We start from the raw sequence: 52,231 nt of genomic DNA, 5'->3' as shown, positions 1-52,231 counted from the left end.
TTAAACTGTAAATGGGTCATTATTAATTCCTCCTACTATGTTTATCGTCGTTGAAAACATTGTACCATAGGAATTAATTTGGCCCTTTTTTGTTTATCCCTTTTTACACAATTATATGGACTTAATCCTAACCCAGATTACGGGTCACGATTAATCACTATTCGTGCCCGGATTTTCGCTAACCCAGATTATCGGTCACGATTAATCACTATTCGTGCCCGGATTGCCGCTTACTCTGATTTTTGGTCACGATTAACCTCTATTCGTGCCCGGAATTCCGCTAATCATGATTTTCGGTCACGATTAATCACTATTCGTGCCCGGAATTCCGCTAATCATGATTATTGGTCACGATTAATCACTATTCGTGCCCGGATTGCCGCTTACTCTGATTTTTGGTCACGATTAACCTCTATTCGTGCCCGGAATTCCGCTAATCCACATTTTTAAGCACGATTAACTCCTATTCAGGATCTTCCAAGCAAAATAACATCTCCTACTGTATGCATCATTTCTTTGTCACATAAAAAACGAATCTCCTCGGATTCGTTTTTACTTTATCTCCCAATTAATTTCTTTCAAGCTTTCATTTCTTAAATGTTCATTTGTTTTAGAAAAGGGTTTACTACCAAAGAAACCACGATAAGCAGATAGTGGGCTAGGATGTGGTGCCTTAATGATATAATGTTTCGTTGTGTCAATAAGGGCTTTCTTCTTTTGTGCCGCATTGCCCCATAAAATATAGACGACCGGGTGGCTTTTCTTATTTAATGTAGTAATAACTTTGTCTGTAAAATGTTCCCATCCTTTATTTCGATGGGAATGTGCTTGGCCAGCTCGGACAGTGAGCACCGTGTTTAATAAAAGAACACCTTGTTTCGTCCAATCAATCAGACATCCGTGATTTGGTGGTGCAATCCCTAGATCATCTTGCAACTCCTTAAAAATATTAACTAAAGATGGAGGTTGTTTCACTCCAGATTGGACGGAAAAGCTTAATCCATGTGCTTGATTTGGCCCATGATACGGGTCTTGCCCTAAGATAACAACCTTCACTTCAGCAAAAGGAGTGTAATGAAGCGCATTAAAAACATCATTCATTTGTGGGAAAATCGTATTCGCTTCGTATTCATTTTTTAGAAATTGCCGAAGTTGTTGGTAATACTCTTTTGAAAATTCCCTTTCAAGTAGTGGTGCCCAATCATTTTGTAAGATTTGTTCTCGCATATAATCATTCCTTTTTGTAGCGTACATACTAGTATAATAGAAATAACGAGATTATTATAGTTGTTCCTTTTGGATACGTCAGCTAAGATAATATTATGAAGGAGAGTGTGTCTAATGGTACATAAAGTTACATTAATGGATGCTTATCTCGTTGAAACATTGAGAAAATCAGGAATTTCTGATGATGAAATAATGGAGAAAGTGGAAGAGGGGAAGGTAGAAGAATTTCAACATGTCCATGAAAAATTTGATTTCACTTTGTTATATGGGCTTAAACATGAGCTACAAGAAATTCTTAAAGATGGCTACGAAATTAAGTTTCTAACGATTCATGGATTGATTAATCTATTAGAAATGAAATTTAAGAAAGAAAAGGGTACGGATTATGAAGAAAATGAATTTGTTCTGTCAAAATTAGTGTTGGATGAAGAAGAGGAGAACAGATTACGACAGATGGTATCGGCTAATTGGATGATTGAGAAGAAAGCCGATGGGTTAGTGATTAAACCGATTGAGTGATAGTAATTCTGGATTAATTTTTTTCTAGTGATATCCTATCATAGTTTGGGAAAGTCTAAGAATTCTATCATATAGGATAAAAAAAGATCGCATGATATTTGGACTACACATGCGATCTTTTAACATATATCTATCATGATGACGTACAAAAAAGTGGTAGTTTTTCTAAAAAGATAATATCATCTCGCTCACTAGCATCTCCTTCAGCGATAATAGATGCCTTTACTACTATATCACCACCAGCTTTTTCAACAAGATCAGCTAATGCTCGGATAGATTCTCCACTACTAATGACATCATCTACTAAAGCAACTCGTTTTCCTTTTATTAAGGCAACATCACTTACATCCAGGCAAAGCAGTTGTTTTGTTTGACTTGCTATGGATGTTGCTTGGCTTATGAAAGGTTGCTGCATATATGCTTTGACACTTTTTCTGGCAACAACATAATGTGACATATTCATTTGTTTTGCAAGTTCATGCACCAAAGGAATTCCTTTCGCTTCCGCGGTGACAAGGATATCTACTTCTGGCAATCGCTGTTTCAATTCATTTGCAGCAACTGTCGTCAACTCCGTATCTCCCAATATGACAAAACTTGCTAATTGTAATTCATCTTTTATTTTTACTATCGGTAAATGACGCGTAATTCCAGCTATTGTTATTTCATATGTTTGCATAAAAAACCTGCCCCAATCTTATGAATCAATTTATAACATTGGCTGACTTTGTATATATGCTACTCATGCGATGTGATTCATTTTTGGAAAGTAAATGTTTTCAAAGAGCAACCAATTTTTACAAAGCATCCAAATATAAATATGTAATACACGAACAATAATATCATTTTATGATAAATCGTTCAATATTATAGCGTATAATTATCAAAAAATGGAAATGAAAGCGCATCAATTGGTGATGTTGAACTATAAACACGAACAATACTTACATAGGTATAATCAATTATTACCAAAAGGTCTGATAGTAAGTTCTATTTTTAATGAGAAAAAGAAACAATGAAGGCCCAATATGATTAGAATGTCTCCTAATTGTCCTTCATCAAGCAAATGAAGACCATCCCAGGACTGGAAAGGTCTTTCATTGTTCTTCATCCTATTGTTGTGCTATTTTGCAAATTAGATGTTCCATATGAATTTATCGCAAGTTAACTGGCTGTAAGACCAACTAATTGAAGTTTAACTTTATTTTCATGCCAGTGGTATAGGGTGCTTTTGCGTAATTTCTTTAGCAACTCTTTCTGTTAATCTTTTTACTATTTTTGGCATAAGTGGTTTTAACACAGGGCGAATTAGCGATCCTTTCAATCCGTTTAATTGAATAGAAATGTGTGTACAAACTTCTGTGGTTTGATTGTTATCAAAGGCTTTAAAATAACCATTTCCATTAATTTTTCCCTGTAATCCTGAGAAACGAAACACTATTTTATTTGGTTTTTTCCATTCCATAATATGCACTTTTATTTGTACAGTTCTTTGTACAACCCCTAAATCTCCTTTTATTTTCCAATTGGATTGTTTTGGATTAATCATTTGGTGATGTATGTATCCATCTATACAGTAAGCCCAATTATTAACATCACTAATAAATGACCATACATGTTCAATTGGTAAAGCAAGTTTCATCTGATGTGTCCCAGCTGTCATGAAAATCTCCTCCTAATTTTAGAACCCGTGTGAATAAAAACGGTTATTTATGCGACCTCTTATTTATATGTACTGCCCAGTTTTATTAGAACAAATTCACTTTTATTTTTATCAGTCAGCCGAGAATACTTGCGGTTTCAGTCATGATAGGTTAAAGATTTAATAATGGAAACCAAGATTTTTAAGTTGAGAGGTGAGGACTTCCTATTAATTGAATACTCTCCTTATCTAGTTCACTTTTGACTTATTTATGTCGAATATTGCCAGGGAAATATTTTCAAAGGAATTTGAAAGCAAATATAGTAGAATATCCATATTATTCGTGGTAAAATTAAATCTATATGTCAATTTGTCTTTCTATAATAAAAATACTATTTGAATGGGAGGGATGTATGGCAATGGAGACAAGACAAAAGTTTATTTTACATGAACATGAAAATAATACCCAAACAAAAACTCCATCGAAAATCGCCTCTATTTTTGCGGATTTAAAGGCATTATTAAAATTAGTTGTTTTAATTATAAATGTTATGCCTGTAGTTACAGGATATTTATTAGCACTACACTTCTCAGGTGAATCTTTAACAAATCATATAGCTTCTTTTATTATAACGATTGTTGGTAGTTTTTTTGTTATTGCGGGTGCACTTATTTTAAATAATTGGTATGAAGCAGATTTAGATAAACACATGAAGCGAACGAAGAGACGACCAACTGTAACAGGGAATTTTTCACTCCATACGGTTTTAAAAGTGGGAATTATTTCCTCTATCATCGGTTTTGTGTTTTTAATGTTTACAACATGGGAAGCAACATTATACGCGTTTATCGGTTGGTTCACGTATGTTGTTTTATATACCTTTTGGACGAAACGAAAGTACACATTAAATACAGTTGTTGGAAGTGTTTCTGGAGCGGTTACACCGTTAATCGGTTGGGCAGTTATTGCTCCAAGCTATCATATTGTTCCAGTTATGTTATTTATCATATTATTTATTTGGCAAATACCGCATACATTCGCTATTGCAATGCGCCGGTATGACGATTATAAACGGGCTGGCGTGCCAATGCTTCCAGTTGTTGCTGGGTTTGAAGTAACGAAAAGGCAAATGCTTGTATGGATTATTACGTTATTTCCAATTCCGTTTTTCTTATTTTCTCTTGGAAAAACGTTTGTAATTATCGCGACGATATTAAATATTTTATGGATCATTCTAGCTATTAGAGGATTTTTTATGAAAGATGACATCAAATGGGCGAATATGATGTTTCGATCATCTTTACAATATTTAACGATATTATTTGGTATGATGATTATTATTTCGCTGTTTTAATATGGGGAAGAGGTAGATTAAATCTATCTCTCTTTTTTTACGTGAACAATTCTGAATATTAAACACTTTTATTGCGATTATCGTTTGAAATTGATATGCTGGGAAAAACAGTAAATTCATGTAGTAAAAATTGATGTTAAAAGGAGTAGAGCGATGGCAATTGTTACGGTAGACTTTGATGGAACCTTATTTCAAGGGAATTCCTTTAATGTGATGTTCAAAGCAGGACAAAGGGAATTTACTTATAAACAATGGAGAACAGTTTATGGCAATTTAACAAAAGCTGCTTTCCTTGGTACTGTGAAAGGAAAACAAGCTTTTCGGCATCAATTTTTTAAAGGATTTGCGAAAACATTTAAAGGGAAAACAGAAGAAGAATTGGATTACTTTTTTGAAACATTAGTCGAGTTAGGTGAAAAAGATGTCCATTATGATTTATTGGAAAAAGTAAAGGATCACCAAGCAAAAGGTGACGAAATTATTTTATTGTCTGGTGCTCTGAAGCCCTTTTTAAAAGCATTTATTAAAAAATTAGGTTTGGATGTGCATATTATTGGGACGGAATTAATGTATTATCCAAATAAAATATGTACTGGAGAAATTGGACCTATCGTTAATGGGGATGAAAAGGTAAAAAAAGTAAAAGAATGGATATTTCACAATAAGAAAAAAGGTTATTTACCCCAAGCTGATCAACAAATGATTTGGGCATATGCAGATAGTGAAAGTGATATTCCTTTACTTGAATTTGTTCATTATCCTGTTGTTGTAAATCCGAAAGCTGATTTAAAAACGGTTGCTTTCCAAAGAAAATGGCCTATTCTTGCTTCTTGAAAAAACTCCCGTACCTCACTGGGTTACGGGAGTTAAAAATTACGTAATTTTTTTGTTTTCATTCCTTTATAGCCTTTTCTACCAATTTCTTGAACATTATGTGTTGTAATATATGCATTTGGATCAACCAGTTCAATGATTTTCTTCAATTGAACGATTTCTTGTTTGTTAATCACAATATAAAGCACTTCTTTATTTGCTTTTGTATAACCACCGCGTCCATCTAAAACAGTCAGTCCACGGGCCATTCTATCGGTAACTTCTTGTAAAATTTGCTCTGGACAGGAGGAGATGATTAACACAGCAACACGTACATTTGCCCCTTCAACAACAACATCTATAATTTTTGCCCCGACATAGACAGAGACAAGTGTGTACATAGCCTTTTCTTGACCAATTATAAAGGCAGATCCGAAGATGACAAGGATATCAATAATCAGCATCCCTTTTCCGATACTCCAACCGAGAAATTTATTTGCTAATTGAGCTAAGATAGCTGATCCACCAGAGGTTCCACCAGCACGGAAGATGAGTCCGAGTCCAATTCCAACTGTTATTCCAGCAAATAATGCGGCCAATAATGTATCATTATTTATTTCATGTCCGATATTTACAGTGATATGCAGGAATAGAGAAGAAAATATAACAGAAATAACGGTATAGATCATGGTTCGTTTTGTGAAATATTTATAACCAATTCCCAAGAGTGAAGCATTTAATACAAAGTTGACAATACCTGGTGACCACTCAAATAAATAGTAGGTGACCATGGTAATCCCGATTACGCCACCCTCCGATAATCGGTTTGGAATAGCGAAATAATTCACACCGAAAGCGAATATAAATGAACCGATAATGACAAGCAAACTATCTCTTACAGTTTTTGCCAACATCATCCCTCCTATGGTCTTCGATTTAGCAAAATGTCACTACAAAAGGTTATTTTATAGTTAATATACCTTCTTTGCAACCATTTTCTTAAAATATTTACTACCCTAACTTTTTTAAAATAAACAATTTAAATATGGGGCATTCCATCACCAATATGGATGAAATTATAAATCTTGTCAAAAGGATGAGATAAAATTACACGTTTCCCTCTTTTCAAAATTTTTGAATAGAAATTATTTATTCGGGGAACGAAATAGTATATACTGGGTATATAATATATGATGCTATATAAAAAAAGGGAGAGAAAATAAATAAATGAAAGCGACAATTATTTTAGAACAAGATCAGCAAATTCAAAACCATTCACAACTAAGTGAATATGTAAACCAACAAAAAGGAGACTATGTATCTGTTGTTCTCCCAGATGCGTTAGCTATCGTTTTAAAATCAGTGGAAGAAAATAAACAGTCAACAGATTCAATTCGAATGACTGCAGGCTCCATTGCACGTGAATTAGGAAAAAGTAAAGTGAAAGAAGTTGATGTATCTAAAGAAGTGTTAGGAAAAGCATACAATCAACTAGAAGAAGCAAAAGTAATTACTGCTTTTGTAGAAGGTTGGAATCTAGGAAACTATTCATTCGATACATACAAAACAAAAATAGAACCTGTAAAAGCCGCATTATCCATTACAGGAGATGATGTAGAAGCACCGATTACCATGGGGGAAATCCGTGCAGCAGCAATGGCTTTCTCACGTGATTTAACAAATGAATTATCCAATGTGTTAAACCCACAAACATTCCCAAAACGTTTGCAAGAAGAATTGAAAGACACGGATGTTGAGGTTACGGTATTTGATAAAGCAGAAATTGAAAAGAGGGAAATGAATGGGGTTCTAACGGTTGGTCAAGGAAGTAAATATGACCCTTCCTTCGTAGAACTGAAATATTGTAGTGATCCTTCTAAACCCCTTGTTGCACTTGTAGGTAAAGGAGTCACATTTGATACAGGTGGAATTAGCTTAAAAGGTGGCCGTAATATTAGTGATATGCGCATGGATATGGGAGGAGCTGCAGCTGTTTCAGGTGCTATCAAACTACTCGCTGCATCTAGAGCGAAAGTAAATGTTGTGGCACTTATTCCAATGGTAGAAAACAATATTGATCAAGAATCTGTTTTACCAGGAGAAGTTATTCATTATAAAAATGGTAAAACCGTTCAAATTGGTAACACAGATGCAGAAGGTCGCCTCATTTTAGCGGATGGGTTAATCCGGGCAGGTGAATTAGAAGCCGATTATGTTGTAGATATTGCAACATTAACAGGTGCGATTGCGAGAGCATTAGGTTCTAAACTTGCTGGTGTATTTGGTGATGAAAAAGTGTTAACCCAAATGAAACAACTAGGTGATGAGAACGGTGATTTTAACTGGCCAATGCCACTTGTTGATGCATACGAAAGTTACTTGAAGAGTGATTATGCAGACATAAGTAATATTAGTAATAAAGGGGAAGCAGGCGCCATTACTGCTGCATTATTCTTACGTCATTTCGTACCAGAAAATGTAAAATGGGCACATGTTGATATGGCTGGTGTGATGGACAGTACAGAAAAAGGATATTACGGTAATTCAGCAACCGGATTTGGTGCAAGACTACTCGCCGACTTTGCAGTTGAAGTTTCAAAATAAAATAGGAAAAAGAAGAGATGTTTCCGTGAATGGAGACATCTCTTTTGTTTCGTATTATTTGTATAGTTGTATGTGGTTTACTCCTTTTAATATCGCAGACGAATCAATTCGTAGTCCCATCTGTAAATTTATGAATTTGCGGGAAACGGTAATCGGCGACGCTTAATCGAGCCTGTAAATTCCCGAATCCTGAAGAACGGTAATGAATAGAGCTTAATCATGCCCGAAACTCCTCGAATCCGAGAAAGTGGTAACGAATAGAGCTTAATCGAGCCCGTAAATCCCCGAGTCCGAGAAAGTGGTAACGAATAGAACTTAATCGTGCCCGTAAACTACCCGAATCCTGAAAAACGGTAACGAATAGAGCTTAATCGTGCCCGAAACTCCTCGAATCCGAGAAAACGGTAACGAATAGAACTTAATCGTGCCTGTAAACTCCCCGAATCCTGAAGAACGGTAACGAATAGAACTTAATCGTGCCCAAAACTCCCCGAATCCGAGAAAGTGGTAACGAATAGAGTTTAATCGTGCCCGAAACTCCTCGAATCCGAGAAAGTGGTAACGAATAGAGCTTAATCGTGCCCAAAACTCCTCGAATCCGAGAAAGTGGTAACGAATAGGGCTTAATCGTACCCAAAACTCCCCAAATTCGAGAAAGTGGTAACGAATAGAGTTTAATCGTACCCGTAAACTCCCTGAATCCGAGAAAGTGGTAACGAATAGAACTTGATCGAGCCCGTAAATCCCTGAATCTGAGAGAGAGGTAACGAATAGGCCATATTCGATCCTAAAAATCTCAGAAATGGAGAAGAGGGTAATGAATATTGATTAATCATGCCTGAAATTTCCATAATCATGAAAACCGGTAACGAATCCAATCCAATCCAATACAATCGAGCTTGGAATTCCTGGAAACCCGAAAAAGTGGTAACGAATCTTTCGTAATCTTGATTCGAAATAGCCGAGCCTATGATCCTCTTCTTATTTGTTTGAGCTTTCCTTAGCAAGACTAGGATTTGTAAGAAATACGTTCGCGTACACGTTCAAGGAGCCTTTGTGTCTTACATATTTGGATTATAATTTTTGAAGAGAGCATTGAAAAAAACTTAAATTTGGCCTTTCAAAGCTTTCTGAATAGCATATGCGAAGCCATGTTCATCATTTTTCTTAGTGATAAAATCAGCATACTGTTTGATTTCATCCGCGGCATTTTCCATGACAACGGCTTTTCCTGCCTTTTTTAACATGGAAATATCGTTATCATTATCTCCAATTGCCAATACGTCTTGCATGTCAATTCCTTTTGAATGTGCATAATTTTCGATGGCTTTACCTTTTTGAGCATCGATGTGATTGATTTCCAAATTGATTTTTGCCGAAGATGTAACAGCAAGTGTTTCGTCCTGTTGGTACAGAGCTCTTATTTCGGATAATTTCTTTTCATCCGGAGAAAAAACAAGAATTTTATATACTTGAATCATTTGTTTATTAAAAACGGTATCATAGTCAGTTGTAAATTGGACATTTTCATCAATAAACCTTGCTTCAATCTGCTGTTTAATTGCCTCTTCGGAAACTTCTGGGTTGGATGATTGAACAATATCAATGATAACTTGGGTGAAATATTCCTTACTTGTTGAAAAAACACCCTTATCTGTAAAAACTTCAAAATAAACATCGAGATTTTGACAGGTATTGGCAATTTCCCTTGCCGTCTTTTTATCTAGCGGAATCGATTGGGTTGTTTGTTCATCTGTTGTGTAAAGTACCGCACCATTTAGTCCAATAATTGGAAGATTTAATCCTACTTTTTTCAATTCCTTAGCGGCTGTTCCATAGGCTCTCCCAGTAGCAACGACGACCTCAATCTCCTGGTTAAGTGCATGTTGAATTGCTGCACTATTTTCCTTACTAACTTTTCCCATTTCATTTAATAATGTTCCATCTAAATCCGTCGCAATCAGTTTCAAATTGGTCACTCCTATCAAAATCATATCATGATTCGTACATCTAAACTGTATCACGTATAGAAGGATGTGTCACATTATTTTAATGTAAATATTTGGTATAGAAAAATGAGGATGGGTATTAATCGTGCCCGAAACCCGGGAATATCAGAACTCCCGTCACGAATAGGTCCTAATCGTACCCGAAACCCGAGAATATCGGAAATCTCGTCACGAATAGTCCCTAATCGTGCCCGGAACTCGATTTTATCAGAACTCCCGTCACGAATAGTCTCTAATCGTACCCGAAACCCGAGAATATCAGAACTCCCGTCACGAATAGTCTCTAATCGTGCCCTAAACCCAAGTATATCCCGAATGCCACTCACGATTCTGTCTTTTCACCATATTCCTTGATCCATTTGGTATAGTTTTTGATAATGTGTATTTGTTTTTAGTAAGTCATCATGATTTCCTCTTATCGCAATGTTTCCATCTTGTAAGAAGATGATTTCATCCATTTTTTCTACACCGGCTAGGTGATGGGTTACCCAAACAACGGTTTTGTCTGTTGTTGCTTGTAATAGGGTATCCATTAAGTCTTTTTCTGTGTTCGGGTCAAGTCCGATTGTCGCTTCATCAACAAGCATGATGGGAGTATTTTGTAAAAGGACTCTAGCAAATGCAATTCGTTGGCGTTCTCCACCTGAAAAACGATTTCCCATTTCTTCCATCGATGTCGCCATTCCTTTTGGCAACGAAGCGATCAACTCAGATAATTGTGCTTGTTCGATTACGGATATAATTTCTTCATCTGTTGCATCTGGTTTTCCAATCCGAATATTATTTTCGATGGTTGTATCAAATAGATGTGGTTTTTGATTTAAAACAGAGACTGCTTTACCTAGTAAATCACTGTGCATTTCTTCATTACCAATTAAAATTTTTCCGTCTGTCGGTTGTAAGGCCCCGGCGATTAGCTTCAATAATGTGGATTTACCTGTTCCACTTTTTCCGAGTACGGCAATTTTTTTCCCTGCCTCAATAGAAAAAGTTAAATCATGAATGACCTTTTTCTCTGATTGAGGGTACTGATAATCGACACCTTGAAGTGCGATATCTGGATGTTGATTTGATTCCCATGTATTTCTATTTGGAACATCAAGTGATACTTCCGTTTGTTCCACTTGTTGGATTCGTTTGATGGAATCTTTATATATTGGCAGATGTTCTACCGCATCCGATACCGGTGTTAAAGCATCGGTAACAGACAATGCCATTAATGTAAAAGCCGCAATCAGTGTCGGGGTAATGGTTCCTAAATCAGCCTGTTTATTTGCCCATAGAAGCATCAAAATTACAACAATGCCGATAACGAATTGTAAGATGGCATTCCGAAGATGTGTCCAATTTTGGATTTTACGCTCAGTTTTAATTAATTTTTCATCATTATGTTGTTGTCTTTGTAAAAATTCTTCGGTACGGCCGCTAGCTTGCCAGTCTGTTAAACCGAAAATAGCATCTGTTACTTGTTCATAGAGAGTTTGGCGTTCCTTTTTCAATTGGACATGGTTTTTTTTCGTCCGATAAAAAGATATCATTGGGACTAGAAAAACAAGTATACCAAGAATAAAGACCATCATAAATGCAAATACGATATCAAACACACCAAGGACGATTATTAAAACAGTATAGACAAATACCCCTAAAACACCTGGAATAATCGACCGTAAATATAAATCTTGTAAATGTTCAATGTCATCAGACAGAACACTTAATAAATCACCAGTTTGGTATCTGGAACGAAGGAATAATGCCTGTGGCTCGACAATATGATACAGACGTTTTCGCATATGTGCTAAAATCCGTAGTACGAGATCATGACTCACTAATTTCTCGACATATGGAAAAGCTGCTTGACCAATACTAAAGGCCCTTACGGCAACAATAGGAATATAGATAAGCATCACATTTTCTGGTCGTAAGGCAGATTTTGAAATTAAATAACCGGATGTAAATAGCAACATGGCACCTGATGCAATACCTAAGAAACCAAATAAACAAGCAAGAAGGAGTCGTCCTTTATATTGTTTGACATATGGATGTACCCAGTCTTTCATTGTTTATCCTCCCTCTCTATACCTTTCATCATATTGACATAATGGCTGTTACCTTGAAGTAATTCTTCATGTGTTCCATGTTCCACTAATTCACCTTGATGAAGCACAAGCAGTTGGTCCATATCTTTCATCCAGTGATATCGATGTGTCGCGAAAAAGACGAGCTTATTTTTGAAAAGCTTTAGCATGACTTGTTTGATATCATATTCTGTCTCAATATCTAAATGTGCGGTTGGTTCATCTAATAATAAAATCGGCTTTTTACTTAATAGGGCACGAGCCATGGCAATTCGCTGTTCTTGGCCACCACTTAAAGTCCGAGCACCTTCTCCGATTTGTTCATGAATGCCATTTGGTAATTCCTCAACAAAAGAGCTTAAACCAATTTCAGCAACAACTTTTCGAACTTCCTCATCTGTTGCATCTCGTTCATAAAAGCGAATATTATCTGCTAGTGATAATGGAAAAATATATGGATGTTGTGGGATATAGGCAATTTTCTCAAGCCAATCATCCCGGTGAAGAGAATCTAATTTCTCCCCATTAATTGAAATCGTTCCTTTCGTTGGGTGTAAAAATCCTGCTAATATATGAATGAAAGTAGATTTACCAGCACCACTTGCACCAACAATTCCAATCATTCCATTTCCTGTGTGGGAAAAGGAAATATCATGTAATCGAGTTTTCCCATCTGTTTCTAGCGTGATATCTTTTAATTGAATCGTGTTGTTCGTTTGATTCCAAGTTATTTTATTTTCCAATGAATTTTCATGATTCTCTGCATCAAGAATAGAATCGATTTCCTCCATAGCAACTTGCCCATCTAATGTCGCATGATAATCTTTTCCTACTTGACGAATCGGTAAAAAATATTCCGGCGCTAAAATGAGTATCGTTAGGGCTGGTAATAACTCCGTTGTCCCATCTATTAACCGAAATCCAAGTCCAACTGCAACAAAGGCAATCGATAAACTCGTAAAGAAGTCTAGTGCAAAGGAAGAAAGAAAGGCAATTCGCAATGTACGCATGGTTGCTTTCCGATATTGTTCACTTACATGGCTGATTTTTGTTTCATGTTGTTTGCTTTGGCCAAGATATTTTAATGTGTCTAATCCTTTTAATGAATCAATGAAGTGATTAGATAAAATTCGATATGTTTCGTATTGGCTATCTGCTTGTTTTTGCGCAGCTAGTCCAAGTAGAATCATAAAGATAATAACAATTGGTACGGTCACGATTAATATTACGGCTGACTTTACATCCAATGTAAAAACATAAATAACAATGAGGGTAGGAATGAATAATGTGCGAATAATACGCGGAATCGCAATCGTGATATAATTTTTCAAATCATTAATACCTTCGACAAGAAGGGTGACTAATCTTCCAGTACCAAGGCGTTGCACAAAGGCACGACCATTTTTAAAATAGGTTTGAATTAAATGTTTGCGAAGGTTCTTTCCAATTTGTTCGGCAAATTTTTCGGAAACAAATTGTTGTAAGGTGGTTATGAAATGTTTGAACATAAAGGCAATGAAAAAGAAAAAGATATCTGATAGGACATAACTAACTTGTTGGCCTTGGAATAAAAAGGTAATTGCCCGAGCCAAAAAGATGGCTTGGGCAACCGTACCTATTGCTTCCAAAATAGACAGAATACCTAGTAATAAATATACTTTTTTACTTCCTGGATATGTTGGAAGACCCTTTTTACGTTTCATTAGTATGTGACATCCTTTTTCGTAACACGTTTACGAAAGATATAGTAACTCCAAATTTGATAACCTAATACAAATGGTAGCAATACAAGAGAAGCAATACTCATTACTTTCAGTGTATACGCACCAGATGCGGCATTATATACGGTTAAACTATACGCTTCATTGATGGAACTAATCATCACTCTTGGGAACATCCCGATGAAAATGCTAGCACTTAAGAGCAAGATGGTGAGGCTTGTCATTGTAAATGCCCAACCATCTCGTTTTTTATTATTTAGTATTGCTCCTAGAAGCAGAGTTACCCATGTTAAAATTGGTAAAATAATCCAGAGGTTTCCATGGTATGTGAAAATATCTGTTTTGATAAACCCAACTATAGCAAATAATAGAACGAGAATTAATGTAACTGGTGCAAGCTTTTTAGCTACTTTACGAGCACGCTCTTGTAATTCTCCTTCTGTTTTCAAGGTGATAAATTGTAATCCGTGAACAATACAAACAAATAGGAACATAACACCACCAAGGAGTGCGAATGGATGAAGGAATTGGATAAATCCACCAACCATTTCTTTATCTTGATCAATTGGCATTCCAGTCATGAAATTAGCGAGTACGACACCCCATAAAATAGGTGGCAAGGAACTCCCGATAAAAATTCCCCAATCCCACATGTTCCTCCATTTTTTATTTTCTACTTTACTACGGAATTCAAATGCAACACCACGAATAATCAATGCAAGTAGCATGAAGACTAGTGGAATATAGAAACCACTAAACATTGTTGCATACCAGTGTGGGAAAGCGGCAAACATGGCTCCACCTGCAGTTATTAACCAAACCTCATTTGCATCCCAAAATGGCCCAATGGTATTGATATAAACCCGTTTTTCGATATCATCTTTTCCTAAAAATCTAGCAACTGTTCCAACCCCAAAGTCGAAACCTTCTAAGACGAAAAATCCGGCAAATAAAACAGCGATGAGTAAAAACCATAATTCATTGAGAGACAATTTCGGTTCCCTCCTTACTAAATGGATCGGTTGTCATTGGTGTTTCTTTCTTTTTCGTACTATCTTTCTTAATATGTTTTACAAATAGGTAAACCATTACTGCTCCTAAAATAGCGTATAGGAGGTTAAACGTGACAAGCGAGAATAGGACTTCATTTGCTGTAACACTTGGTGATACGGCATCTTCTGTTTTCATGACGCCAAATACGACCCATGGCTGACGACCTAATTCTGTTACAATCCATCCAACTGTATTACCAATAAATGGTAAGGCAATTGCCCAAACCATTAGTTTTAAGAAACGTGGGTGCTTTTCGAGATTATCTTTTCGTGCAGCATACCAACCATAAATGGCAACCATTAACATAAGTGTTCCGCTAACAACCATGGCACGAAAACTCCAAAATATTGTTGGGACATGCGGAATATAATCCCCTGGACCATATTTTTCGACATATTGGTCTTGTAATTCATTTAACCCTTGCAATGAACCACTAAACTTATTATATGAAAGTAAGCTGAGTACATATGGAATATCTAATGACCAATCATTTGTCTTTTCATCTGAATTGATCCCTGCAATAACAGTAAATGGTGCCGGATCTTCACTATGTTCCCAAAGTGCTTCCGCTGCAGCTAGCTTCATTGGTTGTGTTTCTACTAAATTCTGTGCTTGATTATGTCCTGTTACAAGAATGAATAAAGATGAAATAGCTGCGACAATAATAGAAATTTTAAATGATCGTTTAAACATATCTACATCTTGCTTTTTGGAAATTTTCCAAGCACTTACTCCAGCAATTAAGAACGCACCAGTTGCAAAAGCAGAAGTTAGCACATGCGGAAATTGTACCCATAATTGTGGGTTTGCTATAATTTCCCAGAAGTTCGCCATTTGTGCACGACCATCTACTACTTCATAACCAACAGGAGATTGCATAAATGAGTTAGCAGATAGAATCCAAAATGCAGATAAAATCGTACCTATTGAGACGAGCCACACAGATAAAAGGTGAACACGTTTGGATAGGCGATCCCACCCAAATACCCATAATCCGATAAACGTTGATTCCATGAAGAAAGCGAGCAGTCCTTCAATAGCTAGTGATGGACCAAACACATCCCCGACAAAACGAGAATAAGTTGACCAGTTCATTCCAAATTGAAATTCTTGTAAAATCCCGGTAACAACTCCAACAGCGAAGTTTATTAAAAATAAGGTTCCCCAAAACTTTGTCATCCGCTTGTATTTTTCATCATCTTTTACAACGTACATGGTTTGCATAATCGCAATAATTAATGCAAGTCCAATGGACATCGGAACAAAAAAGTAATGGAAAATAGTAGTGGAAGCAAATTGGAGTCTAGCTAACCAGAGTGGATCCATGATGTTTTCTCTCCTTTTTTTGATGTTTTTCCTGTCACAGCTTATATATTCCAGTTTCCAACATGAGCATAGTAATAACTATACTACTTATAGTATAAAGGAAATAAATGCTCATGAATGCACAAACTGTTACAGTCATTTGACTATTTATTGACAACTTATTGAACAAATTCGCTTTTTTGTTGTCAATGATTTCAATCACATAATATCACAGGAATATAACATTTTATAACATGTAATTCGGGGAAAAATAAGAAAATATGCTTATATATATTGATATAACAACGTTTAAGGTAATTAATGAACATTGTGTGAATAGCTTCACAGAATGTTCAAATTTGATGTTGTTATCTTTTAGTATACTTGGTGTGTAAGGAAGTAATAACCAAAAATGGAAGGGGCAATTCAAATGGCAAAATCATTGTTTCATGCTAAAGCACAGTTACAGGAAGGTCTTCAAGTAAAGGCAACTTCAAGGAATTTTGAAATTACCATTGATGAACCAAAAGAACTCGGTGGAACAGACACAGGAATGAATCCAGTTGAATTAATGTTAGGTGCACTTGGAGCATGTCAATCAATCGTTGCACGAATCTTTGCGAAACAATTTGATATTGAATTTGATGATTTCTGGGTGGAGCTTACCGGTGAATTAGACACAGATGGTTTCTTACATAAAAGCGATGCCCGTCCAGGCTTTCAATCTATTAAATATGATATTCATATCCAAACTGACGCCCCGAAGGAAAAAGTAGAAGAATTTGTCGCATTTATTGAAAAAACATGTCCAGTTGGAGACACAATCGCCCATTCAACGAAAATGGAAGTAAATGATATTATTATAGAAGATAAATAAAAAGAGGAAAGCAGAAGTCCAAAGCCCTTGTGAAAAGGGTTTTGGACTTTTTTATTAATTGAGGCCGCTGCTCAGAGCCCGAGCGAATAGCCAATTTTGCATAACGGTCGCTGACGCCGCCACTCAGAGTCCGAACGAATAGCCAATCTCGCCCCCCCCGGTCGCTGACGCCGCCACTCAGAGCCCAAGCGAATAGTCAATTTCGCACAACGGTCGTTGACGCCGCTGCTCAGAGCCCGAATGAAGCATCAATCACGGCAAATGGTTAATCAGCGAATCTTTACGCTGCACCATGCAATACTTTTGGTTAAAAATTGCGTTAGAAAATTTTCTACATTATAATAAAATCACTTTAATAGAAAGTGAGGTCGTTAACATGACCGATGGGAGAAAGTGGCTTTCCTATATTACATATGAAAAAGATATAACCATTCAGCCTAGTGAGGAAATAATAGAGTTTTTCTATGGGGCTGAAGTGATAGGTACATTACATCTGGATGAGGAAGGTTTTCCGAGTGGTTACTATTCTTACTATGAAGCAAATCAGTATCCCGCGATGACGGAGGGGGATTTTCTAGCTCGTCTTCGTGAATTTGAGAAAGAAATCATTGATATGTTTGATGATTCTTATTGTTATAGAGTGGTATCCCGTCATTTAGACGGAGGTTTTTATGTTGAATATCGGAAAATGATTGACGGGCATCCACTAATTATCGAAACGATTGATGCGTATTTTCGAGAGGACGGTATATTATATCAACTTGATTTTCCGACAAGAGATGTATCGTTTAATATGACATTAGCAGAGATTAATGAAATGAAATTGAAAGAAGAGTATGTGGATTGTCTTCCCTTAAAAATAAAACTTCAATATATCAATCATCAATTGTATGAAAATGGGGATGATAGATTCCATTATGTGTATGAAATTGGAAACAATGCTCCATTTATTGGAAACGATGGGGTCGAGCAAATGGATGAGGAAGAAGAGATTTCTATGTTTGAATCATCACTTACAACGGATGATACCGTATTTATTGAAATTGCACGGAAGAAATTAAAGGAAATCATGCCGGATATATGTGTAAGTGAAGTAGGGAAAGATGAGACAGATGAAGATATGACGATTTATTTTGAACGATTATTAGAAAATGTTTCCCTTGATCTACATGTTCAGGTGACAATTGATAAAAAGGAACGTGTCATGACAGGTTTGTATGTTAATGAAGATTGTTATGCTCTTGGGACATTACCTGAAGGAGAATTTTTATCAAAAGAAGAGGCAAAGAAACATTTACTAAATAACATTCGTGTCATTCCAAACTGGACGTACGATGAAGAGGAAGATTCACGTCTTACCCGTTTTTGGGATATTGAAGCACCATATGCGATGGATGCGGTAAGTGGGGAACCGTTTATTCTTCGCTCAGATCGTGTTATAAAGGAAGGTGTGCGAAAATGAGTTTGGAAACATTAAAGAAATGGTTAGAGACTGCAAATACGACATGTACTTTTACAGAAGATGATGATGACGGGATGTTTTCTGTATATCTAGATGATGAAGAAATTGGAATGATTCAATTGAACGGGGATGGGTCCTTTCAATCTTATGAAACATATGATGACAGAGAAGTTCACGAACGGTTATCGAATGAGGAGTTATTTAAGCGAGGAAAAATGATTTTACATGATGTATTCGAAGAACGAGCAAAACAATTTCCACTGGCAACGGGTGTGGAACTTGGAATGTATACGGTATCCTTGCATCCTGTTGATGAAACTGGGAAGGAATTACCGATATATGCATTATCCGTTACCATGTATTTGGATGGCATGGTAGAAAGTATTACATCGCCAGAAGGGACATTCCGCGTAGAAGATATAGAACTTCTTTTCACCAAAGAGGAATTGAAAGAAAACTATATTGCATCCCTTCCACTTTCACTTAGATTTATGAAATATGATGCAGAAGAATATATTGGAGGAGATGATACGTATCATCTTGTTTATGATGTCATAAGTGAAAGCCCGCTTGTTCATCCAAATGGGGAACTAGAATTTTTTGAAGAAGAAGAGGAAGAAAATGATGTTGATCCGGAATGGGCAGATCTTACAAAAGACTTTATAGAGAAACATATCGCACCAGTTGATATCAGGGTAGTAAGTACTGTGGATTCAGATGATGTTGGCCCGAATTCAGTGGAAGTCACTTTCATTCGTATGTATAAAGGCATCCGAGTAGGGGATCGGTCAACCCTTCATTTTTCAAAAGAATTCAAACGCGTCATTCATGCGGAACTTGATGTTTCGCTTTATGCGGAGATTGAAGAAAGTGCATCACCAGTTATGACAAAAGAAGAAGTACGAAAAGCATTATACAAAGAACTTGATTTTCACATTGCACCAAGCTATAAAGATGAAGAATACGAAGACGACTTCATTCATGTGTTCGAAAGAGGGTATGTCGAGCGGTTCCCAGATGGAAAAGGAGCAGTACATGCATATGATGCAGTGACAAAACAACCATGGTATGTAAACACATCTAGTATAATAGAAGAATAGGAGAGAAAAACTTCTTCATTCCTGCTTCGTATTTAAAACTCCTCCACTTCAAACAAAACGTAAAGTTTTAGGTGGGGGAGTTTATTGCAGGTATTTTTTCATTGCAAATAAAATGTTCCGTAATCATCGCTTAATGCTTGGGAAATAAAGCATAAAAAAATCCAAAAACGCACTCACAGCGGTTTTGGATTTTTTATGTTTTAACTAGATTTAAGATGTAATGGATGGAAAGTGTGGGAGCACTTCTGCGGCTAATTCTTCCATCACATCTTCTGCATCACGTTGTCCATATTTTAAGTTCAGCATGACATGATTGACTCCGATTGCTTCTAATGATTTCAAAAACTGGATAAGGTAGTTTCTGCCCAATTGAAAACCGAGATGAATTGGTCTTGGTTCTCTATCGGGATCTTCTGTTAAATCAATATATAATGATTGTAGAAACGGCTTGAACGTTGATGTTGTATTACGCCATGCTTGAACAGTTTGCGCTTGCTGCTCTAAACCTCTTGGATAATACATCCAGCCATCCCCATGTTCACTAACCCAGTCAAATGATTGGCGACTGGACCCAGTAATAATGATTGGAATGTCATTTTGATAAGGTTTTGGTATAACTCCTGCATTCCCTTGGATTTTACCAACTTTACTATCAATAATTGGGAAGTTTTCATGTAATACTTGTTTGAAATAACCGAATGTTTCTCGAAAAGCTTCCCCACGAGATGGAATGTTAATATTAAAAGCTGGAAATTCTACACGTCGGTCACCAGAAGCAATCCCTAAGACGAGTCTTCCTTTTGATAATTGGTCAACAGATGCTGCTGCTTTTGCTAAATGAATTGGGTGTCTTAGTGGAAAAACGATACTTCCAGTTCCTAATGCAATCTTTTCAGTATAGGCACTTAATAATCCTAAATAAACCCATGGGTCATAAATTTGTCCGACATCACCAAAGTATGGGTCATGAAGTGGGATATCTCGTACCCATAAAGCACCAAATCCCAATTCATCTGCTTTTTGAGCCATTTGGATATGATTTTCCATGGTGGGAGTATCTCCACTGTATGACTCAATTGGAATAAATAGCCCAAGTGTTAGTTTGTTTTCTTTGAAGATTCGTTTATATCCATTTTTATGTTGGAATGTTTCCATTTGTAATTCACTCCGTTTATGCTTACTTTATAGATGATAAAGCTTCATTAATGGTAGTATCCCCATCGATTAATTCAATTGTTTGATTAAATGTTGCGTCTATATCAAGTGCTTGAACAGCGATATCAGCTACATTTTCTCTAGATATGCTGCCGTCTTTTCCTAAATCAAGTTTTGCTTCTATTTTTCCTGATGGCTTTTCATTCGTTAACCAACCCGGACGTAAAATCGTGTAGTTTAATGAACTGTTGCGAAGTCGTTCATCTGCTCGTTTTTTAGCTGTATAGTAGGCTTCCATTCCTTCTTTCCAATTTTTTGGTGTATCGGAATGAAGGGCACTTACCATGATAAAACGTTTGATGTGATGTTTTTCGGCAGCTTCAATCGATTTAAAAGCTCCATCTAAATCAACAAGCATTGTTTTATCTGCACCTGTATGTCCGCCAGAACCAGCTGTGAAAATGATTGCATCAACATCCTCTGCTGCTTTTAAAACACCGTCTTCTGTTTCTAAATCAGCGATTACTGTTTCGACTCCTAAATGATTGAAAAAATCGGCCTGTTCTTGTTTACGAATCATCGCTGTGACCTGATGTTTTTCTTGCTTTGCCAAACGTTGAACAATGTGACGACCGATTTGACCATTTGCGCCAACAATAAGTACTTTCATGAAATCTCTCCTTTTCATGTCGTTTTGAAATAGAAAGAGGAAAGGGATAGCTAAGATTTCATTCATTTCCCTTCCTCTAACTTTTCTATATATCGGGAAATATCGATATATAATATACAGGATATAAAAAAAGATAAATAAATATGTGTAGACTCTATCTGATAACAAATACATGAAACCAATCGCTTTAAATATGATCCATGATACATCGTTTTATTTCTTTTATTTGAACTTCATTTCGTTTGTAATATGTCCACTGTCCTTTACGTGTAGACTCAATTAAACCGACATCTTGCAGTGTAGATAAATACTGAGATACGGTTGATTGGGATAGTTGTACTTTTTTTTGAATATCACTAACACATACACCATCTGGATACACTTCTGGGAAGTATTTACTCGGTTCTTTTAACCATTGTAGGATTTGTACCCGAGTTGGATTGGACAAAGCCTTATAAACGCGAATTAGCTCCATGTTATTCACCACATATCATTTATTTCCTTTATTATATATTTAGAAATCTCGATATGCAATGCTTTTGCTTACTTCCAATCACTATACTCTTTCCCTAATTGATAGGCTTTTGTTAATAATTCTTGCTGATAGGCTTCAAATTGTGCAGGATCTAAAGCTTGTTCGGATAATGTTTCATAAAGAATTTCAACTTTAGAATGGGAAATACCTGTAAAACCTGCTAGCCCGACATTTAAATAATGGTCTATCATGGTGTCGTACTTACGCTTAGCAAATTGTGATTTTTCTCCCCCAGCTAGTCCAATCCATAAAGCTCTTTCATGTGGAAGCTTACTGTTTCCATAGGCATAATTATAATTCCATACTCGATCAATATATCCTTTTAGCATGGCTGGGATATTATACCACCAGACAGGAAAGACAAATGCAAGTGCATCATTTCTATTCATCCGTTCTATTTCCTGGTGAACAATTGGCGAATACTTGTATGTTGAATTTGTCCAATCTGGTTCATCCTTTTCATAAACAATTGGATTGAATTCTTCTTGGTATAAATCTAGAAATTCCACTTCATGTCCCGCATCTGTTAAGCCTTTTGTAAATTGCTCTGCAACCTTCGATGTTAGGGAGTCCTTTCGTGGATGAGAAAGAATGGTTAAAACTTTCATTTTGATGTCCTCCTTTTGATGTGTGAAAGTAGTTCAAAAGCCCTTCCAATATTCATGTTAAAATAGAACTCCCACCTAAACAAGAGGGCACATTTATGTTACTTAGTATAAAAGGAAGAATAAAGTAAATAAAAAAAGTAGCAAACCCACTTGGGAATGCTACTTTTTTATATTAATATGCCGCTTTAAAGATGTCAATGATGTCTTGTTCTTTTCCTTGAATTGGGTTACTTACGGCGTTACCATCTTCTAAAGCAAGCTTGGCCATTTTTTCAAAGTCTTCCTCTTTCACACCTAATGCACGCATGTTAGACGGAATATTGACATCTTCGGATAATTTACGAATGGCAGCAATTGCTTTATCTGCTGCTTCGCGAACAGATAGGCCTTCAATATTTTCACCCATGAATTCTGCAATATCAGCAAATTTCTTCGGATTAGAAATAATGTTAAATTCTTCAACATGTGGTAGTAACACAGCGTTTGCCACACCATGTGGAATATCATACAATCCACCTAATTGGTGTGCCATCGCATGGACATAGCCTAATCCAGCATTATTAAATGCCATACCAGCTAAAAGGGATGCATGTGCCATGTTTTCACGTGCTTCAATATTTTGACCATAAGCTACTGCTTGACGTAAGTTCGTTGAAATTAATTTAATCGCTTGAATGGCCATGGAATCTGTTACTGGATTAGCACCTAATGATACATAGGATTCAATCGCATGTGTTAATGCATCCATTCCTGTAGCTGCAGTTAAGCCAGCAGGTTTTCCAACCATAAGTTCTGGGTCATTAATGGATACTAGTGGTGTATTTCTCCAGCTAACGATAACAAATTTGATTTTTTTCTCTGTGTTAGTGATTACACAGTGACGAGTAACTTCACTACCAGTACCAGCAGTTGTGTTAACACAAACAATTGGTGGTAATGGATTTGTTAATGTTTCGATACCTGCATAATTTTCATAAAGATCTCCTTCATGTGTAGCAGCAATTCCGATACCTTTCCCACAGTCATGTGCACTTCCACCACCAACTGTAACAATTAAATCACAGTTTTCGTCTTGAAATACTTTTAATCCATCACGAACATTCGTGTCTTTCGGATTCGGTTCCACTTCATCGTAAAATGCGTAGGTTATTCCAACTTCGTCTAGAGAATTTATTACTTTTTCTACAGGACCTCCTGGTAAAGAACGTAAAAATCCGTCTGTAACGATAAGTGCTTTTTTACCTCCAAGAATTTTACAACGCTCTCCAGTAACTTTCACAGCACCGCGTCCAAAAAAGTTCACATTAGGCATAAAAAAATCATACATATTACATCCTTCTTTCTAGTAGATTTTTCGCAGACTAACTGGCTGTAAGACCTCCATATCAAGAATTCGAGATACTCACAGAATTATAAGTGTAGGATCAACAGCCAGTAAAGGCCCGATTCGTTCAACTAACAATCAGTGGGAGAAGGAGAAGCCTCCCCCTGATTGAAGTTTCACTTTATCTCACATCTATGGGAGGTGAGATATGAATGAAATGACTTAAATCATTTCCTTTTATATGTTTTCCACTTCATGATAAAATATAAACATCAATCAAACAAGAAGGCACATTTTTGTGCCTAAGTATAAAATGGTAGTAAATAGAGGAGAGCGAATCATTATGATTGATATTAAAACAGGTGAAAATCATTGTGAAGAGTGGCCGGATACATCTCCCTGCTTAGTAGAAACAACGATAAAATTAATTAGTGGAAAGTGGAAGGGTATTATTTTGTATCATTTGCTTGATGGGACAAAAAGATTTAATGAACTTCGGCTGCTAATTCCAACCATTACACAGCGAATGCTGACATTACAGTTACGTGAATTAGAAGAACAAAAAATTATTCATCGTGAAGTTTACCCTGTTGTACCACCAAAAGTAGAATATTCTCTCACAGAATTTGGTGAAACATTGCGACCAATTATTGTAGATATGAAACAATGGGGAGAAAAATATACGAAAGAAGTTTTACATATAAAAAATATATAAACTTTTATTTAAAAGTAGTCTCCACTGTATGGGACTACTTTTACTTTTTTCATGCATTATTTTTCATTTTAATCCCGACATTGCGTGCAAAATCTGCTCCTGGATATTAGAAAAAAGTATGCTCAGGAATTAGTAATAGGGAATGAATCCATTTTTAAGAAGTTGCATACATATTAAGAAGAACTTATTTTAAATAGACGTGATGAAAAAATCGGAGTGATTAAAACGAAATTTTCAATTGCAAGCAGTAAAAAATGGTGAACGTTTAATCAAAAGCGAACGGGGGAGAAGTCATATGAAACCATTTATTGGTGTAACACCATCAATGGAAATAGATGAATCGTATTATATGATAGCAAATGCAAATATCAAAGCAATTCTAAAAGCAGGTGGAATCCCAATTGTTCTACCTTATTATAATGGTGAGGCAGATATAAAGCAGATTGCCGAAAAAATAGATGGCCTTTTAGCAACTGGTGGTTATGATATTGATCCAACGCTATTTGGCGAAGAACCACATCCTAAACTTGGTACGATTATTCCGAAGCGTGATACGTTTGAAATAGCTTTGATAAAGGAAATGTTGGCTAATAACAAGCCAATTCTTGGTGTCTGCAGGGGAAGCCAAGTATTAAACATTGCCACAGGTGGTGACATGTATCAAGATATTTATACACAATATCAGGATCATGAATTATTGCAACACCAACAAAAAGCACCATTAAGCCATGGCTCTCATTATGTAAACGTTACTCCAGGAAGCTTACTTGCAAAAATTACCAATACACACAAGCTGCGAGTAAATAGCCGTCATCATCAAGCAAACCGAAATGTAGTTGCCCCATTTCAAGTAAGTGGAACAGCGAGTGATGGTATAATTGAAGCAATCGAAAATAAAGAACATCATTTCGCACTCGGACTTCAATGGCATCCCGAAAATATGCTAGAAGCCGATGATGAAGCATCTTGGAAAATTTTTAGAGCATTTATAAGGGCTTGTGGGAAATGAAAATGTGAGTTTGTTGATGGGATTGAAGGGATGACTAGTGATGTGTGTTTCTTGGCATAAATATTTGCGAGTATGACCGTGGAATGTGCGTTCTTGAATATTACTAAGAAGGGAATGAGAGAATGAAAATTATTGATACACATTGTGATGCATTATATAAACTTCAAATAGCGAAAAGGGGAAAGCAATCTCTCCCACTAACTTTTCGAAATAGCGATGAATTAGATACAAATTTTAATCGATTGAAAAGGGGAAATCATTTTGCACAGTTTTTCGCATTATTTTTAGAACCGGATATTCCTTCCTATGAAAAATGGGGTTATCTTATGGAACAGATTGATTTATTTCATTCCGAGGTTTTAGCGAAAAATCCGGAAATGGTTCATATCAAAAAATGGGATGATTTTAATCATTTAGAAGATGGACAAATTGGTGCTGTTTTGGCATTAGAGGGTGCAGATGCGTTTGGAAATGACCTAATTAAATTAAGACAGCTCTACCGTGAAGGTGTCCTTTATATCGGATTGACATGGAATAATGCGAACCTTTGTGCAGATGGGGCAGGGGAGCCAAGAGGTGGAGGTTTAACCTTGCTTGGTAAAGAAGTCGTACAATTAAATAATGAAAATAAAGTGTTTACAGATGTGTCTCATTCTACGGTGAAGGGTTTTTGGGATATACTTGAATTATCGGAATACCCAATCGCAAGCCATTCCAATGTTCGCGCATTGTGTGATCATCCACGAAATTTATATGATAATCAAATTGAAGCAATGTTTAAGAAAAACGGGCTCATCCATGTGGTGTTTAATCCACCATTTTTAAAAAAGGATAGTGAAACAGCCACGATTACCGATGTCATCCAACATATAGATTATTTATGTTCATTAGGTGGAGTGAAACAAATCGGATTTGGCTCTGATTTTGATGGAATTTTTTATTATGTAGACCAATTAGAAAATGCAGCCCACTATGAGAATTTAATAAATGAACTTTTAAAACATTATAAAGAAGAGGAAGTACGAGGCTTTGCTTATCAAAACTTTTTAAATAATCGACCAGGATGCTCATAATTTACCACGTATAAAAAAACATAGATTTCACATTTTAATAAGGAATAGATTTTTCTATTCATATCCCACAAGGAGTGATCACACATGGCAGAAGACAGGAACAATAACAATAAGTTACTTGTCCCTGGAGCGGAAGATGCGATCAACAACATGAAGGATGAAATTGCAAATGAACTTGATGTTGAATTAGGCGCTGATACGACTGCACGTGATAACGGTAAAGTGGGTGGCGAGATGGTCAAAAGAATGATTCGAATCGCCGAAGAAACAATGAGAGAGAGAAGGAACTAAGTTTATCTTTGAAGTAGGTTGGTTGTAATTATGTTTGAAAAAACGACGGCCAACCAGGAATCACGGGCCAAAAGAAAGGTGCTCCTCTTATAGGGGAGTGCCTTTTTTAACGTGGCTTTTCATATAGAGGAAAGTGCTGGAGATTTAACTGGATACATGTAAAATGATCAAATCGACAAAATTCGAGGTATTTCGGGGAGTGACAGGCACCGACCAAAAAACATGACATTTGTCATTGAAACATCTGACATTTATGACTTATAACTTACTCTTTTTTTTCCTAAGCTAAATATAGAGTTATCAATGTTTCCGTTTAGGAGGAAATGAGATGGATCAAAAGAAGAAACAAGCACAGCTTCGAAAGAGCATTATTCCTTTTACAAAGTCAAATAACGCTTCAAGTATTTTTCAAATGATAAACACTGTTTTACCTTTTTTACTATGTTGGTTTTTAGCCTATAAAAGTTTAGCTGTTTCTATTTGGTTAACTGTACCGTTTATTGTTTTAGCATCAGGATTTTTAATCCGGACATTTATTATTTTTCATGATTGTACACATGGATCCTTCTTCAAAAGCAGTAAAGCAAATCGCTATGTCGGAACATTTACTGGTATTCTTACCTTTTTTGCTTTTGAAAAATGGAAACGAAACCATGCCATCCATCATGCGACAAGTGGTAATATAGATAAACTTGGAACTGGTGATGTGTGGATTATGACGGTTGAAGAATATCTAGCCGCATCAACATGGAAAAGATTTGCTTATCGTTTATACCGAAACCCAATCATCATGTTTGGATTTGGTCCACTTTATTTATATCTTGTTTCGAATCGATTTAATCGAAAAGGTGCGAATAAAAGGGAACGCCTGAACACATATTTTACTAACATTGCGATTGTCATCGTGCACGGACTTCTAATTTGGGCGATTGGCTGGCAGGCATATTTAATTATTCAGTTGCCAATGATGTTTATTGCGGGTTCGTTAGGAATATGGTTGTTTTACGTACAACATCAATTCGAAGACTCCTATTTTGAAAATGAGGCGGAATGGAGCTTTGTTAAGGCAGCAATCGATGGAAGTTCCTATTACAAATTACCGAAAGTGTTACAATGGATGACAGGTAATATCGGCTTTCACCATGTGCATCACTTAAGTCCGAAAGTCCCGAACTATCATCTTGAAAAGGCACATGAGTCTGTTCCTCCATTAAAAGAGGCAACAACAATCACATTGAAATCGAGTTTACGAGCCATCCGCTTCCGTTTATATGATGAAGTGAATCGCTCATTTGTCGGCTTTAAAGAAATAAAAGCATTACAAAAGAAAAGAAAATTGGATGTGGCATTACAATCAAATCCCACAATACAAGAAAAATAACAACAACCACCTTCTTCTTAATCTTAAGAAGGAGGTTTTTTCAATTCAAATAGATTCTGTCCGGAATTGTGTGTAAAATGATAACTTTATAATGGTTATCGCTACAGAAATATACTCCGCTTTCCGCGGGCGGCTGCTGAGCCTCCTCGAGCTACACTCTCGGGGGTCTTAAGCGAGGCCTTTTTTCCCGCAGGAGTCTACGTATATTTCTTTCGCTCATGTTACTTGGTCCATTTAATATTTACACAATTATTCGGACATGACCAATATATCGGTATTCAGAGGAATATATCGGGGTTCGGACGAATATATCGGGATTCGGAGCAGGATATCGGGATTCGGAGCAGGATATCGGGATTCGGAGCAGGATATCGGTATTCGGAGCAGGATATCGGGATTCGGAGCAGGATATCGGGATTCGGAGCAGGATATCGGGATTCGGAGCAGGATATCGGGATTCGGAGCAGGATATCGGTATTCGGAGCAGGATATCGGTATTCGGACGAATATATCGGTATTCGGACGAATATATCGGTATTCAGAGGAGTATATCGGGATTCGGACGAATATATCGGTATTCAGAGGAATATATCGGTATTCAAGCAAATATATCGGTATTCAAGCAAATATATCGGTATTCAGACGAATATATCGGGATTCGCGCGAATATATCGGTATTCAAGCGAATATATCGGGATTCAAACGAATATATCGGGATTCAAACGAATATATCGGGATTCAAGCGGATATATCGGGATTCAGAGGAGTATATCGGTATTCAGAGGAGTATATCGGTATTCAGAGGAATAAATCGGTATTCAGAGGAATAAATCGGTATTCAGAGGAATATATCAATATTTGCACGTACATCTCAGATTTTCAACAGATATATTCAGAATCCATCATAGATAGAAATACGGAGTTAAATTCCCCAGATAGAAACAATTTGCTATACTTAATACAATGATTTTCAAGGGAGGGCAATCATGGAAAAACAGAGTTGGTATCATATTATCCCTAAAAGTACAGGGCTAAGTGCTTATGTATGGGTTATTTTCTGTATTTTGCCTTTCTATTTTGTGTTTAAGACTGCTTCGACTGTCGGTATTATTTTCGGAATCATCATGATTTTATTATTTTTTACTGCCTACCGCCTATCTTTTTTATCGACAGGATGGATAGCATACACAGCTGTAAGTATTGAAATGGCGATTAGTGTTGTTATGACGGTATTTTTAGGGTATGTATATTTTTCGTTATTTCTTGCCTTTTATATTGGGAATATTCAAAGTAAACGAGGATTTATTAGTTTATATGTTGTACATCTTGTAACGACAGTGCTCGCTGTTGGGGTTGGTTTTTTTAATCAAACAGATATCATTTTATCCCAATGGCCGTTCATTATTTTTAGTATCCTTGGTGTCATTCTTTTACCGGTGAATATGTATAATAGGAATAAACACGAACGCTTAGAAGCGGAGCTAAAAGCAGCAAGAGAAAAAATTTCCCAATTAATGGTTTTGGAAGAAAGACAACGAATCGCCAGAGACTTACATGATACATTAGGGCAAAAGCTTTCGTTAATTGGTTTGAAAAGCGATCTTGCCACACGATTAGTAAGTGTGCGGCCAAAACAAGCTAAAGAAGAGATTATTGATATTCATCAAACAGCGCGAATTGCATTAAAAGAAGTACGTGAAATGGTTTACAACATGAAAGGTGAAAAATTACAAGATGAAATTGTTCGTGTTCAACAGATTTTAAAAGCAGCACAAATCACATGTGAGATTAAGGGAAATGCAGCTTTACAAAATACACCACTACTAGTAGAAAACACATTGGCCATGTGTTTAAAAGAATCTGTGACAAATGTTGTTAAACATAGTCAAGCAACGAAATGTACCATAACCATCAAACAATCTAAAGACGAATGGACACTAGAAATCATAGATGATGGTATCGGTATACCACATAAAAAAGATACCTTAAAAGAACATGGATTACGAGGTATGCGGGAAAGATTAGAATTTGTAAATGGGACATTAGATATTATGTCAGATAAAGGGACAAAAATTATGATTCGAGTACCAAATGTGATCAAACAAGATGATTAAACCTTGCCATTTTAATGAACGTGTAATAAGAAGAAACTGTCAAAAACGGTTACGATGAGTGCTTCAAGGAAAGTAAAATAGGACACTGTGCAAAATCGGTTACGATGATGAACTCAAACCCACTAGAAAGGAGGATATCCATGATTCGGATTGTAATAGCAGAAGATCAGACCATGTTACTTGGTGCATTGGGTGCATTACTTGATTTAGAAGAAGATATGGAAGTGGTTGGTAAGGCAAAAAATGGTGAAGAGGCGTTACAACTAGTAAAGCAGCTAAAGCCTGATATTTGTATTATGGATATTGAAATGCCGATAAAAAGTGGACTAGATGCGGCTGAAGAATTAAAAGATGATCGTTGTAAAGTGATTATTTTAACGACTTTTGCTAGAACAGGATATTTCGAAAGAGCGCGAAATGCCAAGGTAAGTGGCTATTTGTTAAAAGATAGCCCTAGCGAGGAATTGGCTAATTCCATTCGAAGTATTATGAAAGGGCGCCGTATTTACGCACCTGAACTGGTTGATATGGCTTTTGAAGCGGGGAATCCATTAACAGAAAGGGAGCAGCAGGTAATACGTTTAATTGCAGAAGGAAAGAACACGAAAGATATCGCCAAACAATTACATTTAAGTTATGGCACGGTTCGTAATTATATTTCCGTGATTCTTGATAAATTGGATGTAAGTAATCGGATTGAAGCAGTATCCTATTACAAAGAAAAGGGTTGGATGAAGCAGTCTGAATACTAATTCATGGATTTGTCCAAATCAAGTTACTTGGGAACGGAAGATGGCGACTCCTCTGGGAAAAGCCTGAGCCTTGAGACCCCTAGAGTAAGCGTTTTTTTTGAGTGGGAAGGCTCAAGCCATGCCCTAAGGAAAGCGTCCGCCTGCAGTGGAAAGTAACGGGTGTACTTGCAAATACAACTTTTATGAAATAGTCAAGTTAAAAAGGCGAAAAAAATAATGCCTAAACATACTATACGAGGGGGAGATTCTATGATTTCATTACAAGATATACAACAAGCAAGGGAGAATATTGCAGATATTGTCCATCAAACTCCAATACTAACTTCTACACAATTATCTGGATTATGTGGAAATCACATCTTTTTAAAAGGAGAACATTTACAAAAAATTGGTGCATTTAAAATTCGTGGTGCAACAAATAAAGTGAAACAAGTCGTGCAAGATGGAGGCAAACTTGTTACGGCAGCATCATCTGGTAATCATGGACAAGCAGTTGCCTATATTGCAAATAAATTAGGAATTCCAGCGACAATAGTTGTACCTGAGGACGCGAATCCAAGTAAAGTAGCAGCAATTAAAGCATATGGGGGAAAGGTAGAAAAATGTGGATTTACCTCAAGAGAACGGATACCACGTGCCAAGGCATTGGCAGACCAAAACAATGGTATCTTTATTCCACCATATGATGATTCACTTATTATAGCTGGTCAAGGTACAATCGGTTTAGAAATTTTAGAACAAGTAAAAGACGCGGATATTGTCGTTGTTCCAATTGGTGGTGGTGGGCTTATTTCGGGGATTTTAACAGCAATTAAAGAAACGAATCCATCTGTGAAAGTCGTTGGTGTAGAACCAGAGAGTGCCAATGATACGTATTTATCATTACAAAAGGGTGAAATAACGGCCATCCAGGAAACGACTACAATTGCTGATGGATTACGAACTATTCAACCCGGAGATGTGACTTTTCCAATTGTCCAGAAATATATTGATGATATTGTCCTTGTGAGTGAGGCAGAGATTAAACAAGCGATGCGTATCGTTCTTGAACGAATGAAGCAATTGATTGAACCGTCTAGTGCAGTTACAGTTGCAGCAACTATGTTTGGAAAAATAAAAGCAAAAGATAAAAAGATTGTCTGTGTCATTTCGGGTGGAAATGTTGATTTAAATCAGCTAGATGTTTTCATTCGTTAAACAATCAATCATTCTATTGATGAAAAATCTACTTTAATAGAATTTCGATCTACTTGATTCCATAAAAATTCACCCGGAACAAAATTTGATATGAATATGAAAACGGCAAATCATCAGATTATAAAGTGAAACTTCAATCAGTAAGGTCTTACAGTTAGTTAACCTGTCTGCGATAAAATTTCAATGCATAAGCCTCTGTTATATAACACTTGAATTATTCGATAATTTGCGATAAAATACTTGTAAGCGATTTAACAGGCATTCCAAGGGGATGGAATACATTTTCGCAAAAACACTACTTTAGTTATATAACAGAAGGGAGAGAGAAGGATGTACACATTTTTATTCGGGATCGTCTTACTTATTGTTGGTTATTTCACATATGGTAAATTTGTTGAAAAAACTTTCGGGGTAAAATCAGAACGTAAAACACCAGCATATACAAATAGTGATGGTGTCGATTATTTACCAATGAATTCGCGGAAAAATGCATTAATTCAATTGTTAAATATTGCAGGGGTAGGGCCTATATTTGGACCAATCATGGGGGCATTGTATGGTCCAGTGGCTTTCTTATGGATTGTGCTTGGGGCAATTTTTGCAGGGGCCGTTCATGATTATTTGACTGGAATGATTTCCATTCGTAATCGTGGAGCGCACTTACCAGAGTTAGCTGGAAAGTTTTTAGGGAAATTTATGAAACATGTTGTAAACGCATTTTCTATTTTATTATTATTATTGGTTGGAACCGTTTTTGTATCAGCACCAGCAGAATTATTGCATAATCTGATGAATGGTTGGGGATCGTTTGGAATCATTTTGGCTGTTATTTTTGCTTATTATTTATTAGCAACATTACTTCCAATTGATAAAATTATTGGCCGCTTTTATCCAGTTTTTGGATTATTATTATTAATTAGTGCTGTTGGAGTTGGGGTCAGTTTAATTATTAACAAAGCGCCAATTCCAGAATTAACACTAGAAAATTTCCATCCAGATGGTGCACCCATTTTTCCATTACTATTTTTAACGATTTCTTGTGGTGCGTTATCTGGTTTCCATGCGACACAAACACCAATTATTTCACGAACAACTGAGAGCGAATCCCAAGGAAGAAAAATCTTCTACGGTATGATGATTGCAGAAGGGGTTATTGCAATGATCTGGGCTGCAGCTGCAATGAGTTTATTTAATGGCTCTACTGGATTAAATGAATTACTTGCTGCTGGAGGACCTGCTGCTGTTGTTAGTGAAGTATCTACGCTAATGCTTGGTGCAATTGGGGGAACATTGGCGATATTAGGTGTTATTATATTACCAATTACATCCGGAGACACTGCATTTCGTAGTGCACGAATGATCATTGCTGACTATATTCGTTTGCCACAATTAAAAGTGAGAAACCGCCTATGGATTGCTTTACCGTTATTTGCAGCGTCCATTGCTTTAACACAAATTGATTTTACGTTATTGTGGCGTTATTTCTCATGGGCAAACCAATCAACAGCTGTTATTGCTTTATTTGTTGGAGCCATGTATTTATATCTAGCTCGTAAAAATTACTGGATATCTTTAATTCCTGGGGTCTTTATGTTAATGGCGACAACGACGTATATTTTAAATGCACCAATCGGTTTTCGTTTGCCACTAAATATTTCATATGTATTAGCAGCGATTATCTCGATTATTCTTGTTTCCCTATTTTTCTACCATGCTCGAAAAACACGTGGGATTGGAATTCCATTGGACGAACAAGCAGAAACGTGGCAAGATGCTGCATAATTTCTATTGTTAAAAATAGAAGGACGCTCATTGTATTGGATATGAGCGTCCTTTGATTTTGTTTTAAATGATATTTCTTTATCGCGTATTAACTGGCTGTAAGACCTCCACTTCAATAATTTAAGCTACACACAGAATGACAAGTGTAGGATCAACAGCCAGTAAAGGCCCGATTTGTTCAACTAACAATCAGTGGGAGATGAAAAAAAACTCCCACTGATTGAAGTTTCACTTTATCGCGTATTAACTGGCTGTAAGACCTCCACTTTCACTTATAAGTTTTCATCATCCACTTTATTTAACCATTCCTCAATTACTGCTAGAACCGATTTAAGTGTCCCATCTTCAAATGGGGATTGTAAATTTCCTGCCTCAACAAGGCCTAAAAAGGATTTAGACCCGCCCAATTTACAAAGGTTGAGATAATCTTTCCATGCCTGCTCTTGATTCTCTTGGGACTTTTTCCAAAATTGAAAGGCACAGACTTGAGCTAATGTGTAATCAATATAATAAAATGGTACTTCATAAATATGACCTTGTCGTTGCCAATAACCACCAGATTCTAAAAATGCCTGGCCATCATAATCAAGATGTGGTAAGTATTTTTCTTCCATTTTCTTCCAAACTGCTTTTCGTTTGGCCGGTGTCCAGTCTGGATTTTCATAGACAAGATGTTGAAATTCATCAACAGCAACCCCATATGGTAGGAAAATCAATCCACTAGCTAAATGAGAGAACTTATATTTTTCCGTATCTTCCTCAAAGAAAAGCTCCATCCATGGCCATGTAAAGAACTCCATACTCATGGAATGAATTTCAGCAGCTTCGTATGTTGGCATGAGGTATTCTGGAATCTTATGTTCACGACTGGAATAGAATTGAAAGGCATGGCCTGCTTCATGTGTTAATACATCAATATCTCCAGATGTCCCATTAAAATTTGCAAAGATAAATGGCGACTTATAATCAGGGAGAAAAGTACAATACCCACCAGCTTCTTTCCCTTTCTTCGCTTCTAAATCCATGAGTTCTCTATCAAGCATAAAATTAAAGAATGTGTTTGTTTCTGGGGAAAGTTCTTCATACATCTTTTTCCCATTTTCAATGATCCATTCAGGTGAACCTTTTGGTGTTGCATTTCCTGTTTTAAAATGATAGTTTTCATCATAATGTTTCAGAGTAGGTACATCAATTCGCCTTCTTTGGCGTTCATATAATTTACTAACAAGTGGAACGACAACTTCTTCTACTTGTTTCCTGTAATTCTCAACCATTTCCTGATTATAATCCACACGTGACATGCGGATATAACCTAATTCAACGAAGTTTTTATATCCCAATGTTGTAGCGATTTTGTGTCGTAATTGAACAAGTTTATCATATATGGAATCGAATGCTTCGCTATGCTCCTCGAAAAAGCTTGTTCTTGCCTCCATCGCTTCTTTTCGAATGGATCGATCCTGATGTTGTGAGAAAGGCCCCAATTGGGCAAGTGTATATGTCTTTCCTTGAAATTCAACCTGTGCAGATGCAACTAATTTGGAATACTCCGATGTTAATTTATTTTCTTCTTGTAATAATGGAATAATCTCTGGTGAAAAAGCCTTTAACTCATATTCTGCTAGTTTAAATAATTGTGTTCCCCACTTTTCTTCCAATTGCTTTCGAAATGGAGAGTTTAATAATGCTTTATAAAATCTAGTATCCCAGTCTTGAGTTTCTGGTAAAAAATGATCCCAAAAATCTCTTTCCCCTTGATAAAAAGCATCATTTGTATTAATAGAAGCTCGAATATAGACAAGATCATTTAAAGTAGATAATCGATTTCGATTTGTATTGATGGCTTCTATTGCTTGGATTTCTTCGTCTAGTGACCCAGCATTTGCCAATTGGTTTATTAATTGTGTTGCTTTTTCCTTTTCAGCCTTAGGATCTGGCCGTTCATATTTGTATTCTGAAAATGTTAGCATTGTTTTCCTCCTTTATTTCGAAAAAATATCGTCCTTTCTATTTTATCAAAAAATTAGGAAAAGGGAATATTTTAATAAAATAATGAAGGCCCAATCCGTGGTGAATTGGGCTTATAAGCACTTTTAATAAGGCTTTTGGTCCTAATCTTTAAATCCATTTTCTTTCCGATTCTTCAACAACAACACTTGCAGAAGCGTCACCAACGACATTGATTGCTGTTCGAATCATATCAAGAATCCGATCAATCCCAGCAATGAGTGCAATTCCTTCTAACGGTAAATTAACCGCTGCTAATACCATCGTCAGCATCACCATACCTGCTCCTGGAACTCCTGCTGTACCAATTGATGCAAGTGTTGCTATTAATGCAACTGTTAACAATTGTGTAAAGGAAAGTGATATGCCGAAGTATTGAGCGATAAATAAAACAGCAACACCTTGATAGATGGCAGTACCATCCATATTAATAGTGGCTCCAAGGGGTAACACAAAGCTCGATGTTTCTTTGGAAACGTTCAGATTTTCTTGCGTATTTTTCATCGTAACAGGGAGAGTTCCGGAACTACTACATGTACTAAATGCAACTGTAGCTGCTGGAAAGATTCCTTTTAGAAAAAGGAGAGGATTCATTTTACCAAATGTTTTTACCGCAAACGTGTAAACAAGTAAGACATGAATAATACCAGCGATAACCATTGCGGTAATCAATTTAATGAGAGGTAATAAAACAGATAAGCCATAGGTTCCAATGACAGGCGCAAGAAGTCCGAACACCCCAAGTGGAACAAGTTTCATAATAATTTCGGTAATCTTGTACATGATTTCTGCTAAGCCATCAAAAAAACGTCTTACAGGCTCTGCCTTTTCACCAACAATGGTGATTCCGATACCAATAAATATAGCAAAGAATATAATTTGAAGTATATCCCCATTTGTTAACGATTCGATTGGATTTGTAGGAATGATATTTAGTATTGTTTGAACGACACCTTCTGTTTCATTTACCTCGACGGTTGGGTTATCTACTTGAATATCAGTACCACTTCCCGGTGAAAATATAATCCCAGATAAGATTCCAATGGATATCGCAATAAAACTGGTGATAAGATAAAATGTAATGGTTTTCCCACCAAGTCTGCCAAGTTTTTTCATATTGCCACTACTTGTAACACCTACGATAATGGTTGCTAAAATAAGCGGGATAATAATAAATTTAATAAGCCTTAAAAATAGATTGCCAAGCGGCTCTACATAGGTGGCCTTTTCTCCGAAGAGTAGTCCGACAAGGATTGCGAGAATGAATGCGACCATAATTTGCCAAATAAAACTTTTTTTCATGAAAAATCCTCCTTCCAAAAAAATGATGGAGCCGTTTTTGATTTTTTCCCAGTGCAAAGCCTCTCCCTTCTTTAGAATAATACTGCATTTTAAATGGCTGTCTTTACTTACAGGAATTAAGAAATGGATTGTATTTGTTTAATGTGTATTCCGAATAATTAAAAAACATGACAGATTTAAGCTCCCTGTTTTCACTGTGTTAATATTGTTTTGATTGACTTTTTAAATATTTAGGGATAAAATATCATAAGTGAGATTATCTATAATATACGTAAATTAGAGGTGATTCGATGGTACAATCAGTGGTCATTATTGGAGCTGTTATGACAATAATCATGGTTCTACTTGGAGTTGGCCTATTAAAAGCATCTTCAAAAGCAACATTCCTACCTTATTATCCAGGTGTAGTTATTTTTGCAACTGGGGTAGTCATGGCTACACTTCCAGCTATCATTGGAAACGGAAAAATCGTCATTATGGGAGCAGGTATTGGCGGTTGGGGCATTGCATTTATGTTCGCAGCAGCAATTGGTCTTATTTTGACATCCATTGTTGATGCTTACAAAAGTGAAGCAGTGGCATAAGTTTGAAAAGGGGCGAGTAAATCGCTCTTTTTTAATGGTTGAAATTGGGAAAGGGATACTCAAGTCTGAGTATCCCTTTAATGTTACAAGTAACGCATATTTTATATAGACAACGAAAATATCTAATTTAAATTCTTTGTTTGTTGGGTGTTACAAATTTTTTACTGATAGTCTCTTATCTTTTTTCCGCGGTAAAATTTTTACCCTATTTTCTAGCTTAAGCAACACAAGCCCTTCCTACTCTTGTGTCCTTGCGACCCTTTAGTCGCGCCAGTCCGAATAAGCATTCTCAAAAACAGCTTAGAATGCCAGCTCTTATGCATGTTATTTATAACGAATAGTATCTTAACATAAAAATATATGCCTGTCAAGATGTTTTAATTTACATATTTAACAGACTACCTTAATTAAAAATATGGTAGACTAATGTCAGATTAAGAAAAATATTGGAGTTGTCATCATGCAAGTATTTTTCCATGTTGTCTTACCAACGACAACAGTGTTCGTCATCGGATATATTTTACAACGGTTGCGGTTTCTTGATGTAAAGTCTATATCGACGATGGCCATTTATATTTTCTTACCAGCGCTTGTTTTTACAAACTTATATGAAGCAACATTTAATCGGGCATTTGCAATTTTGTTTGTGTTTGCGATATTCCTTTTATTTGCATTGATTGTATTGAACATGTTGTTGGCTAAACTATTTGGATGGTCGAAAGCAACAGAGAGTGCCTCCATGTTATCATCTGTATTTATGAATTCAGGAAATTATGGAATACCAATTATTTACTTTGGTGTGGGGGAAGCAGCATTTCCATATGCCGTCTTTTTTATGGTTATTCAATCTTTACTAATGAATTCTTTCGGTGTATATTATGCATCGCGGGGGACTAGTTCCTTTCTTCATGCACTGAAAAAGATTTTAAAGATGCCAGCTACGTATGCCATGCTTGCTGCATTTTTATTTCAAGTATCATCCATTTCGATACCTGAGTCTGTTTATTCGATGATTGATCTATTAGCTGATGGTTCCATTCCGGTGATGATGGTTGTTCTTGGTATGCAACTTGCTTCTATTACAGGATTGGAGATGAATTGGCAAGTTGTTACCTCATCAGTCGTCATGCGAATGTTTATTTCACCATTATTAGCCGTATTATTTATTACTGTATTTCCAGTTGATCCAATGCTTGGTTCTGTGATGATCATTGTTTCTGCTATGCCAACGGCAGTAACGACAACACTTTTTGCTGTTGAATTTGATGCAAAACCAAATTTGGTATCAACGATTACGTTAATAACGACCTTGATGAGTGTAGTGACATTAACGATTTTACTAAATTTGTTATAGGCTAGTTCATTTTTACGAGTAAATAAAGGGCTACTTTCTAAAAGTTGTTGTTTTTGAAGAATAACTTAAAGATTATATTTTCTTACAAGGAAAATAGAAATAATCTATATGAAAAAAGTCTTCGTCTATGATACATATAAATAGAAGATAGTGACAGAAGCTTAGGGAAGGGGTATTTTATGAAGCGATTCGTTGTTTTAATAAGTATTTTCATTGCTCTTATTTTATCGGCTTGTACAGGAACAGACCCAGATGAAGAATTGGTTGCAAAAGAGGTAGAAAAGATAAAAGAAACTAGTCTACAAACCTATTTAGGGGATGTCAGTTTTGAAATGAAAGACACACGAAGAGATGGAGACTATTACTATTTGAATTATACAATTTATGCCAATGTGAAAGAAGAATTTTCTGATTTAAGTATTGAGGAAATTAATGATGTTATGAAGACCTCCTTAAATGAGGTTGGCTATGATTCCTTTGATTGTGGTGCAAGAAAGGCGAAATGCAATATATATAATATCGTCGTTAATGTCGGAGGAAATAAATATGATATTGGCCAATTTGATAAAACAGTAAAGTTAAATGGGACCCCCTATGAGGAAGAAACAACTGATTCTAATTCATGATGTTTTATAGTTAATAAAAACAGCAAAGAGGAGACTTACAAGAAATGAAGTCTCCTTTTTTAGTATTCTTTTATCGCAGATTAACTGGCTGTAAGACCTCCACATCAAGAATTCAATCTACTCACAGAATTATAAGTGTAGGATCAACAGCCAGTAAAGGCCCGATTCGTTCAACTAACAATCAGTGGGAGATGAAAAAAACTCCCACTTATTGAAGTTTCACTTTATCGCGTATTAACTGGCTGTAAGACCCCCACTGATTGAAGTTTCATTTCATAAAAGTATATTAGAAAGTCCAATTAAAATTAAAAAAATTGCAGGTAAGAAGGAGAGGTTTTTGAGATATCGATTTCTCGTTAAGAAAAATCCGATATGGATACCAAATTGTAAAAACAAGCCACTCATGATGGCGACTGAAAACGCTGTTAAAAAGGGTGGATAACCAATCATTGCTGCTCCGATACCTGCACCGAATGCATCCAGCGCAAGAGCTAGCCCTAATAAAAATGCCTCTCCAGAAGAAATAACCCCAGATTGATCTAAATCGGCTTTTTCTGGTGTTGTAAAGACCGTTTTAACATGAACGAATTTCCCATTCATCTGTGAACTGTTTTTCACTGTTTCCGTTTTTTCAGATACTGCCTTTTTTTTCGATTGGATCGTGTTAACTAAAGAAAAGAAGCCTAGGCCAATTAGGATCATTCCACCTAATATATCTGCAAAAACTGGGCTCATAATCTGTTTTAAGAAATCACCAATAAACATCGATAAGAAAACAATGATTCCCGAACAGCACATAATAATACTAATTGCTAGAATTGGCACCTTTGTTTGTCGCATGCCATAAGTCATCCCAACCCCGAAACCATCCATACTTACAGCAATAATTAATAATAAAAGTCCTGTATAGTAAAGCATTTTAGCCATCCTTCTTCTTAAATCTGTTTTATTCATACATGTGATTTCGACTTATCACAATTTATGAACACTAACACATACATGGATAATTTATTTCACATTATTATATGGATGAAAGACTATAGGTGTATAGGCGAAAGGCCGTTTGTGTAACAATAAAATGTTTGTTTAATAAATCGCTCACCGCATATTAACTGTCTGCAAAATCTCCACTTCAAGAATTAGGAATAATCAAGACTTATAAGTGGAGGATTAACAGCCAGTAAAGGCCCGATTCGTTCAACTAACAATCAGAGGGAGATAAAGAGAACTCCCTCTGATTGAAGTTTCACTTTATCGCATATTAACTGGCTGTAAGACCTCCACATCAAGAATTAGGAATAATCAAGACTTATAAGTGGAGGATCAACAGCCAGTAAAGGCCCGATTCGTTCAACTAACAATCAGAGGGAGATAAAGAGAACTCCCTCTGATTGAAGTTTCACTTTATCGCAGATTAACTGGCTGTAAGACCTCCACATCAGGAATTAGGAATAATCAAGACTTATAAGTGGAGGATCAACAGCCAGTAAAGGCCCGATTCGTTCAACTAACAATCAGTGGGAAATAAAGAGAACTCCCACTGATTGAAGTTTCACTTTATCTAGAAGAAGGCGTGGCTACTTCGATATGTAGGTAAAATTTTAATAATAATCGAAAAAATGGGTCTATTTACCTGTTCTTAATTCCCTGTATGAGTTATATACTATAGTAACAAGAATAATTAAATGAAATACTTACTCCACAATCTCCTTTCATCATCAATTCTCTTGTGATTCATATCGCCATCCATAAATAACACTTTACTCTTCATCTAAAATGAAAGCGTATACACCACTTCAGAAAAATCCTAAAGCCAAAACAAGATAATAAATTGTTCATTTTATCATGGGGATAAACAGAATGAACAAATTTATTATAAATATCTTATTTGGGGAGGGAAGATGAAATGAAAAAGCTCACAAACAACAAGGCTAAGTCTGTGAAGGCTGGTTGGGTTTGTATTGGATGGGGCTTTATTTGCTGGGGATAATATGATCGGGATTGGTTGTGTTTAGCCCAAACACAACCAATTCTTTCTATCATAGGGGGGGATTTCATGTTTTACCATAATATGCAGGATAGGGAAAATGATTGTGGATTGGCAGTGATTATCACTGTTTTACAACAACTAGGATTGAAAAAAGTAAATTTAAATACAATAAAAGATTATTTAACAAAGGATATCGAACAAGGACTTTCTTTAAAAAATATTATAGATGTTTTTAGTGAATTCTCATTAACCACTGGGGCATATGAAATTGAAAATCAAGCAGTATTTAAAGAACTTGAAACACCTTTTATTGCGATGGTCCGGAATAAAGGATTACCCCACTATGTGGTGGTTCATCAAATAAAAGGAAACCATATAACCATATCCAATCCTGCAAAATCAGAAGTAATAAGTTTGGAAAAGGGGGAATTCTTCAAGGACTTCTTAGATTACATTGTTTTGATAGAAGATAAAGAAAAAGTGAAAGAACCACCAACACCTAAAAAACAAGATTTTCTAACATCATTTTATGACCAAGTGATGGAACATGTGCCACTAAAGACAAAATTAATAGTGATTCTTTTTTCCCTGTTGAAATTTATGATTCCAATCTTAATTATTATTGGTTTTCAATATATTATCTTATTCCAAGTAGAAGAAATTACGCTGTACCGGCTTCTACTGTATATGAGTCTTTCGTTATCATTCCTTACGATATATTATTTTGTCAACCAATATAATTTACAAATAAAACGGAATATAGAAGAGAAAATGCAAGAAACCATGGTGCTCATGTATTATCAAAATATCCTCTTAAATAAAGAAAAATATGAAGATGAAAATCAAGTCATCGGTTCGTTTTGGAATATTTTATTAGCTGTACCTGGGATTGTACAGAAATTCTACTTTAAAGTAGATTTTATAAATACGATCATTTTCTTTCTGCTTATTGGATTTATAAATATCTATTTAGCTCTTTTTTCGCTTTTGATGTTATTTATCTTTGTTTTTATGTTAAAAATGAATATGAAGGAGATTCATCAGTTTCAAAAGGGCTTTGTGATGGAAGTGAATCGATTTGGTGCCTCCATAATGGAAACCATTCACTCCTTGCTTGATATACAAGTGTTTAAAAAGAAAGATGAATCTGCCCAATTTATTAAAAATAGTGTCAATGATTATGCCACAGCCAAAAAGAAAATTGAAAAAGCTGAATCAAATATTTCCATCATACATGATTTATTTGTTTATTTCATGATCATCGGTGGATTTATGTTTTATCTTATTGCGTTTATGCTTCATTTAAATGTGTCAATTATGTTGTTATTTCTAGGATTGTTTTTACTGTTTATGTTAGCTGCCAATTCCAAAAGCACTTTTAACATATGGTTGGAACATGAAAAAAGTAAAGTTTCGATTGAATACTTACAACATGATAGAAAGGAAATGAGCCATATTACGAAAAAGTCGGAAACTAGAATAGATATGGAGAACATAAGGGATATTAAACTGGAAAATATCACGAAAAAATTCGCTGACAATCCAGTATTAGAAAATATCCATTTACATCTATCTAGTGGTGAAATCATTGGCATAAAGGGAAATAACGGCAGTGGGAAAACAACATTATTAAAAATTTTTGCAGGATTAATAACTCCAGATTCCGGGAATATCATTATTAATAACGAACAAAAGCTCTCCACCCTTGAAGATACAACAATCCTTCATCATGTTATGTTATATCATCCAGAATTTCACGTGTACAACAACACTGTTGAAAATAATTACCTCTACAATGTTTTTGATTCCAAGGAAGATACTAGAGTAAATCAGCGGGAATTCCATTTTCCATTGGAGTTACCGAATCATTATGTCGTTTCATCCGATGCAAGGAATATTTCGCTTGGACAGAAGAATAAAATATTATTAAGCAGGTCGTTACATGTGGACCGAGATATTTATTTATTTGATGAACCAACTGCTAGCCTAGATATGAAAACAAGAGAGATATTTATTCAAAATGTGAACCGTTTAGCCAAGAAGGAGAATAAAATAGTTGTTGTCGTATCACATGATTCATTCCTATTGGATCATTGTGACAAGGTCATACAGATGGAAGATTCAAAAGAAGTAGAACACTAGTTATCTAGGAGTAAGGAGAAACGTCGTATGAATAAAAGGAAAACAAGGCTTTTATTTATTTCCATTATATGTGGAACCATGCTTATCGTCTTATTTATTTCAGTAAATCAAGGAAAAGTGAGAATAGGTTTTGGGGAAAAAGAACAAATAGAATTAGGTGTCGGGAATTATAATGCGATAGCAAATGGTATTAAGGGAGAATATGCGATTATTGCCATTTCTGGCAATGGAAATGTTTTTATAAAAGGGGAGAGGAAACAGGAATTATCATTGGACGATGCATTATATATAGATGTGCAAAATAGGGCTCCTCAAGTTTTAAATCAAGTTCTTTATGAAGAAGGGGAAAAAGTAGAGATTCATAAAGAAGATATCGTCATTGTTGAGGGGGATGAATCCTTTAAAATACGACTTATTAAAAGATAGGGGAATTGCTCGTGTTACAGTTGGAAAATGTAGGTAAAACCTATGCTGGAAAAGATGCATTATCAGCGATTGATTTATCCATTGAATCTGGTGAATTTATTGGGTTAATTGGCGTAAATGGTGCAGGAAAAAGTACATTATTAAAAATAATTTCAGGACTGATTTCGAACTTTACTGGTAATTTAGTTTGGAAAGGGAAAAAAATTACCAACGATGAACAACGCTTATCATTGTTAAAAGATACAAAGGCATTAATAGAAACACCACAATTTTATCCGAATTTATCTGGTATCGATAATTTAATCTATTTCACCCAATTAGATGGGGCATATTCTAATGAAAAAGTGGTCAATGCTTTACAATTTGTTGGTCTTTTTGAAGTAAAAGATAAACCATTTAAGCAATACTCTTTAGGCATGAAGCAAAAACTAGGCTTAGCGAGAATCTTTTCAACAGACTGTTCTTTCATCATTTTAGATGAACCATTTCATGGATTGGATCCTAAATCAAAAGAGGAAATCAAACAAATCTTAATTAAGTTATACCAAAAAGGCAAGACATTGCTTGTATCTAGCCATCTATTAGAGGATCTTTCTGAACTATCTAATCGGGTGATATATTTAGAAAACGGCAAACTAAAAAAGAATATTACGTGGAAGAATGATAGAGAATTTATATATGAAATAAATGTTCAAGTGGGTGATAAAGGAATACAAACTATTCAAACCTTGAAGAAGCAATATCAACTTACATATCGTAACGATCAATTAATTATAAAAATAGAGCGTGAAAAATTACCCATTTTTTTAAAGCAATTAATGGCTGAAAATATAACTTTTTATGAGGTTGTTGATATCACAAAAACATTGCAAAGATATTTTGAAGATAGGAAAGATGTCGTTTGAAAATAAAAATACTCAAAAGTGAATGGATGAGGTACAGGAAAAGCAGATTTTATTATGTGTATTTCATAACGTTAATCATATTACCATTTTTGTTAAAACAATTGAATCCAGAGAACATGGATGAAACATTTATTTTAACCATTATTACATTAACTATTACCGTTCTTGCTGCAGTTGAAATCCCAAGGCTAATGGAATCTGGAATTATCCGGACGATTTTTTTAAGCAATATTGCAAGAAGTCACTTTTATCGGAGCCAATCATTAAAATATGTCGTCATCTTTATTTTATCTTACCTCATTGGGATGACTTCCTTGAAAATAGCATTTCTGGATAACGTAAGTTGGAAGTGGATTTTGGAAAGGTTTTGGGTTTATTTCATTATTACGGTTGTATATATGTTATTTGCTCAATGGATTAGCATTATTTTTCAACGGACAGTAGAATCACTGATGAGTTGTTTACTCCTTTTATATGTGGCTACACCTGTCTTAAACTCTTATTTTAAAGCGGCTGAATTCTATCAGAAGTTACCATTTTTATATTTGGAACCAAAAAATATGCTTACGCTAGATATAGTTTCAATATGGTACAGTAGTTTACTCCTTATTTTTTGTGGGGCTGTTTTTCTTTACCTAGGTATTCGAAAAGTAAAAAGATTGGAGGTGTGACAATAATGAAAAAGCATGCTTTGTTCCTTTTTGCATTAATCATTGCTATCGGACTGAGCATTGTCTTTATTTTAACAACCGTAGATTCGGATAAAAAGGAGACAGCATTTGCGAAAGCTACAAAAGATCGGATTGAACAACGAATCGCAAACGAAGAGGAAATGATCCTATATTTCGGTAGAGATACGTGCATGGCTTGCCGGGAATTCCAACCAATTTTGAATGAAGCTATCCAAAAGACAAACAACGAAAGTGTTTATTATTTGGATATGGATAATCTTCAAAATAAGGAAATAGCAGATAAATACGGGGTGGACAGAACACCTACTTTGCTTGTATTTAGTAAAGATGATATCGAAAAATACGAAGGGGTAAAAAATCTAGACACAACCATAGACATTTTAAGTGAATAAGAGTGAGTTGAAAGCTTGTCAAAGTATTTATAGGAACCCATTTGATAAGCTTTTTTTATTTATCCGCTGTTCTTTTTTCTCTGATTGAAACGAAGAAATAAAAAAATAGTTATGATCACTACCACAGCAATTAATATATACCCATAAATACTAAATGATTGGAGATGTTGTTGTAATACCTCATAATTACCGTGGAAATAATCACCTAAAATAATAACAAGATATGACCACGGGAAAATTCCTAAAAACGTTAATGCGAAATACTTAAATAGGTGCACATTACTAATACCAGCCACATAAGAAATATAATTTCCAACACCAAATGGCCGCGAGATAGCAATACTCCATATCCCATAACGATGAAAAATAGAGATTCCCTTTTTAATACCTTTTCTCAATCTGGTTGGTAAATATTCTTCCAATTTTAAGCCAATAAAATAAGGAATCAGGCTAGCAATACTATAAAAAATACTCATTCCTAAAGCTATAAAAATGGTCTCTATATAACCAGGAGCAATAATATATCCATATGAAAATACAATAATAATTCCCGGAAATGGTAAGGATGCCCCCTCTAAAAACATAACAACAAATAAACCAGGGATGCCAATTGAACTAAGCCATTCCAGAAATTGCTGAATCATTAAGGACCCCCCTACACCAAAATGCATCTTCATGCTTAAACACATTCCTAATTTCCCCTTAAATTTAAAAAATATCCTCATATTAGCAGAAAGTGCGTGGTTGTAGAGATGCGATTCATATGTACAGGTCCAAATGAAAGACGAATGCTATAACGCGTGGTACTGCCGCGTGCCCGAAAAAGCGCAAATCCCGAAAACCAGTAACGCTGGCCGCCGCCGCGTGCCCGAAAAAGCTAAAATCCGGAAAACCGGTAACGCTGGCCGCCGCCGCGTGCCCGAAAAAGCGTAAATCCGGAAAACCGGTAACGGTAGACGCTGCCGCGTACCCGAAAAAGCGTAAATCCGGAAAACCGGTAACGGTGGCCGCCGCCGCGTGCCCGAGAAAGCGGAAATCCCGAAAACCGGTAACGGTGTGGCCGAGTCAAGTCTCTTATTCTGTGTAAATTCCATTTCAATGTTTTAACCAAATAATAAGAAATATGATAATAAAAAGGAATATAATCAGCCACAGCGGAGCTGCTTGCCATTGCTGGTAGTGTCCGAATCTTAGTGTTCGATGGAAGGGGGCGGGGCCCCACCATCGAATGCTTAGATTCGATTTGTCCGTGTTACCATAAAAAGCAGGTGAGCCTTATAGGCTTTATTTCTGCCGAACCTGCGAGTAATTCAAAACACGGACAAAAACTACCTGCAATGGTGGCGTGTATGATATACCATTCATATTAAAATTGAATGTATTTTTTGTTGCCTGTATCTAGTGTTTCTTCGTAATCCATTAAGACTGCACCAATTAAACGAAATTCGGATTGTTGATTAGGAAAAATACGAACAACTCTTTCCCGTCGTCTAATTTCCGAATTAATTCGCTCTAGTACATTTGTAGTCCGAATATGCTTATGGGTACTTTGGGGTTCTACGTAATATTGAATGGCATCTTCGAATCCCTCATCCAATTTTTCAATAGCTTTATGATATTTGGAATTACCTTCGTATGTTGTAATAAACTCTTCTTTTAATTCCCAAGATATTTTACTATTAGGAGCCCTAAATATACTTTTTACTAGTTCTCGTGCGTCTTGTGAGTTCTTTTTTGGCATAACATCTAAGATATTTTTAATGAAGTGAACTGTGCAACGTTGCCAAGTAGAACCAACAAATTTTTCCATTATCGCAACTTTAAGACCTTGATGGGCATCAGAAATTACTAGGCGTGGGGATTTTAATCCACGGAAAATAAGGTACTCAAAGAACTTAATCCAATTCTCTTTTGACTCGGCATGATCAATTCTTAAACCAATGATTTCACGCTTTCCCTTATCATTAACACCTAATGCGATATAGACAGCTTTAGAAACAACTCTCTCATATTCCCTGATTTTAATATACATGGCGTCCACATAGATATAACGATAGTTATTAGTGTTTAATGGTTGACTGGACCACTCATTTACGATGGGATCAAGTTTTTTAGTTAGATTCGATACTAGAGATTTGGAAACTTTTTTACCACATAATTGTTCTACAATATTTGTTACCTTACGTGTGGAAACACCATTTATTACCATTTCAGTCATCGAGAGTAGTAACGCTTGGTCACACCGTTGATATTTTTCAAAGATACTGGTAGAGAACTCTCCACTTCGAGTTCGTGGTACTTTTAAATTGATTGTTCCTATATTAAGAATCATTTCCCTCTCATAGTATCCATTCCTGTAATCATGCCTGTTTTCTGTTCTATCGTATGATTGATTTTTCATGTAGTCATCACGTTCTTTTTCCATGAATTCATTTAAAATAACGACTATTGAAGATTTAATTACTTCATTCAGATCAGACCTTACAACTTCCCCTTTGATTTTATCGAAATCTAATGTAAAATTAATTTGAGTCATTTCCAATTCCTCCTGACAATATTTTTGGGTTAAAAACATTGTACCAGGAATTGGGGTGGCTCATTCTCTTTTTACACAATTATATAGACTTAATCGGTGGCCGCCGCCGCGTGCCCGAGAAAGCGGAAATCCCGAAAACCAGTAACGGTGGCCGCCGCCGCGTGCCCGAAAAAGCGTAAATCCGGAAAACCGGTAACGCTGGACACTGCCGCGTGCCCGAAAAAGCGTAAATCCGGAAAACCGGTAACGGTGGACACTGCCGCATGCCCGAAAAAGCAAAAATCCGGAAAACCGGTAACGCTGGATGCTGCCGCGTGCCCGAAAAAGCGTAAATCCGGAAAACCGGTAACGGTGGCCGCTGCCGCGTGCCCGAAAAAGCGTAAATCCGAAAAAACGGTAACGGTGGCCGTCGCCGCATGCCCGAAAAAGCGCAAATCCGGAAAACCGGTAACGCTGGACACTGCCGCATGCCCGAAAAAGCGCAAACACTTCTGTTTCCCAAAAAAAATCAGCCACAATGCGATCTATTGTGGCTGTAATATAAGCATGGTAATTATTAATCATCAGATTTGAAAATGTAGTAGGTGTATCTTGATTTATTAATCATTTTTAAATTTTTCAAAAGGATATTTCTAATTATTTTTTTAGAGACAGTCTCTTTACACCATTCATAAATAGTGCTTGTTGTGATATCCTGATCTGGAAATAGGGTATGAAACTCTTTTACACTCCGCATAATTGCTGATTCAACGGCTTCTTCATTATCACAATTAGCGCATATTAGTTTTTTATAATTAATAAGGCTTAAAAAAGAGTTGCATGTATTACAAATGATTCCTTTCTCCAATTGTTCATAATCATAATGCGGTAATTGTTCATAGGAGGATTTTTCATTGTGCAACTTTAAAAATTGCCGAAGTAGTTTTATATCTTTTTCTGTTTGTTTGAATGTGGGAATATTTATTTTCCTAAAAAAGCGCCGAAGCTGTGTTGGTAAGATAATGGGGAGATTCATGTGAGCCTGGTATAATGTGAATTCCTGGTTGATGAAGACGACATAAGATTCGATTTTATAATTATAACTTAGTTTTTGAAGTAATTGTCGAAGTAAGTATTCACTTCGTTTAAGTTGTAGCAATGGATCTCTAATTTCCTGTTTTGTTTCGACGGTATACCAATTATCTTTTTGAATGTAAAAATCACCTTCATAATTCTTTACTTCAAATAGGAGGACTTTTTCTTGGTAAATCAGCAGACTATCAATTTGAAATTCAGTATTATTCACTTTTAGTAGTAGATCATTAAGAATAATAGTCTTCGGTGGAAGTTCCTTTTTTAATAAATTACAAAATTTACGTTCACCCATATATCCTTTATACAGATTATTATAGCTACGTTTTTCTAGATCAGTTAAAATTACTCGAGGGTTTAAAAATTGTAGAATTTGAAGTTTTGTTGGTGGGGTGGGAGCGGTAAAATATTCAATAGTCATCTAATCTTCCTTTCTATTAAATTATATTTGCAGGTAAGCTATCACAATAATAGTATGAAAATTTTAAATATAATTCAAGAAAACATACATAACATTCGTCTTGTTTCGTTTTATCGTACTTTCCTCCATATATTAAAAAGTAAAAAACTCCCTTAAGGTAATATCTTTATACCTAGAGGGAGTACACTTTATTTATCGTTCATCCATTGTGTAATTGTTGCGATGCATATCTGTCTTTTCTGAATCACAAGGAGTATTGCAAACACTTTTTAATTCACATGTAGCACATTTTCCCTTCTTACTCTTCTGGACAAAGCGAAAGAGGGTCCAACCAGCATATCCGAAAATCAATACTCCTAGTAAAATATTAATTAGCATGTATATACTACCCCTTTTCTATGAAAATCCAAGAATTTTTCCGCCCTGATAAATAATAAAAACGAGTATATAAGCAATGACAAGTCCATATACAATTGATAAGGTCATCCATTTCTTGGAATTTGTTTCTTTACGAATTACCGCAACAGTGGCTAGACATGGTACATATAGAAGAATAAAAACCATAAAGGCGTAAGCAGATAATGGTGTGAATTGTCCAGCCATAAAACCTTGTAATTGTGCTTCTGGTACAAAATAAATAATACTCATGGATGCTACAACAACTTCTTTAGCAAGAAAACCTGTTAAAAGTGATGCAGCGGCTTGCCATGTTCCAAAACCAAGTGGTACGAGAAGTGGTGCGATGACTCCACCAATCATAGCGAGAAAACTATCATCCATTGCTACATTAATCCCTGATGGTCCAGTGTAGGCAAGAAGCCAAATAAGAACAGAACCTCCAAAAATATATGTTCCTGCTTTTCGTACAAAACCTTTTCCTTTTTCCCATGTTGATCGCCATAAAGTACGCATTTGTGGCATTCGATATGGTGGTAATTCAACGAAAAACATCGATTTCTCCTGTTTGAGAATAGTTGATGAAAGGAATTTAGCCAATGCCAATGCAACCACAATTCCTAAAACATACATTGAAAGTACAATGAGTGCTTGGTGTTCAGCAAAAAATGCACCAGCAAATAAAGCATAGACAGGTAAACGTGCAGAACAGGACATAAATGGTGTCAGCATCACGGTCAATAGCCGTTCTTTCGGCTGTTCTACAGTCCTTGCTGCCATCACCCCTGGAACATTACAACCAAATCCAATAATTAATGGGATAAAAGCTTTCCCATTTAAACCGATACTTTCCATGATTTTGTCCATAATGACAGCAACACGTGCCATATATCCAGAGTCTTCTAATAAAGATATAAAAAAGAACAGGATGAATATTTGCGGAACAAAGACTAAAACACCACCGACACCTGCTACAATACCCTTTAAAATTAAATCCTTGATAAAAGTACTTGCTCCAA

The 52,231-nt window shown here is 35.9% G+C and carries 50 protein-coding genes (1 of these 50 only partly in view); 26 read left to right on the top strand and 24 right to left on the bottom strand.

Annotation, left to right across the window (positions count from 1 at the left end; translation table 11 throughout):
* Positions 1-78 precede the first annotated feature (78 nt).
* Positions 79-450 (top strand): hypothetical protein, encoded by a 372-nt coding sequence (locus FHP05_RS08495; protein WP_147667050.1) that lies wholly within the window; start codon positions 79-81, stop codon positions 448-450.
* Positions 451-552: 102 nt separating this feature from the next.
* Here FHP05_RS08495 and FHP05_RS08490 read toward each other — a convergent pair whose 3' ends face one another.
* Positions 553-1,227 carry a uracil-DNA glycosylase gene (locus FHP05_RS08490; protein WP_147667048.1) on the bottom strand — a complete coding sequence of 225 codons (675 nt, stop codon included), beginning with the start codon at positions 1,225-1,227 and terminating at the stop codon, positions 553-555.
* Positions 1,228-1,341: 114 nt separating this feature from the next.
* On the opposite strand from FHP05_RS08490, the gene FHP05_RS08485 reads away from it, so the two are divergent.
* The gene (locus tag FHP05_RS08485) at positions 1,342-1,746 is read left to right on the top strand and encodes a hypothetical protein (protein WP_147667046.1); all 405 of its coding nucleotides are present in this window, start codon (positions 1,342-1,344) and stop codon (positions 1,744-1,746) included.
* Between the two features lie 133 nt (positions 1,747-1,879).
* On the opposite strand, the gene FHP05_RS08480 is transcribed toward FHP05_RS08485, so the two are convergent.
* Together FHP05_RS08480 and FHP05_RS08475 are read right to left on the bottom strand one after the other, a co-directional pair.
* Complete coding sequence (locus FHP05_RS08480) at positions 1,880-2,425, bottom strand: phosphoribosyltransferase family protein (RefSeq protein ID WP_147667044.1); 546 nt, start codon at positions 2,423-2,425, stop codon at positions 1,880-1,882.
* 528 nt (positions 2,426-2,953) lie between these two features.
* Positions 2,954-3,409 carry a CoxG family protein gene (locus tag FHP05_RS08475; protein ID WP_147667042.1) on the bottom strand — a complete coding sequence of 152 codons (456 nt, stop codon included), beginning with the start codon at positions 3,407-3,409 and terminating at the stop codon, positions 2,954-2,956.
* Between the two features lie 398 nt (positions 3,410-3,807).
* Here FHP05_RS08475 and cyoE point away from each other — a divergent pair, with 398 nt between their 5' ends.
* On the top strand, positions 3,808-4,743 hold the full coding sequence (gene cyoE / locus FHP05_RS08470) for a heme o synthase (protein ID WP_147667040.1): 936 nt from the start codon (positions 3,808-3,810) through the stop codon (positions 4,741-4,743).
* A 153-nt stretch (positions 4,744-4,896) separates the two neighbouring features.
* On the top strand, positions 4,897-5,577 hold the full coding sequence (locus FHP05_RS08465; protein ID WP_147667038.1) for an HAD family hydrolase: 681 nt from the start codon (positions 4,897-4,899) through the stop codon (positions 5,575-5,577).
* Positions 5,578-5,609: 32 nt separating this feature from the next.
* Here FHP05_RS08465 and FHP05_RS08460 read toward each other — a convergent pair whose 3' ends face one another.
* Positions 5,610-6,470: a YitT family protein gene (locus FHP05_RS08460; protein WP_147667036.1), complete on the bottom strand. Its 861-nt coding sequence runs from the start codon at positions 6,468-6,470 to the stop codon at positions 5,610-5,612.
* A 313-nt stretch (positions 6,471-6,783) separates the two neighbouring features.
* On the opposite strand from FHP05_RS08460, the gene FHP05_RS08455 reads away from it, so the two are divergent.
* Positions 6,784-8,160 (top strand): leucyl aminopeptidase family protein, encoded by a 1,377-nt coding sequence (locus FHP05_RS08455; protein WP_147667035.1) that lies wholly within the window; start codon positions 6,784-6,786, stop codon positions 8,158-8,160.
* Between the two features lie 1,106 nt (positions 8,161-9,266).
* Here the strand turns inward: FHP05_RS08455 and FHP05_RS08450 are convergent.
* The 6 genes from FHP05_RS08450 to FHP05_RS08425 all read right to left on the bottom strand — a co-directional run bounded on the left by FHP05_RS08450 (position 9,267) and on the right by FHP05_RS08425 (position 16,344).
* A complete protein-coding gene (locus FHP05_RS08450; RefSeq protein WP_147667033.1) occupies positions 9,267-10,130 on the bottom strand; it encodes a Cof-type HAD-IIB family hydrolase in 864 nt (287 codons plus the stop codon).
* A 74-nt stretch (positions 10,131-10,204) separates the two neighbouring features.
* Entirely contained in the window at positions 10,205-10,495 is a 291-nt protein-coding gene (locus FHP05_RS08445; RefSeq protein WP_147667031.1) for a hypothetical protein, read from the bottom strand.
* A gap of 12 nt (positions 10,496-10,507) precedes the next feature.
* Positions 10,508-12,226 (bottom strand): thiol reductant ABC exporter subunit CydC, encoded by a 1,719-nt coding sequence (cydC, locus tag FHP05_RS08440; protein WP_147667029.1) that lies wholly within the window; start codon positions 12,224-12,226, stop codon positions 10,508-10,510.
* The gene (gene cydD, locus FHP05_RS08435) at positions 12,223-13,947 is read right to left on the bottom strand and encodes a thiol reductant ABC exporter subunit CydD (RefSeq protein WP_147667028.1); all 1,725 of its coding nucleotides are present in this window, start codon (positions 13,945-13,947) and stop codon (positions 12,223-12,225) included. The genes cydC and cydD overlap by 4 nt, the downstream gene beginning before the upstream one ends.
* Entirely contained in the window at positions 13,947-14,957 is a 1,011-nt protein-coding gene (cydB, locus tag FHP05_RS08430; protein ID WP_147667026.1) for a cytochrome d ubiquinol oxidase subunit II, read from the bottom strand. Before cydB ends, cydD begins: the two co-directional genes overlap by 1 nt.
* The gene (locus tag FHP05_RS08425; RefSeq protein WP_147667024.1) at positions 14,944-16,344 is read right to left on the bottom strand and encodes a cytochrome ubiquinol oxidase subunit I; all 1,401 of its coding nucleotides are present in this window, start codon (positions 16,342-16,344) and stop codon (positions 14,944-14,946) included. The genes cydB and FHP05_RS08425 overlap by 14 nt, the downstream gene beginning before the upstream one ends.
* Positions 16,345-16,753: 409 nt before the next feature.
* On the opposite strand from FHP05_RS08425, the gene FHP05_RS08420 reads away from it, so the two are divergent.
* The 3 genes from FHP05_RS08420 (at position 16,754) to FHP05_RS08410 (ending at position 19,762) form a co-directional block, all read left to right on the top strand.
* Positions 16,754-17,200: an OsmC family protein gene (locus FHP05_RS08420; RefSeq protein ID WP_147667022.1), complete on the top strand. Its 447-nt coding sequence runs from the start codon at positions 16,754-16,756 to the stop codon at positions 17,198-17,200.
* A gap of 376 nt (positions 17,201-17,576) precedes the next feature.
* Entirely contained in the window at positions 17,577-18,662 is a 1,086-nt protein-coding gene (locus FHP05_RS08415) for a hypothetical protein (protein WP_147667020.1), read from the top strand.
* Complete coding sequence (locus FHP05_RS08410; protein WP_147667018.1) at positions 18,659-19,762, top strand: hypothetical protein; 1,104 nt, start codon at positions 18,659-18,661, stop codon at positions 19,760-19,762. Before FHP05_RS08415 ends, FHP05_RS08410 begins: the two co-directional genes overlap by 4 nt.
* A gap of 210 nt (positions 19,763-19,972) precedes the next feature.
* Here FHP05_RS08410 and FHP05_RS08405 read toward each other — a convergent pair whose 3' ends face one another.
* From FHP05_RS08405 to FHP05_RS08385, 5 genes are all read right to left on the bottom strand, one after another.
* Complete coding sequence (locus FHP05_RS08405; protein ID WP_147667017.1) at positions 19,973-20,917, bottom strand: LLM class oxidoreductase; 945 nt, start codon at positions 20,915-20,917, stop codon at positions 19,973-19,975.
* Between the two features lie 22 nt (positions 20,918-20,939).
* Positions 20,940-21,587 carry an SDR family oxidoreductase gene (locus tag FHP05_RS08400; RefSeq protein WP_147667015.1) on the bottom strand — a complete coding sequence of 216 codons (648 nt, stop codon included), beginning with the start codon at positions 21,585-21,587 and terminating at the stop codon, positions 20,940-20,942.
* A gap of 187 nt (positions 21,588-21,774) precedes the next feature.
* Positions 21,775-22,062, bottom strand: coding sequence for an ArsR/SmtB family transcription factor (locus tag FHP05_RS08395; protein WP_147667013.1), 288 nt, complete (start codon positions 22,060-22,062; stop codon positions 21,775-21,777).
* A 68-nt stretch (positions 22,063-22,130) separates the two neighbouring features.
* A complete protein-coding gene (locus FHP05_RS08390; protein WP_147667012.1) occupies positions 22,131-22,730 on the bottom strand; it encodes an NAD(P)H oxidoreductase in 600 nt (199 codons plus the stop codon).
* A 172-nt stretch (positions 22,731-22,902) separates the two neighbouring features.
* Complete coding sequence (locus tag FHP05_RS08385; protein ID WP_147667010.1) at positions 22,903-24,057, bottom strand: iron-containing alcohol dehydrogenase; 1,155 nt, start codon at positions 24,055-24,057, stop codon at positions 22,903-22,905.
* A gap of 340 nt (positions 24,058-24,397) precedes the next feature.
* On the opposite strand from FHP05_RS08385, the gene FHP05_RS08380 reads away from it, so the two are divergent.
* The 10 genes from FHP05_RS08380 to FHP05_RS08335 all read left to right on the top strand — a co-directional run bounded on the left by FHP05_RS08380 (position 24,398) and on the right by FHP05_RS08335 (position 34,368).
* Positions 24,398-24,769, top strand: coding sequence for a winged helix-turn-helix transcriptional regulator (locus FHP05_RS08380; RefSeq protein ID WP_147667080.1), 372 nt, complete (start codon positions 24,398-24,400; stop codon positions 24,767-24,769).
* 295 nt (positions 24,770-25,064) lie between these two features.
* A complete protein-coding gene (locus FHP05_RS08375) occupies positions 25,065-25,778 on the top strand; it encodes a gamma-glutamyl-gamma-aminobutyrate hydrolase family protein (protein WP_147667008.1) in 714 nt (237 codons plus the stop codon).
* Between the two features lie 122 nt (positions 25,779-25,900).
* Positions 25,901-26,851 carry a dipeptidase gene (locus tag FHP05_RS08370; RefSeq protein WP_147667006.1) on the top strand — a complete coding sequence of 317 codons (951 nt, stop codon included), beginning with the start codon at positions 25,901-25,903 and terminating at the stop codon, positions 26,849-26,851.
* A gap of 84 nt (positions 26,852-26,935) precedes the next feature.
* Positions 26,936-27,142: an alpha/beta-type small acid-soluble spore protein gene (locus FHP05_RS08365; RefSeq protein WP_147667004.1), complete on the top strand. Its 207-nt coding sequence runs from the start codon at positions 26,936-26,938 to the stop codon at positions 27,140-27,142.
* Between the two features lie 328 nt (positions 27,143-27,470).
* Positions 27,471-28,523: a fatty acid desaturase gene (locus FHP05_RS08360; protein ID WP_147667002.1), complete on the top strand. Its 1,053-nt coding sequence runs from the start codon at positions 27,471-27,473 to the stop codon at positions 28,521-28,523.
* Between the two features lie 259 nt (positions 28,524-28,782).
* Complete coding sequence (locus tag FHP05_RS08355; protein WP_147667000.1) at positions 28,783-29,490, top strand: hypothetical protein; 708 nt, start codon at positions 28,783-28,785, stop codon at positions 29,488-29,490.
* 19 nt (positions 29,491-29,509) lie between these two features.
* A complete protein-coding gene (locus FHP05_RS08350) occupies positions 29,510-30,637 on the top strand; it encodes a sensor histidine kinase (RefSeq protein ID WP_147666999.1) in 1,128 nt (375 codons plus the stop codon).
* Positions 30,638-30,777: 140 nt separating this feature from the next.
* Positions 30,778-31,389, top strand: a complete 612-nt coding sequence (locus tag FHP05_RS08345) for a response regulator transcription factor (protein ID WP_147666997.1) — start codon at positions 30,778-30,780, stop codon at positions 31,387-31,389.
* 249 nt (positions 31,390-31,638) lie between these two features.
* Complete coding sequence (locus FHP05_RS08340; protein WP_147666995.1) at positions 31,639-32,586, top strand: threonine ammonia-lyase; 948 nt, start codon at positions 31,639-31,641, stop codon at positions 32,584-32,586.
* Between the two features lie 330 nt (positions 32,587-32,916).
* Positions 32,917-34,368, top strand: a complete 1,452-nt coding sequence (locus FHP05_RS08335; RefSeq protein ID WP_147666993.1) for a carbon starvation CstA family protein — start codon at positions 32,917-32,919, stop codon at positions 34,366-34,368.
* 272 nt (positions 34,369-34,640) lie between these two features.
* Here FHP05_RS08335 and FHP05_RS08330 read toward each other — a convergent pair whose 3' ends face one another.
* Positions 34,641-36,338: a M3 family oligoendopeptidase gene (locus FHP05_RS08330; protein WP_147666991.1), complete on the bottom strand. Its 1,698-nt coding sequence runs from the start codon at positions 36,336-36,338 to the stop codon at positions 34,641-34,643.
* A gap of 148 nt (positions 36,339-36,486) precedes the next feature.
* The gene (locus tag FHP05_RS08325) at positions 36,487-37,677 is read right to left on the bottom strand and encodes a dicarboxylate/amino acid:cation symporter (RefSeq protein ID WP_147666989.1); all 1,191 of its coding nucleotides are present in this window, start codon (positions 37,675-37,677) and stop codon (positions 36,487-36,489) included.
* Positions 37,678-37,967: 290 nt separating this feature from the next.
* Between FHP05_RS08325 and FHP05_RS08320 the strand changes: the two genes are divergently transcribed.
* The 3 genes from FHP05_RS08320 to FHP05_RS08310 all read left to right on the top strand — a co-directional run bounded on the left by FHP05_RS08320 (position 37,968) and on the right by FHP05_RS08310 (position 40,241).
* Entirely contained in the window at positions 37,968-38,261 is a 294-nt protein-coding gene (locus tag FHP05_RS08320) for a hypothetical protein (protein WP_147666987.1), read from the top strand.
* A gap of 460 nt (positions 38,262-38,721) precedes the next feature.
* Positions 38,722-39,615 (top strand): AEC family transporter, encoded by an 894-nt coding sequence (locus FHP05_RS08315; RefSeq protein WP_147666985.1) that lies wholly within the window; start codon positions 38,722-38,724, stop codon positions 39,613-39,615.
* A 179-nt stretch (positions 39,616-39,794) separates the two neighbouring features.
* A complete protein-coding gene (locus FHP05_RS08310; RefSeq protein WP_147666983.1) occupies positions 39,795-40,241 on the top strand; it encodes a hypothetical protein in 447 nt (148 codons plus the stop codon).
* A gap of 273 nt (positions 40,242-40,514) precedes the next feature.
* On the opposite strand, the gene ytaF is transcribed toward FHP05_RS08310, so the two are convergent.
* Positions 40,515-41,159, bottom strand: a complete 645-nt coding sequence (gene ytaF / locus FHP05_RS08305) for a sporulation membrane protein YtaF (protein WP_147666981.1) — start codon at positions 41,157-41,159, stop codon at positions 40,515-40,517.
* Between the two features lie 1,138 nt (positions 41,160-42,297).
* Here ytaF and FHP05_RS08300 point away from each other — a divergent pair.
* From FHP05_RS08300 to FHP05_RS08280, 5 genes are read left to right on the top strand one after another with little or no spacing between them, the layout of a single operon-like run.
* Positions 42,298-44,373 carry an ATP-binding cassette domain-containing protein gene (locus FHP05_RS08300; RefSeq protein WP_147666979.1) on the top strand — a complete coding sequence of 692 codons (2,076 nt, stop codon included), beginning with the start codon at positions 42,298-42,300 and terminating at the stop codon, positions 44,371-44,373.
* Positions 44,374-44,400: 27 nt separating this feature from the next.
* Positions 44,401-44,799 carry a hypothetical protein gene (locus tag FHP05_RS08295; protein WP_147666977.1) on the top strand — a complete coding sequence of 133 codons (399 nt, stop codon included), beginning with the start codon at positions 44,401-44,403 and terminating at the stop codon, positions 44,797-44,799.
* Positions 44,800-44,810: 11 nt separating this feature from the next.
* Complete coding sequence (locus FHP05_RS08290; protein ID WP_191126294.1) at positions 44,811-45,704, top strand: ABC transporter ATP-binding protein; 894 nt, start codon at positions 44,811-44,813, stop codon at positions 45,702-45,704.
* A 56-nt stretch (positions 45,705-45,760) separates the two neighbouring features.
* Positions 45,761-46,375, top strand: coding sequence for a hypothetical protein (locus FHP05_RS08285; RefSeq protein WP_147666973.1), 615 nt, complete (start codon positions 45,761-45,763; stop codon positions 46,373-46,375).
* A 5-nt stretch (positions 46,376-46,380) separates the two neighbouring features.
* Positions 46,381-46,788, top strand: coding sequence for a thioredoxin family protein (locus FHP05_RS08280; protein ID WP_147666972.1), 408 nt, complete (start codon positions 46,381-46,383; stop codon positions 46,786-46,788).
* Between the two features lie 59 nt (positions 46,789-46,847).
* Here the strand turns inward: FHP05_RS08280 and FHP05_RS08275 are convergent, their stop codons facing one another.
* From FHP05_RS08275 to feoB, 6 genes are all read right to left on the bottom strand, one after another.
* Positions 46,848-47,432 (bottom strand): DedA family protein, encoded by a 585-nt coding sequence (locus tag FHP05_RS08275; RefSeq protein ID WP_191126293.1) that lies wholly within the window; start codon positions 47,430-47,432, stop codon positions 46,848-46,850.
* A 722-nt stretch (positions 47,433-48,154) separates the two neighbouring features.
* Positions 48,155-49,324: an IS256 family transposase gene (locus tag FHP05_RS08270; protein WP_147666968.1), complete on the bottom strand. Its 1,170-nt coding sequence runs from the start codon at positions 49,322-49,324 to the stop codon at positions 48,155-48,157.
* An 89-nt stretch (positions 49,325-49,413) separates the two neighbouring features.
* Complete coding sequence (locus FHP05_RS08265) at positions 49,414-49,809, bottom strand: hypothetical protein (protein ID WP_147666967.1); 396 nt, start codon at positions 49,807-49,809, stop codon at positions 49,414-49,416.
* A gap of 71 nt (positions 49,810-49,880) precedes the next feature.
* Positions 49,881-50,816 carry a nuclease-related domain-containing protein gene (locus FHP05_RS08260; protein ID WP_147666965.1) on the bottom strand — a complete coding sequence of 312 codons (936 nt, stop codon included), beginning with the start codon at positions 50,814-50,816 and terminating at the stop codon, positions 49,881-49,883.
* A gap of 192 nt (positions 50,817-51,008) precedes the next feature.
* Positions 51,009-51,194 (bottom strand): FeoB-associated Cys-rich membrane protein, encoded by a 186-nt coding sequence (locus tag FHP05_RS08255; RefSeq protein ID WP_147666963.1) that lies wholly within the window; start codon positions 51,192-51,194, stop codon positions 51,009-51,011.
* Positions 51,195-51,212: 18 nt separating this feature from the next.
* Positions 51,213-52,231 carry the 3' portion of a ferrous iron transport protein B gene (feoB, locus tag FHP05_RS08250; RefSeq protein WP_147666961.1) on the bottom strand. Its footprint extends 988 nt past the window's final position, so 1,019 of the gene's 2,007 nt are visible here — the last part of the coding sequence; its start codon lies beyond the right edge, outside the window; it ends in the stop codon at positions 51,213-51,215.

Origin of the sequence: Cerasibacillus terrae (assembly GCF_008039555.1) — a bacterium.
GTDB lineage: Bacteria > Bacillota > Bacilli > Bacillales > Amphibacillaceae > Cerasibacillus > Cerasibacillus terrae.
This window is presented reverse-complemented; position numbering and strand designations above follow the sequence as displayed.

Coding starts and splice junctions, on each gene's coding strand:
- FHP05_RS08490 (WP_147667048.1), bottom strand. CDS start 1,227: ATGCGAGAACAAATCTTACAAAATGATTGGGCACCACTACTTGAAAGG.
- FHP05_RS08485 (WP_147667046.1), top strand. CDS start 1,342: ATGGTACATAAAGTTACATTAATGGATGCTTATCTCGTTGAAACATTG.
- FHP05_RS08480 (WP_147667044.1), bottom strand. CDS start 2,425: ATGCAAACATATGAAATAACAATAGCTGGAATTACGCGTCATTTACCG.
- FHP05_RS08475 (WP_147667042.1), bottom strand. CDS start 3,409: ATGACAGCTGGGACACATCAGATGAAACTTGCTTTACCAATTGAACAT.
- cyoE (WP_147667040.1), top strand. CDS start 3,808: ATGGAGACAAGACAAAAGTTTATTTTACATGAACATGAAAATAATACC.
- FHP05_RS08465 (WP_147667038.1), top strand. CDS start 4,897: ATGGCAATTGTTACGGTAGACTTTGATGGAACCTTATTTCAAGGGAAT.
- FHP05_RS08460 (WP_147667036.1), bottom strand. CDS start 6,470: ATGTTGGCAAAAACTGTAAGAGATAGTTTGCTTGTCATTATCGGTTCA.
- FHP05_RS08455 (WP_147667035.1), top strand. CDS start 6,784: ATGAAAGCGACAATTATTTTAGAACAAGATCAGCAAATTCAAAACCAT.
- cydC (WP_147667029.1), bottom strand. CDS start 12,226: ATGAAAGACTGGGTACATCCATATGTCAAACAATATAAAGGACGACTC.
- cydD (WP_147667028.1), bottom strand. CDS start 13,947: ATGAAACGTAAAAAGGGTCTTCCAACATATCCAGGAAGTAAAAAAGTA.
- FHP05_RS08425 (WP_147667024.1), bottom strand. CDS start 16,344: ATGGATCCACTCTGGTTAGCTAGACTCCAATTTGCTTCCACTACTATT.
- FHP05_RS08420 (WP_147667022.1), top strand. CDS start 16,754: ATGGCAAAATCATTGTTTCATGCTAAAGCACAGTTACAGGAAGGTCTT.
- FHP05_RS08415 (WP_147667020.1), top strand. CDS start 17,577: ATGACCGATGGGAGAAAGTGGCTTTCCTATATTACATATGAAAAAGAT.
- FHP05_RS08410 (WP_147667018.1), top strand. CDS start 18,659: ATGAGTTTGGAAACATTAAAGAAATGGTTAGAGACTGCAAATACGACA.
- FHP05_RS08405 (WP_147667017.1), bottom strand. CDS start 20,917: ATGGAAACATTCCAACATAAAAATGGATATAAACGAATCTTCAAAGAA.
- FHP05_RS08400 (WP_147667015.1), bottom strand. CDS start 21,587: ATGAAAGTACTTATTGTTGGCGCAAATGGTCAAATCGGTCGTCACATT.
- FHP05_RS08395 (WP_147667013.1), bottom strand. CDS start 22,062: ATGGAGCTAATTCGCGTTTATAAGGCTTTGTCCAATCCAACTCGGGTA.
- FHP05_RS08390 (WP_147667012.1), bottom strand. CDS start 22,730: ATGAAAGTTTTAACCATTCTTTCTCATCCACGAAAGGACTCCCTAACA.
- FHP05_RS08385 (WP_147667010.1), bottom strand. CDS start 24,057: ATGTATGATTTTTTTATGCCTAATGTGAACTTTTTTGGACGCGGTGCT.
- FHP05_RS08380 (WP_147667080.1), top strand. CDS start 24,398: ATGATTGATATTAAAACAGGTGAAAATCATTGTGAAGAGTGGCCGGAT.
- FHP05_RS08375 (WP_147667008.1), top strand. CDS start 25,065: ATGAAACCATTTATTGGTGTAACACCATCAATGGAAATAGATGAATCG.
- FHP05_RS08370 (WP_147667006.1), top strand. CDS start 25,901: ATGAAAATTATTGATACACATTGTGATGCATTATATAAACTTCAAATA.
- FHP05_RS08365 (WP_147667004.1), top strand. CDS start 26,936: ATGGCAGAAGACAGGAACAATAACAATAAGTTACTTGTCCCTGGAGCG.
- FHP05_RS08360 (WP_147667002.1), top strand. CDS start 27,471: ATGGATCAAAAGAAGAAACAAGCACAGCTTCGAAAGAGCATTATTCCT.
- FHP05_RS08355 (WP_147667000.1), top strand. CDS start 28,783: ATGACCAATATATCGGTATTCAGAGGAATATATCGGGGTTCGGACGAA.
- FHP05_RS08350 (WP_147666999.1), top strand. CDS start 29,510: ATGGAAAAACAGAGTTGGTATCATATTATCCCTAAAAGTACAGGGCTA.
- FHP05_RS08345 (WP_147666997.1), top strand. CDS start 30,778: ATGATTCGGATTGTAATAGCAGAAGATCAGACCATGTTACTTGGTGCA.
- FHP05_RS08340 (WP_147666995.1), top strand. CDS start 31,639: ATGATTTCATTACAAGATATACAACAAGCAAGGGAGAATATTGCAGAT.
- FHP05_RS08335 (WP_147666993.1), top strand. CDS start 32,917: ATGTACACATTTTTATTCGGGATCGTCTTACTTATTGTTGGTTATTTC.
- FHP05_RS08330 (WP_147666991.1), bottom strand. CDS start 36,338: ATGCTAACATTTTCAGAATACAAATATGAACGGCCAGATCCTAAGGCT.
- FHP05_RS08325 (WP_147666989.1), bottom strand. CDS start 37,677: ATGAAAAAAAGTTTTATTTGGCAAATTATGGTCGCATTCATTCTCGCA.
- FHP05_RS08320 (WP_147666987.1), top strand. CDS start 37,968: ATGGTACAATCAGTGGTCATTATTGGAGCTGTTATGACAATAATCATG.
- FHP05_RS08315 (WP_147666985.1), top strand. CDS start 38,722: ATGCAAGTATTTTTCCATGTTGTCTTACCAACGACAACAGTGTTCGTC.
- FHP05_RS08310 (WP_147666983.1), top strand. CDS start 39,795: ATGAAGCGATTCGTTGTTTTAATAAGTATTTTCATTGCTCTTATTTTA.
- ytaF (WP_147666981.1), bottom strand. CDS start 41,159: ATGCTTTACTATACAGGACTTTTATTATTAATTATTGCTGTAAGTATG.
- FHP05_RS08300 (WP_147666979.1), top strand. CDS start 42,298: ATGTTTTACCATAATATGCAGGATAGGGAAAATGATTGTGGATTGGCA.
- FHP05_RS08295 (WP_147666977.1), top strand. CDS start 44,401: ATGAATAAAAGGAAAACAAGGCTTTTATTTATTTCCATTATATGTGGA.
- FHP05_RS08280 (WP_147666972.1), top strand. CDS start 46,381: ATGAAAAAGCATGCTTTGTTCCTTTTTGCATTAATCATTGCTATCGGA.
- FHP05_RS08275 (WP_191126293.1), bottom strand. CDS start 47,432: ATGATTCAGCAATTTCTGGAATGGCTTAGTTCAATTGGCATCCCTGGT.
- FHP05_RS08270 (WP_147666968.1), bottom strand. CDS start 49,324: ATGACTCAAATTAATTTTACATTAGATTTCGATAAAATCAAAGGGGAA.
- FHP05_RS08260 (WP_147666965.1), bottom strand. CDS start 50,816: ATGACTATTGAATATTTTACCGCTCCCACCCCACCAACAAAACTTCAA.
- FHP05_RS08255 (WP_147666963.1), bottom strand. CDS start 51,194: ATGCTAATTAATATTTTACTAGGAGTATTGATTTTCGGATATGCTGGT.